Here is a 46,570-nt window from a genome sequence, read left to right on the forward strand (position 1 = left end):
CCATCGTGTCCGAGCTGGAATCAGCAGGACCGGAACTGGCGATGAAGCTTGAGACGGCCAGAATTCAAGCCGAAGAGGAACATAGGCGCCGGGAGGAAGAACAGCGCCTCCGCCGCGAAGCCGAAAGCCAAGCGCTTCGCGCAAAGCAGCGACAACAGTCACGCCAGGAATTGCTTACCGCCATCTCGGCCTGGGACGAAGCGCAAAGAATTGAGGCCTATTTCGCGGAAGTTGAACGTTCCGCGGCAAGCCTGAACGACGAGGAGCGACGTCAATTGTTGGAACGGCTATCGGATGCCCGAAAGCTGGTTGGTCCTTTGGATCCGCTGAAACTCCTGCTTCACTGGAAAGCACCTCCGGAGATGTAGTGGATGACAGCGTCTCTAGAACAGAACCTGGGCTTCAGCAAACGCACAATCGACCCAAGGACGTTCATCGACGCCGACCTGGCTGCCACTTTCCCGACCTGCGCCCAGAACTTTCTTTGTAGTCACATGCCGGGAAGCGATTGCACGCGCTGAACGTGCCGTAAGGGCCTGACCGCGGTACCAAGCTCCCTTTCTGACACCGAGGACAGATCCGGGCATCCACCTCATCCCCATCGAGGGACTTGATCTCCAAGCCATGCTCTTTGACCAGTTCCAGAACGAAGCTGGAGCGGCTGTGAGCAACGGTGAGCATGTGCACCTGCTGCCGAGCGCGAGTCAATGCGACATAGAAAAGCCGCCGCTCTTCCGCCATCGGATACGCCTCCGGCTCCGGCATTGCCAACTGCAGCACCGGATCATCTACGACTCCACTGGGGAAACTCGACGCGCCGCTCACCATCCGGGGCAAGATCACGTGATCCGCCTCCAAGCCCTTGGACCCGTGCACGGTCATGAACCGAACTTCAAGAGAGCCTTGAAGGTCAGACCACGAAGGCAGCAGTTCCTCATCGCGCCGATAGCGCCCCAGCACGAAGACTGTGATTTTCCTGCTTGCGCCGGCAGGCGCCTGAGCGAGCCCTTCCAAGATCGCTCGGACACCGAACCGCAGCCGCGCGCGCTCTCCAACCTCCACGACGGAAAACGTTCGCTCCGGCACTGGCGCTTTGGAAAGCACCGATTTTTTGATCTGCGCAGTGTTCTTCAGGACAAAGCGGCTCGACACATCGCAGATGGGTTGCGGGCATCGGAAGGTCTGCTCTAGACGCAAGGTCGTGGCCTCGCCAAACCATTTGTCGAAGCCAGTCATGACCGAAAGGTCTGCGCCGGCGAATCGGTTGATGCTCTGCCAGTCATCCCCTACCGCAAAGAGGCAGCACCCAGGAACGGATACCAAAGCTCGTATGAGACGCGCTCTGGCGTAGCTGGCATCTTGAAACTCATCCACCATGATCAGCTCGTAGGTACTCTTCCATCGCCCGCTCTCGATATGGTCTGATGCCAGGTTCAGCATGTCATCGAAATCAATCGCTTTGGCCTCTGTGAGCTTCGCTTCCCAAGCGTCCCGGATTGCATCGAAAAGTCGAAGGAAGATTTCATGCCGGAATCGGAAAGGACTGGTGTTTGCGCGATCCAACCGCGCTTGAAGTTCGTCGCGGCCGAGCCTATTGCTCTTGGCATGCGTCAGAAAAGTTCGGAACGTCCTGATGAGCGCATCGTTCTCGATGGCTGGAGCACCCTGCGAAGGTCGATCAGGGTTTGGATCGAGAACAACGCCGTGGGCCTGGAGCTCCGCAGCCAACTTGCTGAAGATCTGACCGCCCCACAACTCCGCCATGGTCGTCTCCAGCAAGGTGGTCCCATGGGTTCGGTGGCATTGCCGCTTCCACGCCATCCCCTCGCGGTAACCGGCAAATTCCTCGGGCGGGTTGCCCTTGCCGTCCACCGCCCAGTGCTCGTGGTAAATATCGATGGACGGATAGTAGAAGTCCGGCCGGTACTGGCGATACCGTTCGTCCGCGGTGTCGACTTCATATGGCCCTTCATATCGATAGGGCACCCCGTTGTAAAACAGCCAATCGGCGATGAGCCGCTCCCCGCGGCTCTTCACGACCTCCCCCTGCAGAGTCCGAAAACCCCGACTGCGGGTTTCACGGTCCCAGTCTTCGGGCTCCTCCTGTTCGTTGCCAAACTTCGGCAAGTCACGCCCCAGGACGATGCGGAACAGATCCCAGTTGGTACGAAACGTGGGATCGCGATCCTTCAGTTCATCGACGATGGCCATCAACTGCTGATGATCTCGACCTTGCTCGACCCACGGCGCCAAGGAGGGCTTCTTGCCAGTGGCTGCACCGATGACATCCAAGCCGAAAGCGTGGAAAGTTCTGGCTTTGACGCGATCTGCAGGTAGGCCCAGAGGCGTGAGGCGCTCCTTGACCCGTTGCTGAAGTTCCTTGGCCGCATCGGCGTTGAAGGCCATCAGCAAGATGCGGTCAGGCTCCATGAGATTGCGCCTGAGAGCAAACCCAGCCTTCGCAACCATGGTCGAGGTCTTCCCTGAGCCGGCGGCCGCGACAACCAGCATGCGACTGTCGAAGCACACCACGGAGGTGGCTTGATCTTGGGTGAGCGGCGACTTCTCGACGGTACGCAAAAACTCCTCATGAAGTTGGAGCTCACGTGTCAGGTGACGCTCATTGAGCTGTTTGGCCAGATCCTTGGGTTGACTTCTCCATATGCCCAGCAGTCGTTGCCGATCCTGATCCAGCGTCTGGATATGTTGGGCTACGGCCTTATGGCCGACCAAGTCCGCCAGTCCATCCGCCGGACGCTTGTCACGCCAATGCCGGACGAACTCGGAGGTGAGCCATCCCTTTTTTTGAAACTGTTCTGCGCAAGCGATGGTGAAGGCTTTGGCCCACTGCAGGGCTGGCTGGGACTCGCGCTCAAACCGATCAACAAGAGCTCGTGCGTGCAGTTCCGCTCGATGCTCCTCAAGGGCCTTTTGAAGTGAGGCGCGTAGTTCCTTGCCTTCGCTGTTTGGAAGACCATCCAGACGCGCATTCACGACGTCGGGAATCCGAAACCGAACCGCTGACCAGATGATTCCGGGCTCAACGGTAAGGTGATCGGCATCAGAGATGTCGAAGCGCCTGGCCTTGTCGCCGATCTGGAGGGTGAAATGCCGAGATTCGAGCTCCAGCGACCAAGCTGGAGACCCTGTCAGCGACACACCAATCCTGGATGGTTGCCAACTGGGCATCAGATCGCCGTCCCTCGGGGAAACACGCAGGGGGCGCCAGCAGCATCTGGCCGCCGGACAAGCAGAAGACCCGCAAGCTCAGTGCGCTTCAAACATACCTGCATTAGGTGGTAGCAGGCCTCGTTTTTGGTAGGGGCGCATGGCCCGACAAACTGTGCCAGCACCCTTCTTCACGCAGCTTCGACTACAGGCTTTAGGCTCTCTCGCAATGCGACCAGGGGCCCTTGGAGGCGTGCCACCGCCTCCTCAAAGGACTCCTTCGAGAGGCTCGCCTTCTTCTGTGTAAGTCGGACAGTGTCGAAGTCCCCCAGCTGTGCACTCTCGGGCAAGCGTTCCGCAGCCAATATGACTTGATGATGAACCCCGGCTGCCCTTCCCAAAACCTCGACCATCTTTGTCAGATTCGGATCGTCCTGACCCGACTGTTGAGGGGTATCAACGACGAAGGGAAACAGCGGGGAGTCACCCCACTCAGCATTCGTCGCAAGCATGGCCAGATGAACAGCCAACATGGAGCGAGGCGCGGAACTTCCTCCAGACTGAGCACGCGCCCCCGGTTTGGGATCGCCGATCTGCTCGTCGATAGGAACATCGACCAAGTTGGACAAACTCGAGACCTGCGACGAAAAATACTTGCGAACTTGAGCCAATCGATCAGGGTCTTCGAACTTTTTGACCTCCTCATCTGCCTTAGCCTTTTCTATTTCCAGCTTCTTCAAAGCGGTGGACAGATCGCCGCTGACCCGCTGAAAAGCTGAGTCGAGGGTTCTCTTGCTCTGCGAGGCCAGGACTTCTTCAAGCTTCAGCTTGGCTCGCCGTTCCTGCTGGAGTTTGTCGAGTTCGGCGATGTTGCGCTCCACCCCTCGCAAGCTCGCACGGATGTTGGCCTCTTTGCTGCCGATGTCATCTGCTTGTGTCCGAAGCTCCATGATGAGTCCACCCAAGGACTCGGCGTCGCTCGAAAGAAGAATTCGAGCATGGAAGGAGTTCTCATGAACCGTGCCGCACGTGGGGCACTCGATGGCCTCTCCAGCACGGTCCGTCAGGTACGCAAAGTCACCTTTCAGTTCGTTGTAGGCAGCAAGTGCGACCTTCAATTCCGACTGGACTTTCTCACGCGTGTTGACCAGCCCGAGAAGTTGGCCACGGATGCGAACCTGTTCCTGCTGGAGCTTGGTCGCTTTGCGGCCAAGCTCCGCCAGTTCACTGCGAAACGCAGCGAAGTTGAGAGACGGCAGATTCTTGGGCAGAACATCTTGCACCCGCTTAAAAGCCGCTCGCTGCGCTTCAAGTTCCTTGCGCCTATCTGTGACTCGCTCACCGATCTCTGTCGAAAGATGCTTCGCCTGGAAGTATGCGTTTGGCCGCATGCCAATGAAGGACTCGAACGTCGCGCCCTTCCAGTCCGAGAACTGCGTCAGCTGTTCAAAGGTATCCCAACCGGCTCCCCAGCTACCGTCCTGATCCATGTAAAACGGCATGAGCATGTATTCAGGCCCGGCTTGCGAGAAAGTTACTGTCTGCGGACGCTTGAGCCTGAGTTCGAATCCAAAGAACGCGCCGAGTGCCTTCGACCACGCACCCATGTTCTCTGCAGAAAAGAGCAACTGGTCATTGGCCCCAAACATCCCCAGCCTCTTACCGTCGCGAACAACCATGTAGTCGCTGTCTCGATAGGTGAACTCCAAGGCAGCAACCGCATCAGGGTCCCAGGTTCCAGCGTCACGCTTGCGCGTCTTGCACCCGAAGACCCAATAGAGATTCTTGATGACGCGGGATTTACCCGTGCCGTTCGGTCCCAGAAGCAGCGTCTTCTGACTGAACAGCTGTTTTCTGGCGCTCTCGTCTCTCGCGGACACGAGCCAGAGCGTCTTGTATGTCACGCGCCGGTTCATTTTTCTTCCTTAGATTCCGGACCAGCCGGAGCAGTGAATACGGTGAGGTCGATTGCATCGGATAACACCAGTAGCGCCACAGCGCGTATGTAGGCCAGGGGAAGGCCATTGAACTCAGCAGGGCTTGATGCCCGGGCCTCTTCAACAACCTCGTTCATTAACTCGCCCAAGGTTGCCTTTGCACCAATGGCGGCTTCAATGGGAACGCGGGCCCGCTGCAGCGCGCTCGCCACCCCGCTGAAAATCATGTTGGTCCGGTCGGACGCGTCCGCACACACCCGGACCCTCTGAGCCTTGATGTCCTTGCGTTCGATGAAAGGGTGCCCCTCTCGATCCAACTCGGCAGTAGCTTCTTCCAGGATTTGGCTCAATGGCGCCCGGGACTGCGCAACGCTGGCCAGAATGTTCAGGGCCTGCGACTTGGAGATGATGCGCAGCTTGAGATCTTCGAAGCTCCGCGCGTAGGTAGTGCTCGACGCCCGGCTTTGTACTTCGCTTGCCAAAACCCGTGCCGCTACCGACGTATGACTGAGTTGAAACGGCAGCTGTCCCGTTGACGATAGCTGCTCGAGCTTCCCACTGACAAAGATCTCTGGCTCGCCCAATGGGAGATTGGTCTTGTGCACCATCACACCAGTCAGATCGATATCACCTTCGGGGATGCCCAATTGGGCACTGACGGCCGCCTTCACGAGCGTCTGCTGCTCGGTCGTCAGCGTGGACAGATCTGTGTTCGTTGCAAGCGAGTCCACGCCGGCTTCATCGGGCAGCTTCACGCCGATGTTGGAGACGAATCTCAGGTTGGCACGCGAGGCACCGAACTCGTGCCGACGGGCATACAGCTTGGCGAGGATGGAATTCTCATACGTGCCATCCTTGCGCTTGCTACCCTTCTTATGGAGATCCTTCAAGACCCAGACGCCATCGCGCTCATGCTTCTTGACCTGGCAGAACTCCACCTTCGTTGGCGATTGCGCGGAATCGAGAATCGCGATGTCCTCCTTGACCTCAACGCCGACGGCGAAGTCATTCCCGCTTCCCAGAAGTTCGGCGATAGACAACGCGGCCCACCATTGTTGAAAGGTGAAGCCCAAGCTGGCGTTGACGCCATTCTTCTCGTCTATTGGGCGGTCACGGAGCACGAGATCCAGGCTATCCTGAACATCATCCGGTCTCCTCGCTGAGGTCCTTTGTGACATCAATCGGTTCTTTAATTTTCCCTGCTTTCTTCAGCAGTCACGTCTTAGCCATCTCCGGCGTGCAGTCCGTTTTGAGCGGACTGATCGTCCATGACATTTTGATACAGGATACATGGTTCGCCTCTGACCCTTGAGCTGCCAGCAAATGCCCTGGTGAGCCGCCTTCGATACAGCTCGTTCCGAATCAGGTCCAAAGTGCCTGCTCAAGCACCGAAGACGCGTCGGATCTCCATTGGCGAAGAGCTGCGGCTTATGACCAAATTTCCCCATCGACACACGAATTTGCGCGCCAACGGGGAAAGTCTTTTCCATTAGGCATTTACCCAGTGCCAAATCCTGTGGTTCGGAGAAGCTCGCTGGAGGACGAACCCGTGGCCGAAGGCATCACAGCTCTTTGAGGGCACTTCGGGCGGCATGTGCGGCCAATGCAGAACGGGCCAAATCCCCGCACATCACCAACCGGTCACCTCGCTCCGTTCTACCCACGTCGACGTCAAGCACTTGGTCACCAGGACGATACCTGTCGCTCAGGTAGCGGCAGGCTTCTGGGCTCTCCTGCAGATGCTGGGTGAGACGGTCCATGACACCGTACCAAGCATAGAAGTCCGCCAAGCAGCGCGGATCAGCGTGATCGAGGCCTTCACCAATTGTCAAGACATGCATCAGAGCCCCTGTCATGCCGTTCCAGTGCATCAGCAGGAGCGCTGTTTCCACTCCCAAGCCTTTCACGGCCACCCTTACGCCACATGGTGAAGTGAACAGGCGCAGATTTCCGGGAAGCCTTTGTTGGCTCATGGCCCACTCGACCGAGGTGTCCCAGTTGCTTCGACTCGCCATCAACGTCCTTCCTGGACATATGTCGATGCCATCTGCCGCTCGTTCGTAGCGCCGTTGCCGCCACGTTCATCGATTCGCTGCCCCTGCCAGAAAACGCTGATTGACCTTGCCAGTCTGGCATCCATGTTCTTCATGCACTGCTGCAATAGTCTCTTCGCCCCACGGCTCTGAACGCGTCCGCCACGAAAGCACACGAAGAACAGATCGGCGGCGGGCTTCCTCTTTCGACCAAGATCGGCTCGGTGTTGGAGGTATTGCGCTGAAAGCCGGGCAAGCAGCGCGTACGCTCTTTCCAAATCATGTTCATTCGCCACGCAGTCTCGGCCCGCGGATATTGCCCTCAGTGCTTCATCGAGTGACATTTCGACAACCACATCCAGTTGTTTTCCAAGCGTGACTGCCAACAGGATGGCAACCGCGTCGCGCACAAGGACCTCCGTCGAACTTCTACGTTTCTGATCGGTGCTCGCAGCATCTGCCAACGCGGTAAGCATTTGCTGCAGTTCGGCACTCGACGCCCGCATCCTACGGCCCAGGATTTCTTGAAGCGACTTTCCCCCGCTCGATCCAAGCAGCTTGGAGACCGCTTGCTTCGTCAGCACGATGCCTGAGGCGGTCAACTGGTCCATGGCGGTCTGAACCTCGATATGTGAGACATCACGAATTTGCTTGCGCAGCTGGCTCCGAATCGCCGCCTCGAACCAGTGCGGAAGCTCTTGCCGATCCACACTGAAGTGCTCCGCAGAAAGTCCGCAGCGTTCGCTGAAAGTGAGCAAGGTTCCAGGCCAACCTTGGAAAAGACCTGCGACCCGGGAAGTCAGCTGCAGTCGCATTTCAAGGGGTAGCCATTCAATCGATCGCTGGTCAGCTCGAGAAGCCACCTCTACTACCTCCCTCGCGGCAGGGACTTCGGCGTGGATCTTTCGCGCGGATCGGTTTCTAATAAATAGTTGGGCGACACACCAAGCCGCAGCAGCGAATTCGACCGCCGGAACGATCGCCCCGTTCGACAACGAGACATCTCGTTCAAATAATTGTCCCGAGACGGGGAGCAATTCGGACGTATCCATCACAGAAGGACTGGATCTCAGATCGTATCTACAGACGGGGCATTCGTGCACAGGTATCCAGGCACCTTCGTACAAATTTCCCAAAGCACTGGTCGCCGGCCACGACGGATGCCCACAACGGTTGCAGCCGTCGATGAGCCGAATCCCATGCCGTTCGCAGACCGAATGCAGGCACAGTCGCCATCGCAGCCGGAAATGCGGAACTTCATCCTCTCGAAGGCATTGCGGACAGAAAGGAATACCGAAGGGACGATCACGCCTGCTGTATCTCAGCGGCAAAACCCATCGCGGGACGCTCGCTCCACCCCGGAACCGAAGCAACGTGCCGTCTAGCCCAGCGAGAGTCATCTGCATGACTTCGCCCTCCGTGAGAAGGTTTTCCTGCGCGAGCCACCCGACAGTAGTAGCAGCGGGCTTCAGGTCTGAATCAGTCCGCTGCAGTTCCCTTGGCGCCCGAGGGAACAGTCTGAAGCCGTTCTCGAGGCCGGATCTCTGACGCCAGCTGGTCAGCGACTCCCCTGGCAATGGGTGCGGTCGGACTAGAAACATGGCATCTCACTGCACACACCGCGCCCCGAGCAAGTTCCGAAGATCGCTGCGCAAAACGTACAGGTCGTTCAGCGCGACCGGCACAAGCGCCGCCTTGAACAGGGCGATGCGCTTTTCTTTGACAGCGCCCAGGATCTTGCGCCACCACTTGCACCTGTATGCGTTGTAGGCACCAGGCACCCACCATGAGAAGTACAGGCGCTCCAGATGCGGGCCATTCTCCGTTCTCGCCGCTCGGAAGAGGAACTCGGCGAACGAACGAAGCTCCGCAGGGCACACGCGATCACCGTTCCGGCCATGACGGGTCAACGCCAATTTGCGCGCAGTGACGCATCCTGAGGCGACAAGCCCACGCATGGCATCGACGCTGCACCCGAGTTGTGCAGCCCCCGCTTCGATGGTGTCGGTCTGCTGCATGGCCTGCACGATGGAACGGTAGACCGCCGGCGGAATGTTGAATGTCTTTTTCCCTTTTGCGAGATCAACTGTGTAGCTCGCCCCTGGGATGCCGCCCTCATCGATGCACCGCAGCAAGGTGCCGTAGCTGTTCCCCGTCACCTTCATCAGGTCCTTGATGCCATAAGTCTCCTTAGCTGGAGGCAAGGAGCGCCGCTGCGCACGGATTCGATCGGGGTTGAGTTCCGGCTGGTGTCGGCGCTTTACTTCTTCCGCGACGGACTGCATGCAACTGAAGAATTTGCTCCCGAGGCGATAGTTCAGGCGCATGAACCCGTCCTTCTTTCCCGGATCGGCCTCCGCAATCACCGAAGCCACGATGCTTCTGGGTGCATCCATCAGCAGATGCCGGATCGAAAGCGCGTCGGAGATCGTCAGAAATCCATCGCGGTCCAGCACGACATAGGACCTGCGCCGCGTCTTCGGCTCCACCGGCGCCGCCAGCCATTTGCAGGTTCTCGCCGCCTCTTGGCTCAGCTCATGAGCCCGCGCGAATGTGCCGAACGTTTGAGCGGCGTACGCCTCGGAAAAAATTTCCCGCAACTTCTCCGTCCAGCGCTCTGCCACATCGGACTTTTGCTGCCGAAGGTCCGCACCGCACCGACACTGGAGCAACTGAGGACGCAAGACATCCAAAGGCTTGTGGCATGACTGACAGGTGTCGACCAGCAATGTCCCATGGTGACTACATGCCACACTCATAGGCATGCCCCACTCGGACCGGACGAACGGGATCTTGTCCGATGCCAGGCAACGTGGACAGATGCGGGTCTTCAGCGTACGGCCAAAGGTCGCGAAGAAGACGCGCTCACGATCAACTTTTGCGTCCAGGGGATGCTCACGGGGAGCGCTGGGATACACGATACCGAACCGCCCCAGGACCTCCGCGGGAGATGCGACGACAAGCTGTTGCATCGTCATTCCGGCAAGTCGCGCCATGGTACCCACGCCGCCCGGGATGTAGTTCGCTTCGGCCAGACGGATCAGGTAGTCGGACCAAGACTCACCAGCCAAGGGCTCGCACCGGTCGATGAGGTGTGGCTGTTCGAACTCGGGAACTGATTCTCGGAACACCCTCACCCCGCCTTCGTTGCCCGTTGACCTCGACGAGATGCCTTCTTCACGTTGGCATCGTCAGGCTCATCCTGGCGCAGTTCGAAGATTTGCCCGGGGCCAGTCAAGGCCTCGCCATTCCAGTCTGCCGCAAACGGGTTCCCGGCCACGGCGGCGACCTGGTGCAGATCCTCGAATCCCAGCTCGAGATCGACCTTCTCGATACGTTCGGATCCGCGCTGCACCGCTCGCACCAAGGCCCTGGCCATCAGCTTCATCAGGTAGTCCAGAATTCCATTGGTCGCCGCGAGCAATGGTCGCGCCAGTCTCATGCTTTTCAATTCTGAATGCTCGGCCAGCGGCAATCCCCGATCCACCAGCTCAAGCAAGCTGAGATAGTTCTTGATGTCCGTTTCAGACGCCATCGAAAAGACTGGCAGTTCGAAACGAGCTTGCATGCGGCGCCGGAGTTGGTCATGTGCATCCCGCACAACTGCAGCCTGTTCGGTGCCCAAGGCAAAGACTAATCCGGGAAACTTGAAGTCGCACAAATCGCGGATCCAGTTCGCGATGTGCTCGACCCCTCGTGCCTTTCGCCTGGACGGGACATCCTGGAAGTCGTCGATGGCGATGATGATGGTGCCGGCCTTGAGAAGCAGGTTCTCAGCGCGATCCTTCTTGTCCTCCCAGGAACCACGGTCGTACAAGGGGTCCCCCAGCGCCTTCAGTAACGCCGAGCCCATGGAGGATGGCGAGGGGACAGCTGGCACCTTAAAGCACACCACAGGCCGGGTGCTCATTGTGGGCGTGTCGACATCCGGGTATTGCCTTTTCAGGAAGTTCACGAAGCTGGTCTTACCGGAGCCAGAGCCTGCGATCACCAGGACGCCGTTGGCCTTCATCTCGACCTTACGCAACACCAGTTCGGCTTCGACGAAATCAGCGACCTTCTTGATGGCCTTGTGCTTGACGAAGATCCCTTGGAATTTTTCAAGTCGCTGGGATAAGGAAACGTTTGCCCAGTGGGAACGATCGTTTGCGGGCATGAGAACTGCGTCTGCGTTCATAGGAGGCTTTCAATGGAATCGAAGGGTTGAGCGGTATTGCGGTGAAACACCGCAGAAGTCGGAGGTCAAAGCCGATGGCAACGGCCTATGAAGGTCATTCCAGCTCCATTTCTTCATCCAGTTCGAACTCGACTTCGTCCACGTCGGCGACCATGTCCTCGACGGCCGACACCATCGTCTCGATAACGAGAGGCTTCCGCGCAGGAACATCCGCCAAGTCGGAGAGTTCTTCCAGCGGAACGTCGAGACCAGCCCTGTGCACTTGGTAGCCGAGCTTGCGCTGACGGAGCTTCTTGGACTTCATCAGATCCTTGGTGTCCGCGATCAGCGCCTGGCGGGCTTCATGCATTTGGACCAGACCAGGTGAGCGGAGCTTCATCAACCGCGCCTTCTTGAGAATCAAAGACTGTTGGTAGTTGGTCAGACCCTGCACATACCGGACGTCCTCGATGCAGGGCACCTTGAGGTAGTTCTTCGACAGCGGGTCCAACACGTACAGGTACGACAGATTCGACGGCAGGTACCTCACCCAGACCTCGGCACGGGCCCCGAGTCTTTTACGCAGCTCTTCAAGCTGGGGCGACTGGTACCGCAGCCTCATGCGCAAGAGTCCCCCCGAGTCGCGGAACGTGAGCTTGTCGTAGATCGTTCCCATGAGTTCCTGCGAAGGGCGACGTCGCGGAAGCAGCGGCTCAGTGTCGAGGAACTGCTCCCTCCAGGCCTCTCGGGGTGTTTTTCCGTCCTTGCCGCAGGGCTTGTTCGAATACTCGTCCACGATCCAGGCCATCAGCCGCTTTCGGAACTCGTCAATTGACATCACAGCGCTACCCAAGCCAACGTTGAGCAGCTCGCGATCCTCCTTCGGCCCCACCCACCCAGGAAGGTCCTGGATGAACTCGAACTTCACTCGATGATTGAAGTGTTCGATATCGGGCTTGTCCGTGGGATGGTGAGGGCGTGAAAACGCGATTTCAGCATCGAACTCAAGCACGCTCGCCTGCAGTTGCAGCGTCGCGTTGTACGAAGCGTTGTCAAGGTTGACGATCCCATGTTGCCCATACCACTCCCACTTCCCGCGGCACAGCGAGAAGTCGGGCGAGCCGGGATCTTTCGGGTAGATTCCATGGACCACCGCCTCGAAGGCGCTCTCGGACGAGCGGGGACGTTCGCTCAGCGAGTAGCCCAGCACGGCGGATGTGTGCTCATCGACGCCAGCCGTCAGCCAGCAACGTCCCCATGGCAGATTCGTACGCGGGTCGATGAGGAAGACGGCCGTGTCGGTGTCGTCGTAGTGGACGATATCGAGGGCATGATCCACCCGGATCCGCGCACCCGCTTCACGGAATCTCTGGTCAGCCCGCTTTTTCCCTTCATTCCGGACGCAAATCGCATAGGGCGTAAACCGGTCATTAAAGCGTCTCGTGACGGTGGGAAGGGAAGGCACTTCCAGTGCGCGCTTTTTCGTCTCGTCATCGGGATGTTGGGGCATCTCGATGACAAGGCCTGGCCGCTGAATGATCGCGATCGCACTGTTGTGCTGTTGGACCATCGCGTTGACTGCGTTGTGGACTTTCATGGCACGCAGCTTCCCGCTGACGGGATTTGCTGCCTGCTCCAGAGCTTGATCGATGATGCGCTCGACCGCAGGATCCAGGCGCCGGCCTCCAGGACCACCACGCAAATGGAACTGTGGAAGTAAGGAGCGGTGATCCCCCTGATTGCGGCGCAATGTACGCGCGGCTTCATACAAGGCATCCACGCCGTAAGGACAGATTTCTCGGAACTCGTGTTCGACGTCCTTGATCGCGGCCCTCAGGAAATCGGAGGGATTGAAGTTCACAACGCCATGACGTTGCAGCGCATGGATCCAGCGTCGCTTCGTCAGCATCACGCCCAGCGCCTTCTCGGTGCGGAAGGCCACAGGGATTCCCTCGATCAGGCTCTGCTCTCCCGCGCGAAGATGAACGGGAACCATGAGGGCCTGCTCGACGGACAAATCTTCAGCGAGCGATACGACGCCCCTGCTCATTGCGGAACGCAGAACAGGCCAATGGCAGGTGCGAGTCTCCGTCGAAGCGATGTCCGTGAGGTACAGCTTGTCGCCCTCGGTGATGGCATCGACGCGACACACAACTCCTCCAACGCGCAGCAGCGTTTTGAGCGGGGGCATCGAGATTTCGGCGGTTTCGGCAATGGCATTCATGTGGGATCCTGGTGACGTGTTGGTTTAGGTGCGCCCTACGCTGATCGCGGCCTAGACGATTTCCGCGAGGGAGGACCACCATCCATAGGATTCGACGGGTGCATACAGCACCGTCTCAAAGCGTCGGTCTTTGGGATTCGACGTAATCAGCGTCCGATCACACAATGGCGCGAACGGGTTGAAGTGGGCCTGTCCCACCCACACAGCCGCAAGAACGTGGTGACGGTATACCCCCGCCTTCCGAAGTTCCTCTAGGGTCTTCGGGGCTTCAGCCACCAATTGCGCGACCGCAAAGATCCGGTCGTAGGGGATGTCGCAGCTCCCAAGTCGGCGCATCTCGCGGAGCTGTCGCCAAAGGGCTGCGGACAAGGGCCATCTATCGGTCCAGAACAGGAACTTCATGCCGCTTTGCGTGATGACACTTTCGACACGGCGCTGCCTTTCCAGCTTTTCCTCCGTGAGGAACTTGCTCGCCTTGGTCTCGACCACGAAGGCGCGACCATCATGGGTCTCGAACAGGATGTCGGGCGTTGCATCGATGCCATGGTCGGCGTTGTTCAGCGAGAAAGGCTCGAGCTTCCAGCGCTTCACGTACCCGGCGTTCCTCATGGTCACCAGCAAGGACCGGGCTGTCGCGGTGTTCCCACCTTCCGCGACCGTCACGGAGTTATCACCGCCTTGCACCAGATACCTTTGCGTCGGCCGGCTCCGCCCCTGCGGATCACGGGCAGGAGCAGATTGAAATACTTGCTCCAGCCAGTTCCGACTTCCCAGTGGATGGTTTCTGTTCACGATGCACGCCCCTTTCGTCAAAGTTAGGTGCAATCGTGATTCCCAAGTCGGAATTCTAGAATGTATATAGTGACAATAAATTGATAGACGTTTACTCCGTGGGAGCGGAGCCCGGGTATCTGGACCTTCTTCTTTTTTCAGGAGTAACAGTGGATCTCGACGATCTGCGTGCCCGCCTACAGGCCGCAACCATCAGTTGGCGTCAACGAGCCATACCAGGAGGCAAATCCTCTGCGCGGCAATCGCATACTCGGCTCCTCGCCTCGATGGATACTCGCGAACGCCGGAGTAACAGGTACCGGCTCAACCCAGCCGATCTTCGAAAAGTCGTCGCAGAACTTCGGACGATTTCCCTCGTTCAAATGCGTGCGGCGTCGCAAGCTCTGCGAGAGCTCATGGAAATGGGCTGTCGATTCGAGTACGAGCAGGAAAGCGCAGGCGGTGAGCGGCACTGGATCCACTTGTCTCTTGACCAAATCCCCTATCTCGATAACGCACGCACCGCACTCCCTTTGATCACATCGCTTGCAGAGCTGCCACAAGCTCAGCAGGCCAAGCTGGTTCAGCTGCTGGAAGAAGAAAAGGCGGTTCGACATCTCGAGGTTCGCCTACAGCTCGAACAAGCAGACGGAACCCGCGCTGGTCAGGTGCAACGGTCGCTCAAGCTGGCATCGGCCCAAGCCTCACTCAACCGAACTTTGGCTTCGATCTCGCCTGCAGGGCTGGTTTGGCTGGCGAACAATCGCGACACGTTCAATCTGCTGGGTTGGTCGAACCTGACGCTTCCTATCCTGGGCTCAACACGCTTCGATCCAGAGCAACTGCTTCAGGCCTCAGAGAGCCTCGACTTGATCTCGGACTGCCTCATCATGCCCTTCCCACTCGATCCTGGAGCCGATCTAGAAGTCCTCGGAAGGTGGCTCAAGCTTTGGCAGGTTTGCGAGGAGGCTGCGGAGAACCTCTCGATGGTGTCCGCCTGGCTACGCTGCCTCGGAAGCACTGGGGAGTACAAGCGATGTCGTGTCTGCTTCCGACATGTCGGCGAGGGTATGAAAAAGAACTGTTGGCTGCACCACCGAAGTGCCAAGGTCCGTGTGCCTTCTCGAGAACTGCACGTCTCCGGCATCTACCAGGACGCATGGAAGCAAGCAGCCAAGAAGCATCCACGTATCCATGTGCTCTTGAATGACGTGACCCCAACCTCTCAGGTGCGCCGCCAGATGCAGCATGCCGCGGAAGGCGAGGGCCTCGCACCGGAGGTAGCTACCGCTGCGGCGGCTTTGGGAGCATTGATCCATACGCTGCTCCCTGTATTGGAACCAAGTTTGCAGGACCTGCTGAAGCGGCAATTCGACGCGTGCGTGGCGCAAGCCAATCGGCTGGTCATGGCGCGCCAAGGTCGCATTGCGGACACTTCGGCGATACCGTTGACCCCACCTGGACGTGCTTTAAGGGCCCTTGGTTGGGAGCGCTTCTTCGCCGATTTCTTCGGTTCAGCGATGTCACCCGCCGAAACGACCCGCTTCGGTACCGGCAAGCCCATCGATGTCGACCATCCGCTGACGTCGACAACGCAAACGATTCCGGTGCAAAAACTTGCCTTGGACCTGCTACATCTGAGCACCTGGATTTCCGTCGACATGGCGTTCGACGCCCTGAGTTATCTGAATGTCAACGCGATTCGGCGCGATATTCAACTGGCCCTAGAGGAAAACGGGGTGCGTCCGACGTACCAGGAACTCGCACAAGCCCATCACACAACGCCGCAAGCAATCCAACAAGCGATGTCAAAAAGGTCTTCTACCCGACGCAGGTTTCGGGTGCTGGACAAAGGGCGCGAGGAACTCCGACGCATGGTGTTGAGGAACTTTACGCATTGAACTTCTTATTCTTCTCACTTCCATCAAAGGCCTTTGCTTTCGATATAGAGTCGAACAGCCACTGACACAGCTACAAAGCCTTGATGATTCGGTAAGCCCCGTCAGGCCGAGGATCTTGATAACCAGGAGCGAGTGGTGCGCTGCTGGCACCGTACAGCGCAAGCGGGTCCGAAAGCCACAGCGCGTATTCCGGTCCACGAAGGCTGTGGTCTGGCGAGCAGTCCACGCTCCAGCGCCGCAGCATGTAGCCAGCATTCGCCGCACGAGCCTTCACGATGCGCACCCCGTCCGGCATATCGAAGTCCATTCGAACAATTTCAGGCCGAGCGTGCTCCGGGTGAGGAACCAGTACGAGTTCGATGATGCGACTCCATTGGACATCGTGCTCCACCGTCTCCTCCGGCACAACCGGGCTGTCTTCAAGCACTGTCGGGCTCTCCATTCGAGTGAACACGAAGTCCCTGAACTCCAGGTGCTTTCGACAAAAGGCTCGCAAATGCCAGCGGATGCCGGTGTCGACCAAGGCGAGCGGCACCAACTCCCGCTCGGTCTTGCCACTGCCAACAGACGTGTAGCCGAGCCGGACGGCCTTGCCTCGGTTGATAGCGCGGGTGATGGGCGCGAGCACCTCCATCGCGGGCAAGCTGAGCGAGGGTGGGAACTCGCATCGAACCATTGAGCGGAGCTCATCACCGATACCTCCGCCGAAGCCTTGCGACAGAGCGGTCAGCACACGCTGCGGCTGGTGCTCGAAAAGAGGCACGAACTCCGACGTCGGCCGATAGGCCTTTGTCGCCGGGTCAAGCTCTAGGTTTTCAGGTGCGATCTCACGGTACTGGGCGATGTCGCGGGTAGCTCCGGCCGGCCCCACTTCAAACCGCTCAACGACGTCAGCTCGGCGCAGTTCACCGAGGAAGTAGAGCTTGAAGTCGATATGCGACAGGCGCTCGCGCTGTACGCGGGGCAGTTGCTCGAGCTCCTTACGCCGTCGATCTGCATTTTTTGGATCCATATGGCCATGATACCAACATCGCCCAGAAGATCGGATCACGAAGATGCATTGACATCATCATTTTGATGACGTAAAGTCATCTCCAATGATTCATCAACCCTTGCTGAGCTTCGGATTGGGCTTCGCCCTGGCATGGCTCTTCTTCAAAGACAAGGATTCCAAGATGCCCGCTGTGCAGAAACAGTTTGAAGACTTTCATGCCGCTATCAAGCTCGATGGCGACGACGAAAACGCGAAGCTGCGCGAGAAGCGCGACACCCTCATCCGCGCGCTCAAAGCGAACCTGCCCGACGACGTGCCGAACTTTGAGACCTTCAACCAGGGTAGTTATTCCATGTTCACCGGCGTGCTGCCGCCGGACCGCAACTACGACATCGACGTCGGCGTCATCTTTAACTGCAAGAAGGACAAGTATCCCGATCCGGTGGCACTGAAGAAAAAGGTGCGTGATGCGCTCGACACCCACGGCCGCTCCATCTCCATCCGCCGCCCGTGTGTCACCGTCAACTACATGCGCGATGGCAACATCGACTACCACGTTGACTTGGCCATCTACGTGAAGCGCGACGACAACCTCCTGGACCTGGCCAAGGGAAAGGAGAACTCGGCCGACGACAAGCGCGTCTGGGAAGGCGCCGACCCCAATACGCTCACGACCCTCATCTGCGGCGCATACACGGATGCCGACGAACTCGCGCAGTACCGCCGATGCATCCGCTACCTGAAGCGATGGCGCAACGTCCAGTTCTACAGCGGCGCGCCCCTCAGCATCGCCTTGACGGTGGCTGCCTACCGGTGGTTCAAGCCTCACTTTGAAACCTCGGGCAAAGCGGGCGATCTGCTCGCCATGCTGGCCTGGGTCAAGGCCATGCTCTCGCAGTTCGCGTGGGACCTCACCGACGAAGGCCTCCACGAGCGGCTGAAAGTCGTCTTGCCTGTCTCGCCGAGCAGCGACCTTATGGCATGGATGACGAAGTCGCAGATGGCCACCCTGAAGCAACGCCTGGAATCACTGCGCGATACGCTGAGCGACGCTTACGACGAAGAGCTACCTGAAGACGCCTGCAAGCTGCTGAACAAGCAGTTCGGCGACGACTTCAAGGTTCCCGAGAAGGCCGAGACGGCGAAGGCGGCCCGCGCTCCCTACATCAGCACCGGGAACTCGGCTTGACGGGCAAGGCACCGACTCCTCCGGACAGAACCGACATCGTCTTCGACGCTGCTCGCTTGCTGTGCGGCGAACGCGGCATCCATATCGCACGGTGTGATTCTGGCAAACCCGGGATCCTCGCAACCACGCTCAAGGGCTCGACCCGAGAGTGGGAATTGCTCGTTGACTGCCAGGAAGAATGCCTATCACTTCCTGCCGTAGGTCTCAGGCCACCACGTGGCTTTCTTCCGCACGTGAGCTACCACGGCAGCGTCTGCGTAAACGATGGACAAGGTCTTTCCATTGATCCCGATCGCCGAGAGGACATTGCGGCGCACACCTTGCTCGCCGCCTATGACCTTCTGGAGAAGTGGTCCACTGACGAATATGCCGCCCGCGCTGAGTTCATGAACGAGCTTGAGGGCTACTGGAACGGACTGCCTAGTTCTGTACGAGGCCAAGCCGCCTTCGAGATCGACGGCAACGACCGCCTCATCAGCGCTTACGGAGACAGTAAACGCAAGCAATCGGCCTGGTACTTCGCTGATCGAGGGGTTCGACCCCGAGAGTTCGATCTGACGAAACTGCAGCCAGTGCGGGCGCTGTATATCCACCTTGACCAACTGCCAGGCATCCCTGCACACCCCGACCAACTCACGCATGACTTCCTGGATGAAGTCCGCGCAGCGTTATCGCCTCCTCAACTGAGCCTATGGAACGAACTCCTTGGCCCGTCGAAAAATGCGCGCAAGACGAACGCACTGTTGCTGTCGGTTCCGCGCCAGGCCGGAGGCCGGTCGCTCATCGGCGTCGCGTTTGCGGCTCATGATCGGGAGATTGATCGACGAGTGTCGGTATTCCCGCTCACCGCACGTCGCCGAACGGCATCGCACATGCGCGAGCGAGGTGGCGCTTCTCTCGAACTCATGGCCAAGCGTGTCGCCATACTCGGTTGCGGCGCTGTCGGCTCGGTTGTGGCCGACACGTTGGCTGCAGCGGGCGTCGGCAAGCTGACCTTGATCGATGCGGAAGAGTATTCAGAAGACAACGTTTTCCGGCATGTGCTTCAGCCAACCTATATTGGCATTCCAAAGACCATCGCACTGAAGCATCAGCTGGAGCAACGCTACCCCGGCTTGGCCGTTGAGGCTTTCAACGTTTCCGCACAGCGTTGGCTCGCCAGCACTCCTCTCAACGGGATTGATGGCGTGGTGGTGGCCTTTGGAGCACCGTCAGTAGAGCGATCATTCGGTCGCGCGTTCCGTTCACAAGAACACGAACTCCCGCTCGTTTTCACTTGGCTAGAAGCGCTCGACCTCGGGGGGCATTCTGTCTTGATGTGGGCGCACAGACCGGGATGTCTGGACTGCCTATACCGGGATGACGAGGGCGCTTCCTGCTTGCACCCGCGTACGTCATTTCTTGAACCCAATCAACACGTCACCCGCAATCTCACGGGATGCGCTGGCGTGTTTGTGCCGTACGGCGCACTGCAGGCACGTAAAACAGGCCACATGGCTGCCGAACAGATGCTGGGCGCTTTGGTCGGTTCATCTCCTGAGCGCGCGTATCGATACTGGTCCGGTGACGGCACACAAGCGCGAGCCCAAGGGCTGCGAACAACTCCTTGGTGGTCGCGTGCCCCGACAACCAGTGCAGCCGTCGCGACCGAACAGGCATTCGGGCGTCCCTGCAAGCGTTGCCGAGGTGACTCATGAAACTTGTTTACCGGGTCACACCTCGACAGCGCCTCATCATTGCCGAGGATGCGGCCAGCCAGTTGCTGTCTTTCGCCCAGCGTCGCTGGTGGCAATCCGAGGCCGGAGGCGTTCTGCTTGGACGGCATCTGCTCGACAGCCACGACGTCGTTGTCGATGAGGTGACCACCCCGCAATCAACCGACCGTCGAAGTCGCTTCGGCTTTTTCCGCTCCCGCCAGCACGAAGCACTGGCCCAGGAACGCTGGCGGCAGCAAGCCGCGACGAGTGCGTATCTCGGCTTGTGGCACACGCATCCAGAGCCTGATCCCACCCCCAGTTCGGTCGACCACAAGGACTGGCAGAAAGCCGTGGCCGGAGATGCGTTTGAGGGTGACCGACTCTTCTTTCCCATTGTCGGAACCGACAGCATTCGCGTTTGGACTCTGAGCCGACGCGGCACCCTCAAGCAACTACGAGAAGAGAACAAAAATGGCTAGAACACAAGAACGGGCATACCTGAGTCCCACCGTCCGTCGCGATCTCTGGGTCGATGCCGGTGGCCGGTGCGAATTCCGCGGCTGTTGCAAGCCGATTGACCGGGACTTTCTTACGAAGCAACGTTGCAACGTCTCGGAGTACGCCCACATCATCGCCGACAGTCCGGCAGGTGCCCGCGGTGTTGCCGGGGAGTCCGAGCGTCTTGCCGCCGACCCGAGCAACCTCATGCTGCTCTGCTACGACTGCCACAGCCGCATCGACCGCAAGGGGCAAGACAACCCCTACACCGCTGAACAGTTGCATGCGATGAAGCGGGAGCATGAAGCTCGCATTCAACTCATCTACTCGGCAACTGGTGTCAAAGAGAGCCTGCCCATCATCATGACGTTTCCCATTGGCTCTCTGGTGCCCGTCATTGACCTGGACCAAGTCCATCACGCCATGTTGGAGAACAGCGCTTACACGCGATTCCCGCTCGGTAGGTCCATCAACATCAATCGCAGCGCCTTTGATGTGCAAGACAGCTCACCCGACTTCTGGCCACAAGCCGAGAGAGCCCTCACGTCCTTGTACGACCGCCTCATTCATCCTGAGCTGACAGCCCGCGATGGACCAAGCCACCTGACCGTGGCCGGGTTCGCGCCCGTCCCCATGCTGATGAAGCTTGGGGCGCTCCTCGGTGACAAGACGGAGGCGAGCGTGCTTGACCTACCAACCGAGCGTTGGCTCTGGGACCGCACCCCCAGTTGCCCAGCACCGGAATTCATCTATCAAGTTCCAGATGTCCTGCCTAGAGAAGTGAGCGCGGTCATCAGCATTTCCAACCGGGCCGTACACCCACAGGGAATGGAAGTAGTCGAATTTCAAGCTCGATCTCCAAATCGCGGCGTCATCCGCACCGAATCACATCTGCTCGCGTTTCGCCGCGACTTCAATGCCTTCTTGATGGCCCTCGCTCGGGCAGGTGCGCGAGTCCTTCATATCCACCCGGCAACCCCCTTGAGTGCGAGCGTCGAAGTCGGGCGATTGCTGCTTCCGAAAATCTTTGAAGAAATTCACGTCCATGAATGGCAGGCTCCAAACTGGAGAACTGCACTGCGGCTCAAGTGAGCGCGCAGCGACAGCTTTCGAGATCATGAGCAATCGTGCAGAACGCGACGTCAAATTTTTTCCGACTTGAGTACATCCTCAACCCCGCAATAGTCACCGTCTTTTGTTTACGATTGGTTTCACATCACCTTTCCCATAAAAAGGTATCAACAGAGAGTTGTGAAGGATTTTGGTCATGAAAAATGGCAGGTTGAAACGCTGCTTCGCTGCAGCCTTGATTACGACAGCGCTGCTGCCGTCTGTTGCGGCAGCATTTCAAGTTCTTCCGCGAATCACTGACGTGGACCGCAAACTCACGGGTCTTGGGGGCAACCAGTTCATTGATGGCATCGGTCAATGGTTTGTCGGGAACGCACTTCCCATGATCAAGAGTCCAGTCCATGAGGCCATTACCCTGAACGCGCTCGACTGTGCGGTTCCGGCAGGCTCTGAGGCGCAGTGTCTGACGACTGCGGCCGTTCGCGAGAACCAAGTGCTTCTGTATGGTGTGCGTTGGCCCGACGATCCACCGTTCGCACTCAATCGTGCATCGCCACCGCGCATTGCAGACTGTGACCCCAAGGTCACGCTGCGTTCGACGGCGCAGCCGAAATGCTGGAAGGGACTGTTCTCCGACGCCGACAAGACTGCAAAGCAGCGCATGGCCAGCAAACCTGGCCAACCGGCCTTCGGACCTGGTGACTACCTGCTATATCGGTCACATTTTGGCGACCTGCAGTTCTTCCATTCCATGGCTGCGTACGACGGTGAAACTGCCGCTGAGACCCAGCAGCGGATGAGGATGTGGGCGCAGTTCCTTTGGGGCGTGGCGACCAGGACCACCCCGACCGATCGCTTCATCCGCACCGTAGGCGACGACCAACTGGCACACTATTTTCCGGGCGACATGACAGCTACGAACTTGTTCGCAACCGGCATCATCGAAGTGCGCAAGGATCTGGACAAAGTCGCCATCGGGGCATTGCTGCACATGCTCCAGGACAGCTTCTCGCAAGCCCATGCCGGACGCAATCCGGAAAGCGGAGCCTCCTGCGAGGCGATCCCGAGATTCGCGCAACCGGGCAAGATCAGCCAGTTCTACAGTTATGCAGGCCAAGTGGGCAGTTTGCACGACCATGAAGACACGTTCAATGCGCTGGGCCTGCAGACGCTGCAGATCAGTCCCAACGTCGTCGATGCCAGCCGTGCCTTCCTGACTTTGTGGAAGGAGAATGCACCCTGGAGCGAGGCGGAAAAATACTTCGATTGCGCCTTCGCGCTTGATTCGCCGGGCGCCAAAGCCGGCCCTGGACCTTTCACCAACTGAGACGCGCCAGCGACCGCCCGAACGCGCCAAGATTTGGACCCGGGTATCCGTAGATCTATCGCTCGACACATACGGGTACCTCGACCTGGAAGCCTTGCAGCGTGATGTCAGCAACGCACCCGCAAGACTGCGCGGCGACCATCCCGCCGATCACGTACCGAGTCGATCAAACTCCGAAAATAGCTTCTTCCATCGTTCAAGAGTAGGTTCGTCGATGTCTTTGAGACCTCTGGCGAGCATGGTCGCTTTGACCCTCTTCGCAACATCAACCTTCCAGCCCTGCTGGAGGGGAACCCCCTGGCTTCTCGCCCATTCTTCTACTTGCGGAACGATTGGCTTTCCCAAGACGAGCACGTCAGTAAATCGTTGATCAGCGTCACGAAAAATCCGATCAGTGGCATCCGCAAACTGCGCCTGGGGAATGAGGTCCTCGACTTCCGAGTTCTCGAAGCCTACAAACGCATCAGTCACGAGGACCTTCTCCCTTTCGCCCTCGTAAAGACTGGTTGAAAGCTCTTTGGCCATCCGGGCACCCATCACATCCCCGTCCAACAAAACCACTGGCAACTTGTCATCACGCCCAGTAAGCACACTGGCAGTTGTCCGAAGCGTCTTCGTACCACCCCCAGGTGGAAAGACGAGTTCCCGGCTCGGCGAGATCTTGCCCGCGCTGATGAGCAACGTTTTGATCAGGGTTAGATAGTGCTGATCAGAGGTACCTTCGACAACCACCGCCGCGCATCCTAGAAGAAGACTTTCGGCGACATTGAGGTTAAGCGCCGAGTAGACAGCGTAAGCAGCTCCAGCCTGAGCTTTGTCGGCGCCGTTTGCGCGCAGATCTGGAGATGCCTGTGTGGTCCCGTCTGGGGCAACGAATACCTTGCGAACGCGATCAAGCCTATCAGGATCGACCAAGAATGGAGAATGGGTCGTGTAAATGATTTGATTCGTCGGCGCAAGGCCATCAAAGAAGGCCGACAGGTCTCTTTGAGCGAGCGGGTGTAAGGACAGCCCTGGTTCGTCAAGCAGCAGTACCGCGTCTTCGTGATCACCCTCACTCTCTACCAAGAAGACTAGGAAGAAACTCAGGAACCACTGGAGGCCCGTACTTCGTGTTTCCAACTCGACTTCCTCCGGACGTTGTCCATCGGAGACCCAGATTCGGAAGTGATTGCCATCCGCGTCGAATCGAAATCGGTAGTCGCCTTGCTTCCACCATGATCTGAACTTATCGGTCAGCTTCGTTCCTGCTGACTGAAGCAAGATAGATCGCTCGCGCTTCTTCTCAGCGATCGCATCGATTTCCTGCTGCGTCGGCTCGCGACCATTGGGATCCTTGAAGTCGCGGCCGAGCTCCAAAATCTCCTTCGGGCTCAATCCAACAAAACTGAACAGGACGCGAAGGGTCCGCGACTTGGCTGCTTCCTTACTTCCAAGGTCCTGCCGTTCCAGATTTGCCACAACATGGGGAAGATAGATCTCCGAGTCCAAGTTCCCATAGTTCGAGTAATAAACGAAACTGGGGAGTGCCTTCGTAACGAGATCTCGAACGCCTTCCCGATCTTCTACCGAAGGTGCTTGCACTTCGGATACCCAACCTTCAAAAAGCTCTACTGCTTGGCGGAGACGAGGGACCAAGGTCGATGTCTTTGCAGGTGTTTCGGGCACCAGCGCCTTTAGAGCAGAAACTGCCTGCGAAAGCTCTTTCAATTTCCAGGAAACTTCAGCAATGGCACATTTGAAGCCTTTGGCAGCTTCCAGAATGGATGTTTTGAGCGACTCTTCCTGTTTCATCGGAGTCGTCGATTCGACGTCGGAGATCAAACTCCCAAAACCTGACAGCACATCGCTTGCCGCGACCTCTGTAGTAGCCATGTAGTTGGGGAAATTGATCTCATACCGTCCATCGTAGTAACGAGTAACACGTACCAGATTTAGATTCGTCGCCGGAACGCCGGCCGCCAAGGAAAGGCGATCGGCCAACCCACCTGTCTCGAACTCAGCAGTGATGAAGCTGTAGGTCCCTGGTTTTGCTCTGATATCTGTGAACATCCGCTTCGGATAGTCCGACGTCGGCTGAAGCTCCCCGTCGCGAGCAGGATTGAACTTCCAAAGAGGCAAGAGAAGATTTGTCTTTCCTGACTCATTGACACCGATGAGTGCCGACACGTCACCTGATTCAATCCACCCGCTGGTCTTGACTGAGCGGAAATTTGTCACTTGATATCGAACCAGTTTCATGTCAAGCCTCTTTAATGTTTGTTCTTTAGCACGTTGAGAACAGCGCTTCCGTATTAGCCCTTAGAAGGCTCTGCCGCGCGTGCACGCTCATAAATCTCCGGAAGCAATGCTTCTGCGACGTCATCGAACACCTTCGGATTCTGGAGCATCTGATCGGACATCGAATGATGGCTGGCCAGCGCTTTGATCACCGCCTCTGCAAGAACCGTCCTGAAATCGCCATTCGCAAACTGCTGCGCCGTCGGATTAGCCTTTGCCTGAATTTGAATGCGCTCATCCGAGGCAGTGTTCCCGATCACCGCAGTGAACCAGCCCGCAATCTCAGCGTCGCTAAACTTGCCCGCGAACAAGCTGTGGATCTTCTTGATGATCTCGCTGAGCTTGGCGTGCGGATCCTCTTGTGGATCCCCGCCGCCCGGACCGAACGGGTGAAGCGCACTGGCCTCGCCCTTCGCGAGGTCGAGGATGTGTTCCCGCTTGTTGACGACCTTGTAGTTGGCCAGACGCACAGCACCGTCGATCGTCACCGGATCGTCTTCCTGGCCGCGCAAGCGCGGTAGAAGCATCTTCAGGAAGGCGTGCAGCTTTTCCAATTCAGCGTCGTCATAGTCAACCACCTGCGACAGGAAGTCGTAAGCCGCCACGAACGTGACCGCATCTCGGCGGAAAAGCTCTTGTTCCTCAGCCTTCAAACCCTTGAAGCGTTCGTGGGCCTGTTTCAGATGCGCCTGGAATGCCTGGTCGTTGCGCGTGCTGAAGTACAGCTTGGAGAAGGCCTCGACTTCGGCCCATTCATATACGCCGGATCCATCCAACTTCTCGCGCAACTGGTGGGGCATGTTGCGATCGGCAATTGCAACGAGCTGGGCCGTACGGTAGTACGGCTCGAATGCCTTGAGGATGTCCTCAGCGTTGTTCCGGAAATCGAGGACGAATGTGAGCGTCTTGCCCGGGAAGGTGCGATTCAGACGCGAGAGGGTCTGCACGGCCATCACATCGTCGAGCCGCTTGTCCACGTACATGGCGCAGAGTAGCGGCTCATCGAAGCCGACCTGAAATTTGTTGGCCACCAACAGCACGCGGTACTCGTCAGTGCGGAACGTTTCCTTGATCAGGTCGTCCTTGATCTTCGGGGTGCCACCGTTGATGTCGCCTTCGTCGGCATCGACCACCGCGTACTCGTTGTCGGTGATCGTCCCCGAATAGGCCACCAGCGCCTTGAAGTCGTGGTAGCCCATTTTGGCCATGTACTTGTCGAACTCCTTCTTGTAGCGGACGGCCGCTTTGCGGCTGTCCGTCACCACCATGGCCTTGGCCTGGCCATTGAGAAGGTGCATCACGTGCTTGCGGAAGTGCTCGACGATGATGGCGATCTTCTGACCAATGCTGGTCGGGTGCAGGTTCGCGTACTGGAAGATTTTCTTGCGGGCTTTGCCTGACTTGACCTCGATGTCCGCGCCAGCCTGCTCGAGCTTAAAAGCCAGGTCGTAGGTGATGTAGCCCTTGAGGACGTCAAGGATGAATCCTTCCTCGATCGCTTGGCGCATGGAGTACACGTGGAACGGGTGCGGCAAGCCGTCGTCCCCCTTGCGGCCGAAGATCTCCATCGTCTTCGCCTTCGGTGTCGCTGTGAAGGCGTAGTACGACAGGTTGGGCGGGCGCTTCCGCGCAGCCACCGCCTTGGCCACGATGTCCTCGCTCGAGATCTCTTTGTCCTCGTCGCCTTCTGCATCCTCCTTGAGCGCATCAGCCTCGGCTTTGAGCCCTTCATCGGCCAGCGCCTGGCGCAGCTTCAGGGCCGAGCGCCCGGACTGGGATGAGTGCGCCTCGTCGATGATGATCGCGAAGGTCTTCTTGCCTGCCTTTCCGATCTTGTCGAGCACGAAGGGGAAGGTCTGTAGCGTCGTGACGATGATCTTGGCGTCGCCGTCGAGGGCCGTGGCCAGTTGCTTCGAGCCCTCGGAGATGGCCGCCACAACGCCAGGAGTGGACTCGAACTGCTTCAGCGTGTCCTTCAGCTGCTGGTCGAGCACGCGACGAGCGGTGATGACGATGACGCTGGTGAAGACCTTCTGGTTCTTGTCATCGAAGAGGCTGGACAGGCGGTGCGCCGTCCAACCGATCGTGTTCGACTTTCCGGACCCAGCTGAGTGCTGGACAAGATAGGTCTGGCCGACTCCTTCCCTGAGAGTGGCGGACAACAGGGAATTGACGCAATCCAGCTGGTGATACCGCGGGAACAGCAGAGACGGCGTCAGCGCACGCTTGCCCGTCTTGAGGTTGACCGATTCCTTCACCTCAACGGAGACGAATTTGCCGATCACGTCCAAGAACGTTGGACGGCTCAGCACCTCATGCCAGAAGTAGGCAGTGGCGTGCCCGCGCTTGATGTCGGCAGCATTGCCCGCGGAGGCGCCGCCCTTTCCATCGTCAATGCCTTGGTTGAACGGGAGGAATCGGGTCTTCGCGCCGTCAAGCTTGGTGGTCATCCGCACCTCATCGCTGGAAAGCGCGAAGTGGACAAGCGCACGCTTGCCGAACGACAGCAGAGGCTCAGGCGTGTTCGTTGCAGCGTCGATTGGCAGACGATCCTGCCGGTACTGCTTGACGGCAGCCTCGATGGGCTGTGTTGTCTCCGTCTTCAGCTCAATGGTCACAACTGGAATGCCATTGATGAACAGCACCAGGTCGATGCTGCTTCCTCCGTGCATGGAGTAATGCACCTGGCGGACGACGCGCAGGATGTTGGCGTTGTAGTCGTCCCAGAGCTTGGGGTTCAGGCTGTTCGCCGGTGCGAACTGCGCCATCTTGAAGGTGGCGTTGATGTGCTTGAAGCCGCGGCGCAGGACATGCAGGGATCCCCACAACTGTGGGTCGTCCTTCTTGATAGTCTTGCGCTCACGATCCAGTTCGGCGGTAAGGGTTCGAGCAAACTCGCGCTGTGCCTCCGCATCGTCCTTGTGGTGCGCGGTGAACTTCTTCCACGCGTCCGGTTGCGTTGCCTTGACCCATGCCACAGCATCCGCCGGGTAGATCGCCATCCGCTTGTCGTAGCCCTCGTCATAGACAAAGCTCTTCACGTACGGGAGCGGCCCGTCGAACGACCAGCCGGTGGCCTTCAGGTGATTGCAAATTTCGTCCTCGAAGACGATTTCTTGATGGATTGCTGCGGACATGCGGTGGCTCCCTAGCCTATTCAATTTTCAAGTGGTGACTGACGTCGAGGCGCCCCAAAACGGCATCTGTAATCGTTGCAGAGCGAAACTCAGCCAGAACGTCCAGTTCTCGCTTAACGTGTTGAGTCAAATCATCAATTCGTTTCAACTCGGCGGTCAGAGTGTCTAGGAGCGCATCTCGCTTTGATGCGGGCGGGAGCACAACTGGAAACTCCTTGACGTTGGTCTGATTGATCGATGCGAGATTGGTGCTTTGCTTCGAGTTGTTCATGAAGTAGAACTTCGCGTACGAGGTACGCGTAACAGCTGCCAGCCAGGGAGCCCATTCGATGTCATCGAGCCGAACCGCAAACACGTGGTTCTGGTGCAAACATTCTTCGACGAGGCCTTCCCACATCGCACCGCGGCCGACCTTGTCGTAGTCTCCGCCCTCGTTCATGAGGACATCGCCAATCTTCAACGCGTATCGATCCACTTCGTTCTCAGCGACTTCGATGAACGCCACGTCACGCAAGTCGATGTAACCTTCTTGCACGTTCGCGACGCGCATGTAGGGGCGCTCAACAGTAGTGGAGCCAGCGTCGTTCTTTTTCCCTTTTGCAAGACCCGATCGAACTTGACCCAAGTATTTCAATCGCTTCAGCGACCAACCGTCTGGAATTTTCGGCAACCAAACATCACCAGTAGGTTGGGACGCGACGTCCTGTCCGGTCACTATTTCAGTGATTCGCGTTGACTTCAACTCAGTAAGCGAATTCAGAAGGCGCCTCTTCTCATCGATCAATCCGTCAATTCGTTCCGTCTCGACATCGAGATATGCGGAGATGGCCCGTTGCTCTTCAAGAGGTGGAAGGAAGCAGCGTTCCGCCAAATAGGCTCCGCTATCCAGATTTTGGATACCAGTCGACTGCTTGATGCTGATCTTGGTGACAGATCGATCATAGAGATGCGCGTGCAGGAAGATAAGGAATCGACCATCGACGAAGTCACGCGGTCTCATTCGAGCAACAAAGTTAGAGCACACTGCACCTGATTCGCCTTCGAACTCCACGACCATACCGACTGGCTGCAGTTCTCCACCGCCAGATTTCTCGATGAGCAAATCCCCCGGTAGCAACTGCCGTGGGACACGCTGATCGAAGGGAACTGATCGAACAGTTTGGTGTGGGAAGGTTTTCCGCTTGGGTCTATCGAAGTCAGCAACACGAATGACCGGGGTGTCGCTCCCATCCCCTTCCGGCTCACCACCCCAAATGCCGTTAATGCAACCCTCCACCGTATCCTTGAGGCGCATTGGCTGCCAATGCGCAGGCACACCTTCCTGCCAGCTTAGTCCCGTGCAGGCTCGTTTCGATGAATCGATCGTTCGCATATTTATCCCTCGTATCCCCGCTGGACCAAAGTAGCGGAACTGTTCCACTCAGTACGGACCCGGGTTAGTTCGAAACTCTTTCTCCGTCGAATCAAGATGAGGCCGATCACGTTCACGCCACCACCCCTTTGAGCATCTCCATGAATCGCTTCTCCATGGCTTCGATGTCTTGCTTGATGACCTCACGGGTGCGCGGCGCTTCATAGACATAGAACTCTCTGTTGAAGTTGATCTCGCAGCCAACCACGCCAATCTGGCCGTCGGACTGGTCGACTGTTCCGGTGTTGACCCATGCATCGGGCCAGTGCGGTTTCACTTCGGCATCAAAGTACGCGTCGATGCCAGAAGCCACGTTACTGCCGACAGATGCGAAAGGGATGTACTCGGCGTCGCGGAGGTCCGAATCCGACAGCGGATTTCCCTTGTCATCGTTGACGATCTCGGCCTTCTTGTCGCGCACACCGAAGCCCTTGCGCAGAGCATCGAGGACCTTGCCCTTGAAGGCCGTGGATTTGAGAGAGCGTCCGGCCGCCTTCTCTTCGGCCACGAAGGTTGCGTCCATGGCTTTCAAGTCGGTCAGAACGGCTTCGGTGCTCAGATAGGTCTTCTCTCCCAGGCACTCGATCAAGCGGTCCGCAAGCGCAAGGAGGTTCTGTGCCTCAAGAGGCGTAGATGTCTTCTTGCTCGTCAGGCTCGCGACCCATGCTTGTTTGCGTTCTGCCGTCAGCTCGTAGCGCAGGCGCAGCGGACGCTCGATGGTGACCTTGCGGTAAAAAAAGTGCGAGGTCGGCAGAACCTTCGCTTTGAGTTGACGGACGCGGCTGCCGTTGGCCGCCTCATCTTTCCAGTCGAGCGCACTGAACTCGTGATACACCTCCACGATGCGTCGCTGGCAGTCATCGCTCAGCTCGAAGCGCTTCTTGCCAAGGTTCTTTTTCATCAACACACCCATGTTTGTGGCGTCGATGAGCAGGACCTTGTCCTTGCGCTCCGCAGGCTTGCGGTTCGACATGAACCACAAGTAGGTTGCGATGTTCGTGTTGTAGAACATGTCCGTGGGCAGGGCCACGATCGCATCCAGGTAGTCGTGCTCGAGGATGTAGCGTCGGATCTCGGACTCACCGCTGCCGGCATCTCCGGTGAACAGAGGTGACCCGTTGTGGACCAGGCCGACGCGCCCACCACCCTCGCCGTTGATGAACGGACGCATCTTCGAGATGGCGTTCAGCTGGAATAGCATCTGACCGTCCGAGATGCGCGGCAAACCAGGGCCAAAGCGGCCCGCTGCGCCCTTGGCATGTTCACGCTCGACAGCCTCCTGGGCCGGCTTCCATTCCACGCCGTAGGGCGGGTTCGAGAGCTGGTAGTCGAAGCGCTCATCCGGATGCTTGTCGCTCTCGAGCGTGTCCCCCAATGCGATGTCCGCGGGATCCTGTCCGCGGATCAGCATGTCAGCCATGCAGATCGCGTAGGTTTCGTCTTCGAGCTCCTGTCCGAAGAGCCGCAGCTTGGCGTTCGGGTTGAGTTGTCGAACCTTCTCTTCTGCCTCGGACAGCATGCCGCCAGTGCCCGCCGTCTGGTCGTACATCGTGCGAATGGCGCCAGCCACTGACAGCGCGTCGTCGTCGCCGTCGAAGAGGATGTCGACCATGAGGTGAATGGCGTCCCGCGGCGTGTACTGCTCACCTGCTGGCGATGCGTCGTTGAACTTGCGAAGCAGTTCTTCGAACGCCTTGCCCATGTCGTGGGACGAGACGGAGTACATGTCCATGGGCACGCGGCTGAATGCCTGCACCACATGGAAGAGTCGCCCCTTCTCGCGCAGCTTGTCGACCGTTGCCATGAAGCTGAACTTCTCGAAGATGCGGCGGACGTTCGGCGAGAAGCCGTTGATCAGGTCCTCGATGTTGTCGCGCAGATCGTCGGGCGCTTCCAGGAGCCCCTTTATGGTGAAGTTCGAGTGATTCCAAAACTGGACGCCCGTGATGGGCGTCAGGAACATACGCAGGTCGTAGCCCTTGGCGGAGATCTCTTTGTGCTTCGCGAGCACCGCCGCTTTCGTGGGCTGCAGCAGGCAGTCCAGTCGACGCAGGACCGTGAAGGGAAGAATGACGCGCCGGTACTCGGGCTCGCGAAATGCACCGCGAAGGATTTCTGCAGTGCGCCAGATCACATCCGCCGTGTTCGTCTTGGCAAGAGCAAGCGCCTCGCGCAACGACGGCAGCATCTCCCGTACGTACACAGCAAAGTTGTGCTTGCCGTTGGTCTTCCACGATGGCTGCATTCCTCGGAATGCGGCGATCTCTGCGACGATCTCTTGCGCCCGGACCGGTGCGCCCAATGCAGCCAGCTCCTGCGACAGCGCTTCGAGGCGTTTGACCGCTTCCGTCTCTTGATCGTCGGTGGAAGGCTGAGTGAGCGTTCCGACGAGGTCCATGACTTCGTCGAAGGCGTCTTGGGCTGAGAGTTTGCGTGCCATTCAGTTCTGTTCCTTGTTCATTTCGAAGACTTCGCGGACTTCCGCGGAGCCTTGGGCAGCTTGCCTGCCTTCATGGCGGCAGAGCGTTCTGGTTGTGCCGGGCGTATCCGTCCTGGCCGGTAACCACTGGCGTCGACCTCAAATTTCGGGAAGCCGAGGCGCTGCAGCAAGACTGCCACTGTCGATAGAGATGCAAAAGTTCTAGGACCACCACGGGAACTTGCCAGCACCGCCTTCCGTTCACCGAAGTGAACCTCGAGGGCGTAGCCTCCGGCCTGGCCTAACGCGACTACGTGCGAGATCACACGAGCTGCGATCAGCTCGCGCAGGGGCGCCTCTTGCAGGAGGGCTACCGCGTGGTCGTTGGGTTTTAGCTCTGATACTTCCATGGTTCTATTCACCTCACGTGCGTTCACAGCATTTTGATGCCATAAGCAGCCAGGTCATAAAGCACTTTATATGAAATGCACTGCCATAACATCCATGACGTGCCGCAAGCAGTGCGTTTATTTCGGCATATCTGTGGGTGCTGCATCACAAGATCAACCAGGCGATGGCCCCCGCAGTTGTTGTCATGGGCTGTTGGGACAGATCGGAGTAGTCGGGTTGAGCTTCACGATATCTGCGCCAGTAATCTGGATTGCGCTGCGACCACGCCTGCTGCACGGCGTGCTGGTTGATCCGGTAGTCAGGGTCGGACTGGAGCTTGGCCCGTTGCCATTCGCGTTTACGGGCGCGTTGGCAGTCAGGTGAGGTGCAGAAGGTTTGATCGGGAACTTGCGGGCGAGGCTCAAAGGGTTCGCCACAACAGGCGCAGGGTCGGGTCATCGTCGGGTCTCCATGCGAAAACTGCATGAACCCCGTGGCGGCGATAGTGCACACGAGGGTGCCAGTCCATATCTAGGCCCATTTGCACCCAACCCACCTAGACACCGGTCGCGCCTTGGACTGGCCCGCGTCCGACCGCTTGTCGACTTTGATCAGAGTTGCACCCAACCTGTTTAGGATTTGGTCCTAACTATGTGTTTGCCCACCGGGCGAGATTTCGCTGGCCCACCAGGGGGTGCTCTTCCTCGATGAACTGCCCGAATTCCCCCGCGCTGCACTGGAGGCCCTGCGCGAGCCGCTGGAGACCGGCCACATCACCATCGCCCGGGCGGCGCAACGCGCGGAGTTTCCGGCCCGGTTCCAGATGATTGCGGCCATGAACCCGTGCCCCTGCGGCTTTCTGGGGTCCACCCAGCGCGCCTGCCGCTGCACGCCCGACCAGGTGCACCGCTACCAGGCCAAGCTCAGCGGGCCGCTGCTGGACCGCATTGACCTGCATGTGGAGGTGCCCGCCCTGCCCGCCGAGCAGCTGGTGCAGGCGGCTGCGGGCGAATCCACCGCCAGCATCCGCGCCCGGGTGGAGCGGGCCCGCGCCCTGGCCCTGGCGCGCCAGGGCTGTACCAACCAGGCGCTGCAGGGCCAGGCCATCGACGCCCACCTGCACCTGGACGATGCGGCCGCCAAGTTCCTCAACACCGCTGCCGCGCGCCTGGGCTGGTCGGCCCGCAGCACGCACCGGGCGCTGAAGGTGGCGCGCACCATCGCCGACCTCGCGGGCGCGCCCACCACCGAGGTCAGCCACGTAGCCGAGGCCGTGCAATACCGCCGCGTACTGCGTAGCCCGGCATGAGCGGCGCGGACGGCGCGGCACGCCCAACCGGAGCGGTGGCGCAGGTAATATCAAATTGATAGCACCTGGCGCATGTTTCACTAGCGCATGCGGCTGATTTCGATCAAAAAGAGGCGCCGCACCACCTAGCGGGCACTGCGGGCCGGTCGCGGGGGCCCGGGCGCCCGGCACAATCTCCCCCCATGTCCAGCGTCCGTTCCTCCAAGAAATCCCCCTCGGTTCCCGCCCCTGCAGACACTGCAGCGCCCGCCAGCGAGCCCGTGGACACCGGCTTTTTGCGCACGCTGGTGGGCTACAACACGCGGCGCGCGGCGCTGTCCATCATTGCCGTGTTCATGGAACGCATGGCCGTGTACGACCTGAAGGTGGTGGATTTCTCGGTGCTGTCGCTGGTGGCGCACAACCCGGGCATCACCTCGCGCCAGCTGTGCGCCACGCTCAGCGTGCTGCCGCCCAACATGGTGGGCTTGATTGCGGCGCTGGAGCGGCGCGGCCTGATCGAGCGCCGCCCACACCCCAGCGACGGGCGTGCCATGGGCGTGCACCTGACGCCCGCCGGGGTGGAATTGACCGCGCAGGCCGAGCAGACGGCCGCGCAACTGGAAGAAGACGCCACCAACCGCCTGACGGCGGCCGAGCGCAAGACGCTGATCCGGCTGCTGCAAAAAGTCTACGACTGAGCGGGCAGCCACCGCCCATGGCGGTGCGTCAGGCGGCCGGTGCCGGTGCTGCCTGGGCCTTGTCCAGCCCCAGCAAGCGCACCGCGTTGCCCTTCAGGATGCCGGGCATCACCTCGGGCTTGAAGCCCGCTTCCTGGAAGTCCTTCATCCAGCGCTCGGGCGTGATCAGCGGGTAGTCGCTGCCAAACAGCACGCGGTCTTTCAACAGCGTGTTGGCGTACTGCACCAGCTGCTTGGGGAAATACTTGGGACTCCAGCCCGACAGGTCGATCCAGACATTGGGCTTGTGCGTGGCCACCGACAGCGCCTCGTCCTGCCACGGAAAGCTGGGGTGGGCCATGACGATCTGCATGTCAGGGAAGTCGATGGCCACATCGTCCAGGTGCATGGGGTTGCTGTACTCCAGCCGCAGGCCGCCGCCGCAGCGCATGCCGCTGCCGATGCCGCTGTGGCCGGTGTGAAAGATGGCGGGCATGCCGTACTCGGCGATCACCTCATAGATAGGCCAGGCCATCTTGTCGTAGGGGTGGTAGGCCTGCACCGTGGGGTGGAACTTGAAGCCCTTGATGCCGAACTCCTCGATCAGGCGGCGGGCTTCGCGCGCGCCCATCTTGCCCTTGTGCGGGTCGATGCTGGCGAAGGCCGTCATCATGTCGCTGTTGGCCTTGGCGGCCTCGGCGATCTCTTCGTTGGGGATGCGGCGGCGGCCCATCTTGGACTCGGCGTCCACCGTGAACATCACCAGGCCAATCTTCTGCTCGCGGTAGTAGGCCACCGTCTCGGCAATGGTGGGGCGGCGGCCGTTCTTGAAGTACTTGTCGGCGGCGCGGTCGTACTCCTCGCCGTAGTTGTCAAAGGGGTTCCAGCAGCTCACCTCGGCGTGGGTGTGGATGTCGATGGCGATCAGATTGGCGTGGTCCATGCGTGTCTCCTGGGTTGGCGCCCGCCGGTGCGGCGTCAAACCCCCAGCATGCGCCACGGCGCGTGACGCAGATCAAGGGTAAACACCAATAAAAAACGGGCTTGGCTTGCTTGAATTGGTTATGAACTATAACCACAATTCAACCAACACGAAAGCCTCTATGACCCATCCAGACATCCATTTCGAGCTGCGCGGCGACCACCAGGAAGTGGCCGTGATCCGCCTGACCCGCGCGGCCAAGCGCAACGCGCTGAACGACGGCCTGATCCTCTCGCTGCGCGACCTGTTCGAGAAAATGCCCGGCACCGTGCGCGCCGCTGTCATCGACGGCGACGGCCCCCATTTCTGCGCCGGTCTGGACCTGTCGGAGCTCAAAGAACGCGACGCCGGCCAGGGCCTGCATCACTCGCGCATGTGGCACGCCGCGCTGGAGCGTGTGCAGTACGGCCCCGTGCCGGTCATCGCTGCGCTGCACGGCGCCGTGGTGGGCGGCGGGCTGGAGCTGGCCAGTGCCTGTCACATCCGCGTGGCCGACGAATCCACCTTCTACGCGCTGCCCGAAGGCTCGCGCGGCATCTTTGTGGGCGGCGGCGGCGCAGTGCGCATCCCCAAGCTCATCGGCGCTGCACGCATGACGGACATGATGCTCACCGGCCGCGTCTACAACGCGCAGGACGGCGAAAAGGTCGGCTTTGCGCAGTACCTCGTGCCCGAGGGTCAGGCCTTTGCCAAGGCCTTCGAGCTGGCCGTGCGCGTGGCGCAGAACGCCCCGCTGACCAACTACGCGCTGATGCACGCCCTGCCCCGCATTTCCGAGCAGCCCGCCGACCAAGGCTTCTTCACCGAAGCCATGATGGCCGCCATCGCCCAGAGCGCACCCGAAGCCAAGTCCCGCCTCGCCGACTTCCTGGAAGGCCGCGCCGCCAAGGTCCGCAAGGACTGAGCCCGCCCCCAGTCACCTCTTGCCCCTGCTGGAATCCCTATGAGCGACCTCTCCACCCCCACCGCCCCGGCCCGCTACCGCCCCGTGACCTTCGGCGTGACCCGCGTCAGCCTGCGTGAAGGTGCGCCGGGCGTGCGTTACCTGCAGGCGGACCTGCCCCTGGGCGCCTTTGCCCGCCGCGTGACGGACTACCTGGTGCACTGGGCCGAGACCACGCCCGACCACAGTTTTCTGGCGCGCCGCGAGCAACTGCCCGGCGGCAAGACGGGTGACTGGCAGCATGTGAGCTACGCCCAGGCGCTCGACGCCGCGCGCAGCATCGGCCAGGCCCTGCTGGACCGTGGCCTGAACGCCGAGCGCCCGGTGGTGGTGCTGAGCGAGAACACGATCGAGCACGCGCTGCTGGCGCTGGGCTGCATCTACGCCGGTGTGCCCTACTGCCCCGTGTCGCCCGCCTACGCCACCGTGAGCCAGGACTACGACAAGCTGCGCCACGTCATCGACACCCTCACCCCCGGCCTGGTGTTTGCCGCCGACGGCGCGCGCTACGGCAAGGCCATTGCGGCCACCGTGGCGGCCGATGTCGAAGTGATCCTGGCCCAGGGCGCGCTGGAGGGCCGCAAGGCCGGCACCTTCCAGAGCCTGCGCCACACCACCGCCACCCCGGCGGTGGACGCCGCCATGCACGCAACCGGCCCCGGCACCATCGTGAAGTTCCTGTTCACCAGCGGCTCCACCAAGATGCCCAAGCCGGTCATCAACACCCAGCGCATGTGGTGCGCCAATCTGCAGCAGATCTCGCTGTCGCTGCCCGTGCTGGCCGAGGCATCGCCCGTGCTGGTGGACTGGCTGCCATGGAACCACACCTTTGGCAGCAACCACAACTTCGGCCTCACGATGATGCACGGCGGCACGCTGTACATCGACGACGGCAAGCCCACCGCTGCGCTGATTGGCGAGACCCTGCGCAACCTGCGCGAGATCGCGCCCACGGTGTACTTCAACGTGCCCACCGGTTTTGAAATGATTGCCGAGGCGATGAAGACCGACGCCCAGCTGCGCGCCAACCTGCTGTCGCGCGTGCGCCTGTTCTTCTACTCCGGCGCTGGCCTGGCCCAGCCCGTGTGGGACAGCCTGCACGCCACGCAAGAGGCCGCCATTGGCGAGCGCATCGTGATGTGCACCGGCCTGGGCATGACCGAATCCGCCCCCTCGGCCATGTTCTGCAACAGCCCCGACGTGCGCTCCGGCCACATCGGCGCGCCTGTGCCCGGCATGGTGCTCAAGCTGGTGGAGGTGGACGGCAAGACCGAGGTGCGCTACCGTGGCCCCAACGTCACACCCGGCTACTGGCGCTCCGACGCCGCCACGCGCGATGCGTTTGACGACGAAGGCTACCTGTGCACCGGCGACGCCGTGAAGTGGATCGACGAGAACAACATCCACCGGGGCTTGGCGTTTGACGGCCGCATTGCCGAAGACTTCAAGCTCTCCACCGGCACCTTCGTGAGCGTGGGCCCCATGCGCGCCAAGATCATCGTGGCGGGCGCGCCCTACATCCAGGACGTGGTGCTCACCGGCCTGAACATGAAGGAAGTCGGCGCCCTGCTGTTCCCCTCCCCCGCCTGCCGCGAAGTGGCCGGCCTGGGCGCGGACGCTCCCTGGGCCGACGTGGTGGCCCACCCCGCCGTGCGCCAGCGCATCGAGGCGGTGCTGGACGGGCTGGCCCGCGAGGCCACCGGCAGCGCCAGCCGCGTGGCCCGCGCGCTGTTGATGGCCGAGCCGCCCTCCATCGACAAGGGCGAGATCACCGACAAGGGCTCCGTCAACCAGCGTGCCGTGCTCAAGCACCGCGATGCGCTCGTCGCGGCCTTGCACGACGACACGGCACCGGACATCCTCAAGCCCGGCGCCTGAACCCCACCCCGAACAGGACAGACCCACCATGCAGATTCAAGGACAAGCCGCCCTCGTGACCGGCGGCGCATCGGGCCTCGGCGAGGCCACCGCACGCGAACTGGCCCGCCTGGGCGCCAAGGTGGCCGTGCTCGACCGCAATGCCGAGCTGGCCGAAAAGGTCGCCGCCGACATTGGCGGCGTTGCCTGCCCCTGCGACATCACCGACGCCGCCAGCGTGACCGCCGCGCTAGAGAAGGCTGCCGCCGCCCACGGCCCCGCCCGCATCCTCATGAACGTGGCCGGCATTGGCAGCGCCAAGCGCGTGGTGCAGCGCGACGGCAGCGCCGCACCGCTCGAAGACTTCGTGCGCGTGATCAACATCAACCTCATCGGCAGCTACAACGTGAGCCGCCTGTTTGCCGCCGCCTGCAGCAAGCTGCCCACGCTGGACAATGGCGAGCGCGGCGTGATGATGTTCACCGCATCCGTCGCCGCCTTTGACGGCCAGGTGGGCCAGCAGGCCTACAGCGCCTCCAAGGCGGGTCTGGCCGGCATGACACTGCCCATGGCGCGCGACCTGGCGCAGCACGCCATCCGTGTGTGCACCGTGGCGCCCGGCCTGTTTGCCACGCCGCTGATGAAAGAGCTGCCCGAGGCCGTGCAACAGTCGCTGGCGGCCAGCATCCCCTTCCCGCCACGCCTGGGCAAACCCGAAGAGTTTGCCGAGCTGGCTTGCCATATCGTGACCAACGGCCACCTGAACGGCGAAGTCATTCGCCTGGATGGCGCCCTGCGCATGGCGCCCCGGTAAACGATCAGCGCCACACATCAGTAAATAACAAGAGGGCGCGAAAGCGCTCCAGCTTGACCCCCGAGATTTCCGTCAGACACACACCAGGAGACATCAGCATGACCACCACCCGCCGTCAATTTGTTCAGGCCCTTGGCGCCAGCGCCGCGCTGGGCGCCTTCCACCCCTTTGCCGCCCATGCCCAGGTGGACCAGGTGAAGGTGTACTTCGGCTTCCCCGCCGGCAGCTCGGGCGACACCGTGGCCCGCCGCGTGGCCGAGAAGTGGGCTGGCAGCGCGTTCAGCAAGAACCCTGGCGTGGTGGAAAACAAGCCCGGCGCGGGCGGTCGCATTGCGCTGGAGACGCTCAAAGCTGCGCCCGCAGACGGCTCGGTGCTGGCCGTGGCACAGGTGTCGGCCCTGGCCAACTACCCGCATATCTACAGCAAGATGAACTACACCGACAAGGACTTCGCGCCCGTGTCGATCGCAGCCATCATGCACCACGGCCTGGCCGTGGGCCCCATGGTGCCCGCCAGCGTGAAGAACGTGAAGGACTTCCTGGCCTGGGCCAAGGCCAACCCCAAGGACGCCAGCTACGGCTCGCCCGGTGCAGGCTCCACGCCCCACTTCCTGGGCGCGCTGCTGGGCATCAACAGCGGTGTGGACCTGCGCCACGTGCCGTACCGTGGCTCCATCCCCGGCGTGACGGACGTGGTGGGCGGCCAGGTGGCTGCCATGGTCACACCGCACGGTGACTTCATCGCCAACTACAAGGCGGGCAAGCTGCGCATCCTGGCCACCTCGGGCCCCAAGCGCTCGCAGTACGTGCCCGACGTGCCCACGTTTGCCGAACAAGGCTTCCCTGAGCTGACCACCGAAGAATGGTTTGGCTTCTACGCCCCAGCCGCCACGCCCAAACCGGTGATCGCTGCGGCCAACGCGGCCATCAACGCTGCGCTGAAGGAAAAGTCGGTCATCGACAGCCTGGCCATCGTGGGCCTGATGCCCCACGGCTCCACCCCTGAAGAACAGGCCCGCTGGCAAAAGGCCGAGTACGACAGCTGGGGCCCGCTGATCAAGAAGATCGGCTTCACCGCAGAGTCCTGATCCCCCCTGCGCCGCAGGTCCGGACTGACCCCAGTCCGGGCTGCCGCATGGCAAAAATACAAGAAAACAGCCGCTAGCGCACATCCAACAAGCGCAGACAGCTACTAATAAGAGAGCAAACCATGCAAGCCCGCCAGACCCTTGCCGACATCCAGCACCTGCTGACCACCGTGCTGAAGGCGCCCACGCGCTGGCAGGGCCTGGCGCCGTTTGCGGATACCGATGGCGACCTGGCGGCCCAGGTGCTCGACGAGGCGGCCAAGTTTGTGGACAGCGCCATCGCCCCGCTGCAGCGCAGCGGCGACGAAGAAGGCTGCCGCTTTGACGGCGGGCAAGTGCACACCCCCGCAGGTTTTCGCGATGCGTACCAGGCCTTTTGGCAAGCAGGCTGGCCGTCGCTGTCTTGCGCGCCCGACGATGGCGGCCAGGGCCTGCCTGCGGTGCTGGAGTGTGTGCTGTTTGAATGGCTGGCCGGTGCCAACCACGGCTGGACCATGGCGCCCGGCCTGCTGCACGGCGCGTACGAATGCATCAAGCACCACGCCAGCGACGCACTCAAGGCACAGTACCTGGAGAAGGTCGCCACCGGCGAATGGCTGGCCACCATGTGCCTGACCGAAGCCCACGCCGGCAGCGACCTGGGCATGGTGCGCACACGCGGCTTGCCCCAGCCCGACGGCAGCGCGCGGGTGAACGGCAGCAAAATTTTTATCTCCGGCGGCGAACACGACCTGACGGACAACATCGTGCACCTGGTGCTGGCGCGCCTGCCCGATGCACCTGCAGGGCCCAAGGGCCTGTCGCTGTTCCTGGTGCCCAAGGTGCTTCAGGATGGAACACGCAACGCCGTGGTCTGCGAGCGCATCGAAGAAAAGATGGGCCTGCACGGCAGCCCCACTTGCGTGATGCGCTTTGACGACGCCACCGGCTGGCTGGTGGGCGAGCCCAACAAGGGCCTGAACGCCATGTTCGTGATGATGAACGCTGCCCGCCTGCACGTGGGCCTGCAGGGCATCGGCCTGCTGGAGGCCGCGTGGCAAAAGGCCAGCGCCTACGCCGCAGAGCGCCGCCAGATGCGCGCGCCCGGCGCCAAGGACACCAGCCTGATTCAAGACCACCCCGCCATCCGCCGCATCCTGCACACACAGCGCGCGTGGATCGACGGCGGCCGCGTGCTGGCCTACCACACGGCCCTGCAGCTCGATGTGGCCAAGCACGGCACCGACGCGGGTGAACGCGCCGCTGCGCAGCGCTGGTGCGTGCTGGTCACGCCCGTGCTCAAGGCGGCACTCACCGACCAGGCCTTTCACGGCGCCAGCGCCTGCCTGCAGGTGTTTGGCGGCCACGGCTATGTGCGTGAATGGGGCATCGAGCAGATCGTGCGCGACGCGCGCGTGGCCATGATCTATGAGGGCACCAACGAGATCCAGGCCATCGACCTGCTGGTGCGCAAGGTGCTGGCCGATGGCGGCCAGGGCCTGGCAACGCTGCTGACCACACTGCCCGGCGCCGCCCCCAGCGCCGCTGCCAGCGCACGCCGCCATGCCCTGGTGGAGATCACACAAACCCTGGCGATTGCCGCCCAGTCCGACCCCGAACTGCCCTACTGGGTGGCCGACGACTACCTGCGCGCCGTGGCGCTGGTGCTGCTGGAATGGGCCTGGGCCCAGATCGGCGCCGCCCGCCCCCACCGCGCGGAACAGTCCACCGCCGCCACAGACCGCTGGACCCCACCCGCCCAGGCCTTCGCCCAGTGGGTGCTGCCCGAATTCGACCTGCGCACCACCATCCTGCGCCAGCGCATTGCCCAGGCGTTTGAATTCAGGCCCCAGGAGGCTGCAAGCGCATGAACCATATGCGCCAACAGCTCCTGATTCAGTAGCAAAACACCTTCCATCGATCTCCCTCCCACAGCGTGTTGAGGCCGCGCTGAGGGCTGTCCTGCGCCTCGAAAAATCATAGGAGACAACACCATGCGCTTGAAGATGAGAAGAAACCGGATGCGTGCCCACCAACCCCTGGCGCTCTCGGCCGCAGCCGCTGCCTTGCTCATGGGCTGCGGCGGCTCGTCCGATGCCGCCCTGCCCCAGCTCTCCGCCGCCACACCGGCCACCCTGCAGTCGTGCGCCACGCTGGCCAGCAGCCTGGCGTTGCCCGACACGCGCATCACCTCGGCCGAACAGGTGCCCGCAGGCCCCATCACCGTGCAGGGCGTGACCACCCAGGCGCCCGCGCACTGCCTCGTCAAAGGCAAGATGAAAGAGCGCACCGGCCCCGTGGACGGCGCCAGCTACGCCATCGGGTTTGAAATGCGCCTGCCCGTGGAGTGGAACGGCCGCTTTCTGCACCAGGCCAACGGCGGCCTGGACGGCAGCGTGGTCACCGCGCTGGGCTCGGTCAGCGGTGGTGCCCCCGTGGCGCCCGCCCTGGTGCAAGGCTTTGCAGTGCTCAGTTCTGACGCAGGCCACGGCGCGCCCACGCCCTTCTTCGGCGTGGACCCGCAGGCCCGGCTGGACTACGGCTACCAGGCCGTGGGCACCCTCACCCCCATGGCCAAGAACCTCATCAAGAGCGCCTACGGCAAGGCGCCCGACCGCTCGTACCTGGCCGGCTGCTCCAACGGCGGCCGCCACGCCATGGTGGGCGCATCGCGCTATGCCGAGCAGTACGACGGCATCCTGGCGGGCAACCCCGGCTTTCACCTGCCCAAGGCCGCCACCACGCAGCTGTGGAAGGCCCAGCAATACGCCAAGGTATCCACCAAGGACGCAACCACCGGCCTGCCCGACCTGACCACCGCCGTGAGCCCGGCCGAGTTCAAGCTCATCAGCAGCAAGATCGTCGCCAAGTGCGACGCACTGGACGGCGTGGCCGACGGCCAGGTCAACGACGTGGCCGCCTGCCAGGCCGCCTTCAACCTGCAAACCGACGTGCCCACCTGCACCGGCGCGCGCGACGGCAGCTGCATCACCAGCGAGCAAAAGGGCGTGCTGGCCAGCATCTTTGCCGGCCCCAAGAACAGCAAGGGCGAGGCGCTGTACACCGGCACTTGGTGGGACCCCGGCGTTGCGGGCGCCAACTTTGCATCGTGGCACTTTGGCGCGCCCGCCACGCGTGACGCCGGTGCGGTGGCCTTCATCTTCACCTCGCCCCCATCCACCGTGGCAGCGTTCACCGCCATCCCCGGCATGCAGTACGCGCTGAACTTCAGCATGGAGACGGACTACCCCAAGATGTTCGCCACCAACACCACCTACACCGAGTCGCCCTGGTCGTACATGACCCCGCCCAACGAGACGGACCTGAGCACCCTGAAGAACCGGGGCGCCAAGATGATCGTCTTCCACGGCGTGGCCGACGGCGTGTTCTCGCCCATGGACACCGCCAACTGGATGGACCGCCTGCAGGCCAACCACAGCGGCAAGGCCGACGCCTTTGCCCGCCTGTTCCTGGTGCCCGGCATGAACCACTGCTCCGGCGGCCCCGCCACCGACCAGTTCGACATGCTGGCCCCGCTGGTGGCCTGGGTGGAGCAAGGCAAGGCCCCCGACAGCGTGACCGCCAAGGCACGCGGCGCAGGCGCCAACGTGGTCAACACCGAGCTGCCCGCCACCTGGTCTGCCAACCGCACTCGGCCGCTGTGCGTGTACCCCAAGGTGGCGCGTTACAACGGGACGGGGGATGTGGAGAGCGCAAGCAGTTTCAGCTGTAAGTAATCAGTTCAACGCTTGAAAAGCGGGAAGCCCGGCGCAAGCCGGGCTTCCTCTTTTTTCTTTTTACGCCTTGGCGCGAGGCTTCATGCGAAAGCTGACGCCCATGCGGTTGATGGCGTTCATGGTGGCAATCGTGAGCGTCAGGTCCACCAGGTCCTTCTCTCCAAACACGGCCAGTGCGGCCGCATAGGCCTCATCGGATGCATGGGTCTCGCTCACGCGGGTCACCTCCTCGGCCCAGGCCAGCGCGGCGCGCTCCTGCTCGGAGAACAGATACGCCGCCTCATGCCACACAGGAACGAGCACCACCTTCTCCACCGACATGCCTTCGGCCAGCAGGTCGCGCGTGTGGATGTCAATGCAGTGCGCGCACCCGTTGATCTGCGACACCCGCAGAAAGACCAAGTGCGTCAGCAAGCTGGGCAGGCCCGTGCCCTGGGTGACAAAGTGGTGCAGCGTCCCCACGGCCTTGGCACCCTCGGGCGATACGTTGAACCAGACAGCGCGATTCATACAGCAGTTCCTTCACATTGAATGTTGGGCGGAGGGCGATATCGACCTCCTGCTACCAAGACGGGTGATGTGAGGGTGCTGTGACAGATGGTTGAGAAATGGGGGCAGATCTCTCCGGGGTGCCTAGTTAGAACAAGGCAAGGCAAACTCGACAGCGTGACGACCAAGGCACAAGGCGCAGACGCCGATCGGCGTCAACAGCGTGGTACACGCCAGTTGGTCTGCCAACCGCACCCGCCTAATGTGCTTTCACCCCAGGTTGCACGCTACAACGGCACGGTGCATGTGGAGAGTGCAGGCAGCTTCAACTGCAAAGTGAGGGGAGTCGTCTCAATCACATAGCAGCCGCAGTCGCAGCCCAGGAAATTTCGAACACTCACGCCAGCCGCACTTCAGTGCAGTGACAAACGACTAACCATTAAATGCTGCTGCGAAAGTCGGCGTGCGAAGATGCTCGGTAATCGTGTAAACCCGCGCATCCGATGCCTGCGAAGCCCCTCCGACGTAGTGATGGATCTTGGGTCGCAGTCCGTCCATCAACATCTTGCCGTGCACGTTTACGAAAGATACAGGTACAAGGCCGTTTGCAGGAAGGAAGTCGTTGACCGGAGGTGGATTTTCGGGCATGCCTGATGCCGCCCATTCAGGTTTTCCGCGCTTTCGAGGAACCTCATATAGCGTAGAACGAATCTGCTCGCGTGCGACTCGCGCTGCGTTGACTAGGTCATCGCGCTTCAATGCGACAACATCGTTAATCGCTGCGTCAATCAGATTGGGATCAAGCTCATGGAAGGCTTCCTTCAGATGAGCTGGTTGAGCAAACGAATGCTCAACGTCATTGAACGGCGTAAAAACCTCTTCGACTCGTTCGACGCCATTGCGATTTCGTTCTGCAGCTGCGGTAGACAGCTCGAATTGCATCTCCTGCTCCGTCCGAAAGTCACGATCCCGATGAAGGATGACTCGCGCATCTGGCCGCATGTCGGTGATCATGTTCGCCAGAAGCCTAGCAGCCGGAAGATTTCCGCAGCCGTTGTAAGAGAGGACAGCAATGTTGTTAGGCGCCCCGTTCGCTTTCGCCAGAGCGGTTATAGGTCTTGTTAGCTTGTCCTCAGTCATGAGAATCACTGATCTCGCCGGGTCAAATGCATCGGCACCTGCCGAGAGCGCGCCGAGCGTCATCAAGATTGGGATTGCCGGCCGCTGAGTTGCGTCTACCGAAACTTTCGCACCGTCATCCATCCAAACAAGTGCCGCATTTTGGTCGTACATGAGGCGCTGGATCAATTGAGGCGAATGACTGGCAAAGAGGATACGAGTTTGCGTTACGTCAGCCACCCCTTTGAGTGCATCGTAGAGGCGCCCTTGACTATCGGCATGCAAGTGCGCATCTGGTTCATCAAGTAGGAGGAAAGGCGGTGCATAAAAACAGGTGTAAGCAATGATCTGGATAACCTGAAGCATCCCCGTTGAAGCCATGTCGAGAGTTACGCGTGCTACTCCGAACTCAACTTCTACGTTGACATGTCTATCGTGCTGCGGGTTGTGTTTAACGATGACTCTAGTGCCCGGATAGCAGCGATCCAGCAGGGTCGAGAACATTTTCCAACCACTCCCGTCGGGAAGAGCTGCTATGTCCTTGCCCTGACGCCAAGCTGCCCGAGCCATCTCATCCAAATCACGCGTAAACAAGTGGTCGAGGACGGTGCGAAGGTAGAGGTTGGCGTCCCCATGCATAACAGCTGCGTCCATTGCTCCCTTGGTTCGCCATTCTTCTCGCAGCGGGATACCAGAAAGACCGGGGGTAAATATCGAGAAGGGACGATCGGGGTCTGCAAGCAACCCCGCCAAGTCGTTGTCGCCATCACGAGTAATAGCGATATTGGCATTCTTTCCACGGTAAACCTGAATGGTGACTTTCTTTTCTGCGCCCGTGTCCAAGTCGACACCAAGATAGGTCATTGAGAAGCCAAGACTTTGCGTTGCTGGATCACCGCGCCGCAAATCGAGCAATCGATCAGTGGGTCTAAAAACGGGAGTGTCAGAATTTCTGTGTGTGAGGCGGTTTCAGAAATCGGCTAGTCGTTAA

33 protein-coding genes and 2 pseudogenes (1 of these 35 only partly in view) are annotated in these 46,570 nt (G+C 60.3%); 15 read left to right on the forward strand and 20 right to left on the reverse strand.

Annotation, left to right across the window (positions count from 1 at the left end; translation table 11 throughout):
• A protein-coding gene (locus tag ACODSM_RS13390; RefSeq protein WP_488805593.1) for a hypothetical protein crosses the window boundary here: on the forward strand, window positions 1-368 show its 3' end. The gene continues 976 nt to the left of window position 1, outside the view; the window shows 368 of its 1,344 coding nt (coding positions 977-1,344); its start codon lies off the left edge, out of view; its stop codon occupies window positions 366-368.
• 64 nt (window positions 369-432) lie between these two features.
• Here the strand turns inward: ACODSM_RS13390 and ACODSM_RS13395 are convergent, their stop codons facing one another.
• The 10 genes and pseudogenes from ACODSM_RS13395 to ACODSM_RS13440 form a co-directional block, all read right to left on the reverse strand.
• Complete coding sequence (locus ACODSM_RS13395; protein WP_488805594.1) at window positions 433-3,189, reverse strand: UvrD-helicase domain-containing protein; 2,757 nt, start codon at window positions 3,187-3,189, stop codon at window positions 433-435.
• A 170-nt stretch (window positions 3,190-3,359) separates the two neighbouring features.
• Window positions 3,360-5,084 carry a coiled-coil domain-containing protein gene (locus ACODSM_RS13400; protein WP_444691703.1) on the reverse strand — a complete coding sequence of 575 codons (1,725 nt, stop codon included), beginning with the start codon at window positions 5,082-5,084 and terminating at the stop codon, window positions 3,360-3,362.
• Window positions 5,081-6,226: a dsDNA nuclease domain-containing protein gene (locus tag ACODSM_RS13405; protein ID WP_488805595.1), complete on the reverse strand. Its 1,146-nt coding sequence runs from the start codon at window positions 6,224-6,226 to the stop codon at window positions 5,081-5,083. The genes ACODSM_RS13400 and ACODSM_RS13405 overlap by 4 nt, the downstream gene beginning before the upstream one ends.
• 441 nt (window positions 6,227-6,667) lie before the next feature.
• The gene (locus ACODSM_RS13410; protein WP_488805596.1) at window positions 6,668-7,120 is read right to left on the reverse strand and encodes a hypothetical protein; all 453 of its coding nucleotides are present in this window, start codon (window positions 7,118-7,120) and stop codon (window positions 6,668-6,670) included.
• A complete protein-coding gene (locus ACODSM_RS13415) occupies window positions 7,120-8,190 on the reverse strand; it encodes a hypothetical protein (RefSeq protein ID WP_488805622.1) in 1,071 nt (356 codons plus the stop codon). Before ACODSM_RS13415 ends, ACODSM_RS13410 begins: the two co-directional genes overlap by 1 nt.
• Before the next feature lie 147 nt (window positions 8,191-8,337).
• Window positions 8,338-8,739: pseudogene (locus ACODSM_RS13420) on the reverse strand (TniQ family protein); the annotation flags it as partial.
• Between the two features lie 6 nt (window positions 8,740-8,745).
• Entirely contained in the window at window positions 8,746-10,269 is a 1,524-nt protein-coding gene (locus ACODSM_RS13425; RefSeq protein ID WP_488805597.1) for a TniQ family protein, read from the reverse strand.
• A gap of 2 nt (window positions 10,270-10,271) precedes the next feature.
• Window positions 10,272-11,315, reverse strand: coding sequence for a TniB family NTP-binding protein (locus tag ACODSM_RS13430; protein WP_488805598.1), 1,044 nt, complete (start codon window positions 11,313-11,315; stop codon window positions 10,272-10,274).
• A 94-nt stretch (window positions 11,316-11,409) separates the two neighbouring features.
• Window positions 11,410-13,518, reverse strand: a complete 2,109-nt coding sequence (locus ACODSM_RS13435) for a hypothetical protein (protein WP_488805599.1) — start codon at window positions 13,516-13,518, stop codon at window positions 11,410-11,412.
• A gap of 51 nt (window positions 13,519-13,569) precedes the next feature.
• Window positions 13,570-14,109, reverse strand: a complete 540-nt coding sequence (locus ACODSM_RS13440; RefSeq protein WP_488805600.1) for a hypothetical protein — start codon at window positions 14,107-14,109, stop codon at window positions 13,570-13,572.
• A 350-nt stretch (window positions 14,110-14,459) separates the two neighbouring features.
• Here ACODSM_RS13440 and ACODSM_RS13445 point away from each other — a divergent pair, with 350 nt between their 5' ends.
• Window positions 14,460-16,190 carry a hypothetical protein gene (locus tag ACODSM_RS13445; protein ID WP_488805601.1) on the forward strand — a complete coding sequence of 577 codons (1,731 nt, stop codon included), beginning with the start codon at window positions 14,460-14,462 and terminating at the stop codon, window positions 16,188-16,190.
• 70 nt (window positions 16,191-16,260) lie between these two features.
• Here ACODSM_RS13445 and ACODSM_RS13450 read toward each other — a convergent pair whose 3' ends face one another.
• Window positions 16,261-17,202 (reverse strand): WYL domain-containing protein, encoded by a 942-nt coding sequence (locus ACODSM_RS13450; RefSeq protein ID WP_422832630.1) that lies wholly within the window; start codon window positions 17,200-17,202, stop codon window positions 16,261-16,263.
• 85 nt (window positions 17,203-17,287) lie between these two features.
• Here ACODSM_RS13450 and ACODSM_RS13455 point away from each other — a divergent pair, with 85 nt between their 5' ends.
• The 5 genes from ACODSM_RS13455 to ACODSM_RS13475 all read left to right on the forward strand — a co-directional run bounded on the left by ACODSM_RS13455 (window position 17,288) and on the right by ACODSM_RS13475 (window position 22,966).
• Entirely contained in the window at window positions 17,288-18,373 is a 1,086-nt protein-coding gene (locus tag ACODSM_RS13455) for a nucleotidyltransferase domain-containing protein (RefSeq protein ID WP_488805602.1), read from the forward strand.
• The gene (locus ACODSM_RS13460) at window positions 18,370-20,070 is read left to right on the forward strand and encodes a ThiF family adenylyltransferase (RefSeq protein WP_488805603.1); all 1,701 of its coding nucleotides are present in this window, start codon (window positions 18,370-18,372) and stop codon (window positions 20,068-20,070) included. The genes ACODSM_RS13455 and ACODSM_RS13460 overlap by 4 nt, the downstream gene beginning before the upstream one ends.
• Complete coding sequence (locus ACODSM_RS13465; protein ID WP_488805604.1) at window positions 20,067-20,549, forward strand: Mov34/MPN/PAD-1 family protein; 483 nt, start codon at window positions 20,067-20,069, stop codon at window positions 20,547-20,549. Before ACODSM_RS13460 ends, ACODSM_RS13465 begins: the two co-directional genes overlap by 4 nt.
• Window positions 20,542-21,660 carry an SAVED domain-containing protein gene (locus tag ACODSM_RS13470; RefSeq protein WP_488805605.1) on the forward strand — a complete coding sequence of 373 codons (1,119 nt, stop codon included), beginning with the start codon at window positions 20,542-20,544 and terminating at the stop codon, window positions 21,658-21,660. Before ACODSM_RS13465 ends, ACODSM_RS13470 begins: the two co-directional genes overlap by 8 nt.
• A 175-nt stretch (window positions 21,661-21,835) precedes the next feature.
• Window positions 21,836-22,966: a hypothetical protein gene (locus ACODSM_RS13475; protein WP_488805606.1), complete on the forward strand. Its 1,131-nt coding sequence runs from the start codon at window positions 21,836-21,838 to the stop codon at window positions 22,964-22,966.
• A gap of 150 nt (window positions 22,967-23,116) precedes the next feature.
• Here the strand turns inward: ACODSM_RS13475 and ACODSM_RS13480 are convergent, their stop codons facing one another.
• The 6 genes from ACODSM_RS13480 to ACODSM_RS13505 all read right to left on the reverse strand — a co-directional run bounded on the left by ACODSM_RS13480 (window position 23,117) and on the right by ACODSM_RS13505 (window position 33,062).
• A complete protein-coding gene (locus tag ACODSM_RS13480) occupies window positions 23,117-25,207 on the reverse strand; it encodes an AAA family ATPase (protein WP_488805607.1) in 2,091 nt (696 codons plus the stop codon).
• Between the two features lie 53 nt (window positions 25,208-25,260).
• Window positions 25,261-28,383: a type I restriction endonuclease subunit R gene (locus tag ACODSM_RS13485; RefSeq protein WP_488805608.1), complete on the reverse strand. Its 3,123-nt coding sequence runs from the start codon at window positions 28,381-28,383 to the stop codon at window positions 25,261-25,263.
• Window positions 28,384-28,399: 16 nt separating this feature from the next.
• Entirely contained in the window at window positions 28,400-29,755 is a 1,356-nt protein-coding gene (locus ACODSM_RS13490) for a restriction endonuclease subunit S (protein WP_488805609.1), read from the reverse strand.
• A 112-nt stretch (window positions 29,756-29,867) separates the two neighbouring features.
• Window positions 29,868-32,234 carry a type I restriction-modification system subunit M gene (locus ACODSM_RS13495; protein ID WP_488805610.1) on the reverse strand — a complete coding sequence of 789 codons (2,367 nt, stop codon included), beginning with the start codon at window positions 32,232-32,234 and terminating at the stop codon, window positions 29,868-29,870.
• 17 nt (window positions 32,235-32,251) lie between these two features.
• The gene (locus ACODSM_RS13500; protein ID WP_488805611.1) at window positions 32,252-32,623 is read right to left on the reverse strand and encodes a hypothetical protein; all 372 of its coding nucleotides are present in this window, start codon (window positions 32,621-32,623) and stop codon (window positions 32,252-32,254) included.
• A gap of 145 nt (window positions 32,624-32,768) precedes the next feature.
• On the reverse strand, window positions 32,769-33,062 hold the full coding sequence (locus tag ACODSM_RS13505) for a hypothetical protein (protein WP_488805612.1): 294 nt from the start codon (window positions 33,060-33,062) through the stop codon (window positions 32,769-32,771).
• A 205-nt stretch (window positions 33,063-33,267) separates the two neighbouring features.
• On the opposite strand from ACODSM_RS13505, the pseudogene ACODSM_RS13510 reads away from it, so the two are divergent.
• Window positions 33,268-33,912: pseudogene (locus tag ACODSM_RS13510) on the forward strand (ATP-binding protein); the annotation flags it as partial.
• Window positions 33,913-34,094: 182 nt separating this feature from the next.
• The gene (locus tag ACODSM_RS13515) at window positions 34,095-34,592 is read left to right on the forward strand and encodes a MarR family winged helix-turn-helix transcriptional regulator (protein ID WP_060984555.1); all 498 of its coding nucleotides are present in this window, start codon (window positions 34,095-34,097) and stop codon (window positions 34,590-34,592) included.
• Window positions 34,593-34,620: 28 nt separating this feature from the next.
• Here the strand turns inward: ACODSM_RS13515 and ACODSM_RS13520 are convergent, their stop codons facing one another.
• A complete protein-coding gene (locus ACODSM_RS13520; protein ID WP_476016417.1) occupies window positions 34,621-35,514 on the reverse strand; it encodes an amidohydrolase family protein in 894 nt (297 codons plus the stop codon).
• Between the two features lie 160 nt (window positions 35,515-35,674).
• On the opposite strand from ACODSM_RS13520, the gene ACODSM_RS13525 reads away from it, so the two are divergent.
• The 6 genes from ACODSM_RS13525 to ACODSM_RS13550 all read left to right on the forward strand — a co-directional run bounded on the left by ACODSM_RS13525 (window position 35,675) and on the right by ACODSM_RS13550 (window position 43,971).
• Entirely contained in the window at window positions 35,675-36,457 is a 783-nt protein-coding gene (locus tag ACODSM_RS13525; protein WP_488805613.1) for a crotonase/enoyl-CoA hydratase family protein, read from the forward strand.
• Window positions 36,458-36,496: 39 nt separating this feature from the next.
• Entirely contained in the window at window positions 36,497-38,374 is a 1,878-nt protein-coding gene (locus ACODSM_RS13530; protein ID WP_488805614.1) for a feruloyl-CoA synthase, read from the forward strand.
• A gap of 28 nt (window positions 38,375-38,402) precedes the next feature.
• The gene (locus tag ACODSM_RS13535; RefSeq protein WP_056742222.1) at window positions 38,403-39,167 is read left to right on the forward strand and encodes an SDR family NAD(P)-dependent oxidoreductase; all 765 of its coding nucleotides are present in this window, start codon (window positions 38,403-38,405) and stop codon (window positions 39,165-39,167) included.
• A 98-nt stretch (window positions 39,168-39,265) separates the two neighbouring features.
• Entirely contained in the window at window positions 39,266-40,255 is a 990-nt protein-coding gene (locus ACODSM_RS13540; RefSeq protein WP_116748589.1) for a Bug family tripartite tricarboxylate transporter substrate binding protein, read from the forward strand.
• A gap of 122 nt (window positions 40,256-40,377) precedes the next feature.
• A complete protein-coding gene (locus ACODSM_RS13545) occupies window positions 40,378-42,105 on the forward strand; it encodes an acyl-CoA dehydrogenase family protein (protein WP_488805615.1) in 1,728 nt (575 codons plus the stop codon).
• 150 nt (window positions 42,106-42,255) lie between these two features.
• Window positions 42,256-43,971 (forward strand): tannase/feruloyl esterase family alpha/beta hydrolase, encoded by a 1,716-nt coding sequence (locus tag ACODSM_RS13550; protein ID WP_488805616.1) that lies wholly within the window; start codon window positions 42,256-42,258, stop codon window positions 43,969-43,971.
• A 60-nt stretch (window positions 43,972-44,031) separates the two neighbouring features.
• Here the strand turns inward: ACODSM_RS13550 and ACODSM_RS13555 are convergent, their stop codons facing one another.
• Window positions 44,032-44,481, reverse strand: a complete 450-nt coding sequence (locus tag ACODSM_RS13555; RefSeq protein ID WP_343736622.1) for a carboxymuconolactone decarboxylase family protein — start codon at window positions 44,479-44,481, stop codon at window positions 44,032-44,034.
• 411 nt (window positions 44,482-44,892) lie between these two features.
• Window positions 44,893-46,443 (reverse strand): ATP-dependent nuclease, encoded by a 1,551-nt coding sequence (locus ACODSM_RS13560; RefSeq protein ID WP_488805617.1) that lies wholly within the window; start codon window positions 46,441-46,443, stop codon window positions 44,893-44,895.
• Window positions 46,444-46,570 lie beyond the last annotated feature (127 nt).

It is taken from the genome of Acidovorax sp. FG42, from assembly GCF_057809195.1.

What these genes read in the sequence shown, in the direction of transcription:
- ACODSM_RS13395 (WP_488805594.1), bottom strand. Translation starts at nt 3,189, where the DNA reads ATGCCCAGTTGGCAACCATCCAGGATTGGTGTGTCGCTGACAGGGTCT.
- ACODSM_RS13400 (WP_444691703.1), bottom strand. Translation starts at nt 5,084, where the DNA reads ATGAACCGGCGCGTGACATACAAGACGCTCTGGCTCGTGTCCGCGAGA.
- ACODSM_RS13410 (WP_488805596.1), bottom strand. Translation starts at nt 7,120, where the DNA reads ATGGCGAGTCGAAGCAACTGGGACACCTCGGTCGAGTGGGCCATGAGC.
- ACODSM_RS13415 (WP_488805622.1), bottom strand. Translation starts at nt 8,190, where the DNA reads ATGGATACGTCCGAATTGCTCCCCGTCTCGGGACAATTATTTGAACGA.
- ACODSM_RS13430 (WP_488805598.1), bottom strand. Translation starts at nt 11,315, where the DNA reads ATGAACGCAGACGCAGTTCTCATGCCCGCAAACGATCGTTCCCACTGG.
- ACODSM_RS13435 (WP_488805599.1), bottom strand. Translation starts at nt 13,518, where the DNA reads ATGAATGCCATTGCCGAAACCGCCGAAATCTCGATGCCCCCGCTCAAA.
- ACODSM_RS13450 (WP_422832630.1), bottom strand. Translation starts at nt 17,202, where the DNA reads ATGGATCCAAAAAATGCAGATCGACGGCGTAAGGAGCTCGAGCAACTG.
- ACODSM_RS13455 (WP_488805602.1), top strand. Translation starts at nt 17,288, where the DNA reads ATGATTCATCAACCCTTGCTGAGCTTCGGATTGGGCTTCGCCCTGGCA.
- ACODSM_RS13465 (WP_488805604.1), top strand. Translation starts at nt 20,067, where the DNA reads ATGAAACTTGTTTACCGGGTCACACCTCGACAGCGCCTCATCATTGCC.
- ACODSM_RS13470 (WP_488805605.1), top strand. Translation starts at nt 20,542, where the DNA reads ATGGCTAGAACACAAGAACGGGCATACCTGAGTCCCACCGTCCGTCGC.
- ACODSM_RS13475 (WP_488805606.1), top strand. Translation starts at nt 21,836, where the DNA reads ATGAAAAATGGCAGGTTGAAACGCTGCTTCGCTGCAGCCTTGATTACG.
- ACODSM_RS13480 (WP_488805607.1), bottom strand. Translation starts at nt 25,207, where the DNA reads ATGAAACTGGTTCGATATCAAGTGACAAATTTCCGCTCAGTCAAGACC.
- ACODSM_RS13485 (WP_488805608.1), bottom strand. Translation starts at nt 28,383, where the DNA reads ATGTCCGCAGCAATCCATCAAGAAATCGTCTTCGAGGACGAAATTTGC.
- ACODSM_RS13490 (WP_488805609.1), bottom strand. Translation starts at nt 29,755, where the DNA reads ATGCGAACGATCGATTCATCGAAACGAGCCTGCACGGGACTAAGCTGG.
- ACODSM_RS13495 (WP_488805610.1), bottom strand. Translation starts at nt 32,234, where the DNA reads ATGGCACGCAAACTCTCAGCCCAAGACGCCTTCGACGAAGTCATGGAC.
- ACODSM_RS13500 (WP_488805611.1), bottom strand. Translation starts at nt 32,623, where the DNA reads ATGGAAGTATCAGAGCTAAAACCCAACGACCACGCGGTAGCCCTCCTG.
- ACODSM_RS13505 (WP_488805612.1), bottom strand. Translation starts at nt 33,062, where the DNA reads ATGACCCGACCCTGCGCCTGTTGTGGCGAACCCTTTGAGCCTCGCCCG.
- ACODSM_RS13515 (WP_060984555.1), top strand. Translation starts at nt 34,095, where the DNA reads ATGTCCAGCGTCCGTTCCTCCAAGAAATCCCCCTCGGTTCCCGCCCCT.
- ACODSM_RS13520 (WP_476016417.1), bottom strand. Translation starts at nt 35,514, where the DNA reads ATGGACCACGCCAATCTGATCGCCATCGACATCCACACCCACGCCGAG.
- ACODSM_RS13525 (WP_488805613.1), top strand. Translation starts at nt 35,675, where the DNA reads ATGACCCATCCAGACATCCATTTCGAGCTGCGCGGCGACCACCAGGAA.
- ACODSM_RS13530 (WP_488805614.1), top strand. Translation starts at nt 36,497, where the DNA reads ATGAGCGACCTCTCCACCCCCACCGCCCCGGCCCGCTACCGCCCCGTG.
- ACODSM_RS13535 (WP_056742222.1), top strand. Translation starts at nt 38,403, where the DNA reads ATGCAGATTCAAGGACAAGCCGCCCTCGTGACCGGCGGCGCATCGGGC.
- ACODSM_RS13540 (WP_116748589.1), top strand. Translation starts at nt 39,266, where the DNA reads ATGACCACCACCCGCCGTCAATTTGTTCAGGCCCTTGGCGCCAGCGCC.
- ACODSM_RS13545 (WP_488805615.1), top strand. Translation starts at nt 40,378, where the DNA reads ATGCAAGCCCGCCAGACCCTTGCCGACATCCAGCACCTGCTGACCACC.
- ACODSM_RS13550 (WP_488805616.1), top strand. Translation starts at nt 42,256, where the DNA reads ATGCGTGCCCACCAACCCCTGGCGCTCTCGGCCGCAGCCGCTGCCTTG.
- ACODSM_RS13555 (WP_343736622.1), bottom strand. Translation starts at nt 44,481, where the DNA reads ATGAATCGCGCTGTCTGGTTCAACGTATCGCCCGAGGGTGCCAAGGCC.
- ACODSM_RS13560 (WP_488805617.1), bottom strand. Translation starts at nt 46,443, where the DNA reads ATGACCTATCTTGGTGTCGACTTGGACACGGGCGCAGAAAAGAAAGTC.